At 67.9% G+C, this 56,798-nt stretch carries 52 protein-coding genes (1 of these 52 running past the window's edge); 32 read left to right on the top strand and 20 right to left on the bottom strand.

Going from position 1 to position 56,798, the window contains the following annotated elements:
- Positions 1-237: 237 nt before the first annotated feature.
- Positions 238-1,554, bottom strand: coding sequence for an MFS transporter (locus tag AC1D1W_RS04935; protein WP_243178104.1), 1,317 nt, complete (start codon positions 1,552-1,554; stop codon positions 238-240).
- A gap of 225 nt (positions 1,555-1,779) precedes the next feature.
- On the opposite strand from AC1D1W_RS04935, the gene AC1D1W_RS04940 reads away from it, so the two are divergent.
- The 12 genes from AC1D1W_RS04940 (at position 1,780) to AC1D1W_RS04995 (ending at position 13,453) form a co-directional block, all read left to right on the top strand.
- Positions 1,780-2,622 carry an IclR family transcriptional regulator gene (locus AC1D1W_RS04940; protein ID WP_476943101.1) on the top strand — a complete coding sequence of 281 codons (843 nt, stop codon included), beginning with the start codon at positions 1,780-1,782 and terminating at the stop codon, positions 2,620-2,622.
- Between the two features lie 172 nt (positions 2,623-2,794).
- A complete protein-coding gene (locus AC1D1W_RS04945) occupies positions 2,795-3,676 on the top strand; it encodes a shikimate dehydrogenase (protein WP_459385915.1) in 882 nt (293 codons plus the stop codon).
- Entirely contained in the window at positions 3,676-5,649 is a 1,974-nt protein-coding gene (locus AC1D1W_RS04950; protein WP_476943102.1) for a bifunctional sugar phosphate isomerase/epimerase/4-hydroxyphenylpyruvate dioxygenase family protein, read from the top strand. The genes AC1D1W_RS04945 and AC1D1W_RS04950 overlap by 1 nt, the downstream gene beginning before the upstream one ends.
- A 41-nt stretch (positions 5,650-5,690) precedes the next feature.
- Complete coding sequence (gene pcaH, locus AC1D1W_RS04955; protein ID WP_459385913.1) at positions 5,691-6,599, top strand: protocatechuate 3,4-dioxygenase subunit beta; 909 nt, start codon at positions 5,691-5,693, stop codon at positions 6,597-6,599.
- Positions 6,592-7,182, top strand: a complete 591-nt coding sequence (pcaG, locus tag AC1D1W_RS04960; protein WP_476943103.1) for a protocatechuate 3,4-dioxygenase subunit alpha — start codon at positions 6,592-6,594, stop codon at positions 7,180-7,182. The genes pcaH and pcaG overlap by 8 nt, the downstream gene beginning before the upstream one ends.
- The gene (locus AC1D1W_RS04965; protein ID WP_243178098.1) at positions 7,179-8,708 is read left to right on the top strand and encodes a lyase family protein; all 1,530 of its coding nucleotides are present in this window, start codon (positions 7,179-7,181) and stop codon (positions 8,706-8,708) included. Before pcaG ends, AC1D1W_RS04965 begins: the two co-directional genes overlap by 4 nt.
- Positions 8,701-9,519 (top strand): alpha/beta fold hydrolase, encoded by an 819-nt coding sequence (locus AC1D1W_RS04970; protein ID WP_476943104.1) that lies wholly within the window; start codon positions 8,701-8,703, stop codon positions 9,517-9,519. The genes AC1D1W_RS04965 and AC1D1W_RS04970 overlap by 8 nt, the downstream gene beginning before the upstream one ends.
- On the top strand, positions 9,516-10,001 hold the full coding sequence (gene pcaC, locus AC1D1W_RS04975; RefSeq protein ID WP_243178096.1) for a 4-carboxymuconolactone decarboxylase: 486 nt from the start codon (positions 9,516-9,518) through the stop codon (positions 9,999-10,001). Before AC1D1W_RS04970 ends, pcaC begins: the two co-directional genes overlap by 4 nt.
- Positions 9,998-11,197 (top strand): thiolase family protein, encoded by a 1,200-nt coding sequence (locus AC1D1W_RS04980; protein WP_243178095.1) that lies wholly within the window; start codon positions 9,998-10,000, stop codon positions 11,195-11,197. Before pcaC ends, AC1D1W_RS04980 begins: the two co-directional genes overlap by 4 nt.
- 18 nt (positions 11,198-11,215) lie before the next feature.
- The gene (locus AC1D1W_RS04985) at positions 11,216-11,875 is read left to right on the top strand and encodes a 3-oxoacid CoA-transferase subunit A (RefSeq protein ID WP_229993600.1); all 660 of its coding nucleotides are present in this window, start codon (positions 11,216-11,218) and stop codon (positions 11,873-11,875) included.
- A gap of 1 nt (position 11,876) precedes the next feature.
- Entirely contained in the window at positions 11,877-12,584 is a 708-nt protein-coding gene (locus AC1D1W_RS04990; protein WP_230007404.1) for a 3-oxoacid CoA-transferase subunit B, read from the top strand.
- 62 nt (positions 12,585-12,646) lie between these two features.
- Positions 12,647-13,453 (top strand): IclR family transcriptional regulator domain-containing protein, encoded by an 807-nt coding sequence (locus tag AC1D1W_RS04995; RefSeq protein WP_476943105.1) that lies wholly within the window; start codon positions 12,647-12,649, stop codon positions 13,451-13,453.
- 53 nt (positions 13,454-13,506) lie between these two features.
- Here AC1D1W_RS04995 and AC1D1W_RS05000 read toward each other — a convergent pair whose 3' ends face one another.
- Positions 13,507-13,743: a hypothetical protein gene (locus AC1D1W_RS05000; protein WP_028277604.1), complete on the bottom strand. Its 237-nt coding sequence runs from the start codon at positions 13,741-13,743 to the stop codon at positions 13,507-13,509.
- A 172-nt stretch (positions 13,744-13,915) separates the two neighbouring features.
- On the opposite strand from AC1D1W_RS05000, the gene AC1D1W_RS05005 reads away from it, so the two are divergent.
- On the top strand, positions 13,916-14,875 hold the full coding sequence (locus tag AC1D1W_RS05005) for a diacylglycerol/lipid kinase family protein (RefSeq protein ID WP_243178091.1): 960 nt from the start codon (positions 13,916-13,918) through the stop codon (positions 14,873-14,875).
- Positions 14,876-14,938: 63 nt separating this feature from the next.
- Here the strand turns inward: AC1D1W_RS05005 and AC1D1W_RS05010 are convergent, their stop codons facing one another.
- From AC1D1W_RS05010 to mscL, 3 genes are all read right to left on the bottom strand, one after another.
- Positions 14,939-15,808 carry an ACT domain-containing protein gene (locus AC1D1W_RS05010; RefSeq protein WP_476943106.1) on the bottom strand — a complete coding sequence of 290 codons (870 nt, stop codon included), beginning with the start codon at positions 15,806-15,808 and terminating at the stop codon, positions 14,939-14,941.
- A gap of 90 nt (positions 15,809-15,898) precedes the next feature.
- A complete protein-coding gene (locus AC1D1W_RS05015; protein ID WP_243178089.1) occupies positions 15,899-16,492 on the bottom strand; it encodes a DinB family protein in 594 nt (197 codons plus the stop codon).
- Between the two features lie 94 nt (positions 16,493-16,586).
- A complete protein-coding gene (gene mscL / locus AC1D1W_RS05020; RefSeq protein ID WP_243178088.1) occupies positions 16,587-17,102 on the bottom strand; it encodes a large conductance mechanosensitive channel protein MscL in 516 nt (171 codons plus the stop codon).
- A gap of 231 nt (positions 17,103-17,333) precedes the next feature.
- Here mscL and AC1D1W_RS05025 point away from each other — a divergent pair, with 231 nt between their 5' ends.
- Positions 17,334-18,416, top strand: a complete 1,083-nt coding sequence (locus AC1D1W_RS05025) for an FUSC family protein (protein WP_476943107.1) — start codon at positions 17,334-17,336, stop codon at positions 18,414-18,416.
- 13 nt (positions 18,417-18,429) lie between these two features.
- Here the strand turns inward: AC1D1W_RS05025 and AC1D1W_RS05030 are convergent, their stop codons facing one another.
- The gene (locus AC1D1W_RS05030) at positions 18,430-19,680 is read right to left on the bottom strand and encodes an MFS transporter (protein ID WP_476943108.1); all 1,251 of its coding nucleotides are present in this window, start codon (positions 19,678-19,680) and stop codon (positions 18,430-18,432) included.
- Between the two features lie 133 nt (positions 19,681-19,813).
- Between AC1D1W_RS05030 and AC1D1W_RS05035 the strand changes: the two genes are divergently transcribed.
- The 4 genes from AC1D1W_RS05035 (at position 19,814) to AC1D1W_RS05050 (ending at position 23,484) form a co-directional block, all read left to right on the top strand.
- On the top strand, positions 19,814-20,593 hold the full coding sequence (locus AC1D1W_RS05035) for an IclR family transcriptional regulator (RefSeq protein WP_476943109.1): 780 nt from the start codon (positions 19,814-19,816) through the stop codon (positions 20,591-20,593).
- Between the two features lie 93 nt (positions 20,594-20,686).
- Complete coding sequence (locus AC1D1W_RS05040) at positions 20,687-21,877, top strand: 4-hydroxybenzoate 3-monooxygenase (protein ID WP_243178084.1); 1,191 nt, start codon at positions 20,687-20,689, stop codon at positions 21,875-21,877.
- 117 nt (positions 21,878-21,994) lie between these two features.
- Positions 21,995-22,387: a nuclear transport factor 2 family protein gene (locus AC1D1W_RS05045; protein WP_043436380.1), complete on the top strand. Its 393-nt coding sequence runs from the start codon at positions 21,995-21,997 to the stop codon at positions 22,385-22,387.
- Between the two features lie 44 nt (positions 22,388-22,431).
- Positions 22,432-23,484: an FAD-dependent monooxygenase gene (locus AC1D1W_RS05050; protein WP_243178398.1), complete on the top strand. Its 1,053-nt coding sequence runs from the start codon at positions 22,432-22,434 to the stop codon at positions 23,482-23,484.
- On the opposite strand, the gene AC1D1W_RS05055 is transcribed toward AC1D1W_RS05050, so the two are convergent.
- The 5 genes from AC1D1W_RS05055 to purB form a co-directional block, all read right to left on the bottom strand.
- Complete coding sequence (locus tag AC1D1W_RS05055) at positions 23,423-23,857, bottom strand: acyl-CoA thioesterase (protein WP_079555099.1); 435 nt, start codon at positions 23,855-23,857, stop codon at positions 23,423-23,425. The two genes, AC1D1W_RS05050 and AC1D1W_RS05055, sit on opposite strands and share 62 nt — an antisense overlap.
- 70 nt (positions 23,858-23,927) lie before the next feature.
- Positions 23,928-24,431 carry a GNAT family N-acetyltransferase gene (locus AC1D1W_RS05060; protein ID WP_043436378.1) on the bottom strand — a complete coding sequence of 168 codons (504 nt, stop codon included), beginning with the start codon at positions 24,429-24,431 and terminating at the stop codon, positions 23,928-23,930.
- 160 nt (positions 24,432-24,591) lie between these two features.
- Positions 24,592-29,448: an NAD-glutamate dehydrogenase gene (locus AC1D1W_RS05065; protein WP_476943110.1), complete on the bottom strand. Its 4,857-nt coding sequence runs from the start codon at positions 29,446-29,448 to the stop codon at positions 24,592-24,594.
- Positions 29,449-29,604: 156 nt separating this feature from the next.
- The gene (locus tag AC1D1W_RS05070) at positions 29,605-30,276 is read right to left on the bottom strand and encodes a histidine phosphatase family protein (protein WP_243178082.1); all 672 of its coding nucleotides are present in this window, start codon (positions 30,274-30,276) and stop codon (positions 29,605-29,607) included.
- On the bottom strand, positions 30,273-31,715 hold the full coding sequence (gene purB, locus AC1D1W_RS05075) for an adenylosuccinate lyase (RefSeq protein ID WP_476943111.1): 1,443 nt from the start codon (positions 31,713-31,715) through the stop codon (positions 30,273-30,275). Before purB ends, AC1D1W_RS05070 begins: the two co-directional genes overlap by 4 nt.
- Before the next feature lie 260 nt (positions 31,716-31,975).
- Between purB and AC1D1W_RS05080 the strand changes: the two genes are divergently transcribed.
- Together AC1D1W_RS05080 and AC1D1W_RS05085 are read left to right on the top strand one after the other, a co-directional pair.
- Positions 31,976-32,320, top strand: a complete 345-nt coding sequence (locus tag AC1D1W_RS05080; protein ID WP_243178080.1) for a hypothetical protein — start codon at positions 31,976-31,978, stop codon at positions 32,318-32,320.
- Entirely contained in the window at positions 32,320-33,774 is a 1,455-nt protein-coding gene (locus AC1D1W_RS05085) for a hypothetical protein (RefSeq protein ID WP_476943112.1), read from the top strand. The genes AC1D1W_RS05080 and AC1D1W_RS05085 overlap by 1 nt, the downstream gene beginning before the upstream one ends.
- Here AC1D1W_RS05085 and AC1D1W_RS05090 read toward each other — a convergent pair.
- Entirely contained in the window at positions 33,725-34,111 is a 387-nt protein-coding gene (locus tag AC1D1W_RS05090) for a phage holin family protein (RefSeq protein WP_028277592.1), read from the bottom strand. The genes AC1D1W_RS05085 and AC1D1W_RS05090 overlap by 50 nt on opposite strands.
- Positions 34,112-34,239: 128 nt before the next feature.
- Between AC1D1W_RS05090 and AC1D1W_RS05095 the strand changes: the two genes are divergently transcribed.
- The 4 genes from AC1D1W_RS05095 (at position 34,240) to AC1D1W_RS05110 (ending at position 39,335) form a co-directional block, all read left to right on the top strand.
- Complete coding sequence (locus AC1D1W_RS05095; protein WP_476943113.1) at positions 34,240-35,358, top strand: histidinol-phosphate transaminase; 1,119 nt, start codon at positions 34,240-34,242, stop codon at positions 35,356-35,358.
- A 147-nt stretch (positions 35,359-35,505) separates the two neighbouring features.
- Positions 35,506-36,786, top strand: a complete 1,281-nt coding sequence (gene pdhA / locus AC1D1W_RS05100; protein WP_476943114.1) for a pyruvate dehydrogenase (acetyl-transferring) E1 component subunit alpha — start codon at positions 35,506-35,508, stop codon at positions 36,784-36,786.
- A complete protein-coding gene (locus AC1D1W_RS05105) occupies positions 36,786-37,766 on the top strand; it encodes an alpha-ketoacid dehydrogenase subunit beta (protein ID WP_476943115.1) in 981 nt (326 codons plus the stop codon). The genes pdhA and AC1D1W_RS05105 overlap by 1 nt, the downstream gene beginning before the upstream one ends.
- A gap of 9 nt (positions 37,767-37,775) precedes the next feature.
- Entirely contained in the window at positions 37,776-39,335 is a 1,560-nt protein-coding gene (locus AC1D1W_RS05110; protein ID WP_476943116.1) for a dihydrolipoamide acetyltransferase family protein, read from the top strand.
- Positions 39,336-39,443: 108 nt separating this feature from the next.
- On the opposite strand, the gene AC1D1W_RS05115 is transcribed toward AC1D1W_RS05110, so the two are convergent.
- A complete protein-coding gene (locus AC1D1W_RS05115; protein WP_476943117.1) occupies positions 39,444-39,782 on the bottom strand; it encodes a hypothetical protein in 339 nt (112 codons plus the stop codon).
- A 256-nt stretch (positions 39,783-40,038) separates the two neighbouring features.
- Here AC1D1W_RS05115 and AC1D1W_RS05120 point away from each other — a divergent pair, with 256 nt between their 5' ends.
- Positions 40,039-41,682, top strand: coding sequence for an AMP-binding protein (locus tag AC1D1W_RS05120; RefSeq protein ID WP_476943118.1), 1,644 nt, complete (start codon positions 40,039-40,041; stop codon positions 41,680-41,682).
- Between the two features lie 4 nt (positions 41,683-41,686).
- On the opposite strand, the gene AC1D1W_RS05125 is transcribed toward AC1D1W_RS05120, so the two are convergent.
- The 3 genes from AC1D1W_RS05125 to AC1D1W_RS05135 form a co-directional block, all read right to left on the bottom strand.
- A complete protein-coding gene (locus tag AC1D1W_RS05125; RefSeq protein ID WP_223914942.1) occupies positions 41,687-42,115 on the bottom strand; it encodes a universal stress protein in 429 nt (142 codons plus the stop codon).
- A gap of 106 nt (positions 42,116-42,221) precedes the next feature.
- Positions 42,222-43,514 (bottom strand): aminotransferase-like domain-containing protein, encoded by a 1,293-nt coding sequence (locus tag AC1D1W_RS05130; protein ID WP_028277584.1) that lies wholly within the window; start codon positions 43,512-43,514, stop codon positions 42,222-42,224.
- A gap of 128 nt (positions 43,515-43,642) precedes the next feature.
- A complete protein-coding gene (locus AC1D1W_RS05135; protein ID WP_018775397.1) occupies positions 43,643-44,206 on the bottom strand; it encodes an NAD(P)H-dependent oxidoreductase in 564 nt (187 codons plus the stop codon).
- Positions 44,207-44,332: 126 nt separating this feature from the next.
- Between AC1D1W_RS05135 and AC1D1W_RS05140 the strand changes: the two genes are divergently transcribed.
- From AC1D1W_RS05140 to AC1D1W_RS05165, 6 genes are all read left to right on the top strand, one after another.
- Positions 44,333-44,965, top strand: coding sequence for a TetR/AcrR family transcriptional regulator (locus AC1D1W_RS05140; protein WP_476943119.1), 633 nt, complete (start codon positions 44,333-44,335; stop codon positions 44,963-44,965).
- A 357-nt stretch (positions 44,966-45,322) separates the two neighbouring features.
- Complete coding sequence (locus tag AC1D1W_RS05145) at positions 45,323-46,309, top strand: ABC transporter permease (RefSeq protein WP_243178073.1); 987 nt, start codon at positions 45,323-45,325, stop codon at positions 46,307-46,309.
- A gap of 2 nt (positions 46,310-46,311) precedes the next feature.
- Positions 46,312-47,310 (top strand): ABC transporter permease, encoded by a 999-nt coding sequence (locus AC1D1W_RS05150; protein WP_476943120.1) that lies wholly within the window; start codon positions 46,312-46,314, stop codon positions 47,308-47,310.
- On the top strand, positions 47,307-49,475 hold the full coding sequence (locus AC1D1W_RS05155; protein ID WP_476943121.1) for a dipeptide ABC transporter ATP-binding protein: 2,169 nt from the start codon (positions 47,307-47,309) through the stop codon (positions 49,473-49,475). Before AC1D1W_RS05150 ends, AC1D1W_RS05155 begins: the two co-directional genes overlap by 4 nt.
- Before the next feature lie 70 nt (positions 49,476-49,545).
- Positions 49,546-51,243 carry an ABC transporter family substrate-binding protein gene (locus tag AC1D1W_RS05160; RefSeq protein ID WP_476943122.1) on the top strand — a complete coding sequence of 566 codons (1,698 nt, stop codon included), beginning with the start codon at positions 49,546-49,548 and terminating at the stop codon, positions 51,241-51,243.
- A 138-nt stretch (positions 51,244-51,381) separates the two neighbouring features.
- The gene (locus tag AC1D1W_RS05165; protein ID WP_476943123.1) at positions 51,382-52,437 is read left to right on the top strand and encodes a Gfo/Idh/MocA family protein; all 1,056 of its coding nucleotides are present in this window, start codon (positions 51,382-51,384) and stop codon (positions 52,435-52,437) included.
- A 132-nt stretch (positions 52,438-52,569) separates the two neighbouring features.
- On the opposite strand, the gene ald is transcribed toward AC1D1W_RS05165, so the two are convergent.
- Entirely contained in the window at positions 52,570-53,688 is a 1,119-nt protein-coding gene (ald, locus tag AC1D1W_RS05170) for an alanine dehydrogenase (protein WP_243178068.1), read from the bottom strand.
- 245 nt (positions 53,689-53,933) lie between these two features.
- Here ald and AC1D1W_RS05175 point away from each other — a divergent pair, with 245 nt between their 5' ends.
- Positions 53,934-55,154: a PucR family transcriptional regulator gene (locus tag AC1D1W_RS05175; RefSeq protein WP_459385886.1), complete on the top strand. Its 1,221-nt coding sequence runs from the start codon at positions 53,934-53,936 to the stop codon at positions 55,152-55,154.
- Positions 55,155-55,162: 8 nt separating this feature from the next.
- Here AC1D1W_RS05175 and AC1D1W_RS05180 read toward each other — a convergent pair whose 3' ends face one another.
- The 3 genes from AC1D1W_RS05180 to ptsP form a co-directional block, all read right to left on the bottom strand.
- The gene (locus AC1D1W_RS05180) at positions 55,163-55,432 is read right to left on the bottom strand and encodes a hypothetical protein (RefSeq protein ID WP_084476217.1); all 270 of its coding nucleotides are present in this window, start codon (positions 55,430-55,432) and stop codon (positions 55,163-55,165) included.
- Positions 55,433-55,506: 74 nt separating this feature from the next.
- Entirely contained in the window at positions 55,507-55,929 is a 423-nt protein-coding gene (locus tag AC1D1W_RS05185) for a helix-turn-helix domain-containing protein (RefSeq protein ID WP_243178066.1), read from the bottom strand.
- 22 nt (positions 55,930-55,951) lie between these two features.
- Positions 55,952-56,798, bottom strand: partial view of a phosphoenolpyruvate--protein phosphotransferase gene (gene ptsP, locus AC1D1W_RS05190; protein ID WP_476943124.1) — the 3' portion only. The gene runs 839 nt beyond the window's last position; the window shows 847 of its 1,686 coding nt (coding positions 840-1,686); its start codon lies beyond the right edge, outside the window; its stop codon occupies positions 55,952-55,954.

The following is a 56,798-nucleotide window of genomic DNA, read 5'->3' on the forward strand; positions in this document are numbered from 1 at the left end:
GCCGCGGCCGCGCTCACACTCCCCAGCCGGTCCACCACCGACAAGAACTGGTCCTTCTGCTCCGGCGTGTACTTCCGCCGCCGGGCTGTTTCCTCCGTTAAAAACGACACGGTCGTTGCAACTCCCAAAGTGTTGGGTGTTGCAACGACCGTTAGAACCCGCCGAAGGGACGGGCCGCCGTCGTTAATGCGGAAAAGCGGTGCGGAAGTGCGGTTGAAATCCGCTGTCGGTGCGGGGCTACTGCTGGCCGAGCTGTTTGGTGGGGACCCGGAACGTTTCCTTGGCCGTCAGCGCCGCGACCGTGGCGATCAGGCAGATGATTGCGGTGAAGATGGAGATCTGGACCCAGCCGCCGGGCTGGATGCCGCCCATGGCCGCCACGATCGCCGGGGCGAAGCCGGCCATCAGGAAGCCCAGCTGGGTGCCGATTGCGAGGCCGGAGAAGCGGACGTTGGTGCTGAACATCTCGGCGTAGAAGGAGGGCCAGACCGCGTTGGCCGCAGCGTAGCCGAAGGAGAAGAACGCGATTGCCGTAAGGAACATCAGCGCGACGTTGCCGGATTCGAGGCTCAGCAGGAAGACCGGGGTCAGGGCTGCGCTGGACAGTGCGCCGTAGATGAAGACGGGCTTCCGGCCGATCTTGTCGGCGAGCATGCCGAAGAGCGGCTGGGTGCCCAGTGCCATGAAGTTGGCGCCGACGACGAGCCAGAGGGTGGTGGTGCCGTCCACGCCGGCGACGTTCTTGGCGTAGCTGATGGCCAGGGTGCCGAAGACGGTGGACACGGCGGCGATGAAGGCGCAGGCGATGACACGCAGGACATCGCGCCAGTGGCTCTTGAGGAGGTCCGCGACGGGGAGCTTGGAGATCTGCTTGGTCTTCTGGGCCTCCTCGAACGCCGGCGGCTCGTGCAGGGTGCGGCGGATGAAGAACGCGACCAGCACAACCACGGCGCTGAGCCAGAACGGGATGCGCCAGCCGATCGTGTACTTGATGTCGTCAGGCAGGGCGAGGACCGGGATGAAGACGAGGGCGGCGAGGATCTGGCCGCCCTGGGTGCCGGTCAGGGTCCAGGAGGTGAAGAAGGAGCGGCGGTTGTCCGGGGCGTGCTCGAGCGTCATGGACGAGGCGCCGGCCTGCTCGCCGGCAGCGGAAAAGCCCTGGCAGAGACGCGCCAGCACCAGCAGGACAGGGGCCCACCAGCCGACCGTCTTGAAGTCCGGCAGGCAGCCGATGGCAAAGGTGGAGGCGCCCATCAGCAACAGCGTGAACATGAGGACCTTCCGGCGCCCTATCCTGTCACCGAAGTGGCCGAGGATAACGGCGCCGACCGGGCGGGCAATGTAGGCAAAGCCGAAGGTGGCGAACGACATGATCGCCGCGTTGGTGTCCGCGTCGGGGAAGAAGACATGCGGGAAGATCAGCGCGGCTGCGGAACCGAAGATGAAGAAGTCGTAATACTCGACGGCGCTGCCCAGGAAGCTGGCAAGGGCCGCCTTCTTCGGCGTCCCTCCTGTGGTTATACCCGGCGTCGTGGACGGGACAGTGTGGCTCATGGTGTTCCTTTGGTGTGACGACGTTGTCGCGGATGGATCAGGAAGGTCTCGGCTGCCGCTTGCTTAAGGGTGGTGCAGCCGGAGGTCCGTGGAAAGACCCGGACTAGTAGCCACATGGTGGAAGCTACTTGTGCGATGTAGCAATCATGACTGTGAGCGCAGTCACTTGTCAACAAAAATAATCACCATCTAGAAATAGCTCTCACTATGTGGGAACATCGATGCATGAGTGTGAATCAAAACACAGAAGTTCCCGCCGCTTCCGGGCATCCGGCGGAAGTCCCTTCGAAGCCTGCAAAGGCCGCCAGGGAGGACTCGCGGACGGACATGGTGGGCAAGGCCTTGGGTCTGCTGGTCCTCCTGGGCGACGAGCCGCGGGGTGCCAGCGCCGCGGAGATCTCCCGCCGCGCGGATCTGCCATTCAGCACCACGTACCGCCTGCTCGGCTCCCTGACGCGGGACGGCTTCGTTGACTACGAGCCGGACGGCCGCCGCTACCACCTGGGGCTGAGGGTCTTCCAGCTTGGCCAGCGCGTCTCCAACCACCACGGCTTCGCGGGTACGGCGCTGCCCATCCTGCGGCGCGTGACCGAGGAAACGGGTGAGGCGACGATCCTCTCCGTGCGGGACGGCATCCACCACCTGACGGTGAACAAGGTGGACGGCCCGCAGACGTTCCGGGTCACGAGCGACCCCGGGCATCTCGGGGCACTTCATACCACCTCAGTGGGCAAGGCACTGGTGGCGTTCGCCGACGACGCCACCCGCGCCCAGCTCGTCGAGGAACTGCCCCTGGAGCCGCTGACGGCGCTCTCCATCACGGACCGCGAGGCTTTCCGGGCCGAAATCGAGCAGGTCCGGCGCCAGGGCTTCGCCACCATGGACGAGGAAAACGAACTCGGCATGCGCGCCGTCGCCGTCCCGGTTTTCAACGCCCAGGGGCACGCCTTCGCCTCGCTGGCAACGGCGGTCCCGGTCTTCCGCCTGAGCATGGAGGCCCTCGCGGCCCTCGTGCCGCTGCTGCAGGCGGCGGCCGCCGAGCTGTCGGCCCGGCTGCCCCAGCGGTGACGGCCGACCAGCCTGCGGCCTAAACAAACCGGCGGCGTCATAATATGTTCATCATTCGAACAACAGTGCAACATGTGAACAAAATCTGTAATGTAATCCCTATCACCCGGCCCGCCGCGGACGCCGCAAGCGTCGCCGCCCGCCGAGTGCCGTTGTCAAAGGAGCAAACTGGATGAGCAATCGAGCAGAGTCCTTCCTCGTGGGCCTCGTGGGAGACGGCGTCATGCCCTCCCTCACGCCCTACATGCATGAACGCGAGGGCGACGTGCAGGGCCTCCGGTACCTCTACCGCCCCATCGACCTCACCGAACTCGGCCTGCCCGGCCGGGCCGTGGGGGAGTTGCTCTCCGGCGCCCGGAGCCTCGGGTTCAACGGATTGAACATCACGCACCCCTGCAAGCAGCTCGTGCTCGAGTACCTGGATGAGGTCTCCGCCGACGCCCGGCGCCTGGGCGCCGTCAATACCGTGGTGATCCGCGACGGCCGCTTCATCGGCCACAACACCGACTTCTCCGGCTTCGCCGCGGCGCTGGCCTCCGGGCTCCCCGGCGCCGCCCTGGATCGCGTGGTGCAGCTGGGAGCCGGCGGCGCCGGCTCCGCCGTCGCCTACGCCCTGCTCACCGCGGGGGTCCGCGAGCTGGACCTCGTGGACACCGACGCGGCCCGGTCCGCCGCCCGGGCGGCCGAGCTCGCCGGGTTCTTCCCGGACCGGACCGTCACCGCCCGGACGACGGCGGAGCTCCCGCAGCTCATGCCGCAGGCCGACGGCCTGGTGCACTGCACCCCCGTGGGCATGGCCGCCCATCCGGGGGTTCCGCTGGACATGTCCCTCGTGGAGTCCCGGCACTGGGTGGCCGACATCGTGTACCGGCCGATCGAAACAGAGCTCGTCCGCGAGGCGCGCGCCAAGGGCTGCGAGGTGCTCGACGGCGGCCGGATGGCCGTGGGCCAGGCGGCGGACGCCTTCCGGATCTTCACCGGGCGCCAGGCCGACGCCGACCGCATGCGCTCCCACTTCCTGGAACTTGTGGCCGCGGAAGAGGTGCCCGCCTGATGCGCACCGGGATCGCCACCGTCTGCCTCGCCGGCACCTTGCGGGAAAAAATGCAGGCCTGCGCGGTGGCCGGCTTCGACGGGATCGAGATCTTCGAACAGGACCTCGTGACGTCCCCGCTGAGCCCGGAGGACGTCCGGAAACTGGCCGCCGACCTCGGCCTGAACCTGGATCTCTACCAGCCCTTCCGGGACTTCGACAGCGTTCCCGAGGACCTGCTCGCCGCCAACCTGCGCCGCGCGGACGCCAAGTTCCGGCTCATGTCCCGCCTGGGCATGGACACCATGCTGCTCTGCTCCAACGTCGGCACCGCCACGATCGACGATGACGAGCTCCGCGCCGCACAGCTTTCCCGGCTCGCGGACCTCGCGGGTGACCACGGCGTCAAGGTCGCCTATGAGGCCCTGGCCTGGGGCAAGTACGTGAACGACTACGAGCACGCCCACCGGCTGGTTGGGATGGTGGACCACCCCAACCTGGGCACCTGCCTGGACTCCTTCCACATCCTCTCCCGGGACTGGGGTACCGCGCCGATCGAGGCCTTCGACCCGGAGAAAATCTTCTTCGTCCAGGTCGCCGATGCCCCCAAGCTGTCCATGGACGTGCTGTCCTGGAGCCGGCACTACCGGGTGTTTCCAGGGGAGGGCCAGTTCGAGCTCGCCAAGTTCATGGGCCACGTGGTCCGCGCGGGCTACACGGGACCGGTGTCGCTGGAAGTGTTCAACGACGTCTTCCGCCAGGCCGACGTCGAACGCACCGCCGTCGACGCCATGCGGTCGCTGATCTGGCTCGAAGAGCAGAGCGCCGCCTGGCTCGAGGCAAACCCGGCGAATGCAGCAGGCGGGATGACCAGCGGGGCGGCCGGCCCGGTGTCCGGTGCCCGGCGCCGCTACCCCATGGAGCTGGCCACGCTTCCCCGCGTGGCCGAGCCCGCCGGCTTCAACTTCGCCGAGGTCCGGGCCGGTGACACCGCCGGACTGGAAACCCTGCTGGGCCAGCTGGGGTTTGCGTTCAACGGGCGGCATCGCACGAAGGATGTGCAATTGTGGACCATGGGCCACGCGCGCGTGATCATCAATGAAGAACCGGCAGCCATCGGCACGGCGACCGCTGCCGCCGGTACCGGCCAGCCGGCTCCCGCCGCCCCTGCCATCTCCGCCCTGGGCTTCGACGTCGACTCTCCCGTTATCGCCGCCGCCCGCGCCCAGCAGCTCAAGGCCCCCGCCGTGCCGCGCAAGAGCCAGGCCAACGAGGAAGTCTTCCAGGGCTTCGCCGCGCCGGACTCCACCGAAATCTTCCTCTGCCAGGGCAGCCCGGACGGCACCGCCGCGTGGACCCGGGAATTCGGCGACGGCCTGGACGTCGCCGCGGCGGACCCGGCAGAGCACCCGGCCGCGGTGATCGACCACGTGAACCTCGCGCAGCCGTGGCAGCACTTCGACGAGGCCGTGCTCTTCTACACCAGCGCCCTCGCACTGGAACCGCAGCCGTTCGCCGAGGTGGCCAGCCCCACCGGGCTGGTCCGGTCCCAGGTGATGCTGACGCAGGACCGCGGCGTCCGCCTGGTGCTGAACCTGGCCCCGCTGATCCAGCAGGAAGGGACTGCCGGCACCGGCCACCGCCCCGGCTACCAGGAGCACATCGCCTTCGCCGTGGAAGACCTCGTGGCCACGGCCCGGTCCGCACGGGACCGCGGACTGGACTTCCTGCAGATCCCCGCGAACTACTACGAGGATCTCGACGCCCGGTTCGCTCTGGACCCGGAATTCCTGGCCACGCTCCGTGAGCTCAACCTGCTCTATGACCGCGATGCCGACGGCGAGTTCCTGCACTTCTACACCGCCACCGTGGGCAGCGTGTTCTTCGAAATGGTGGAGCGCCGCGGTGCCTACGACGGCTATGGCGCCCCGAACGCCCCGGTGCGGCACGCCGTCCAGTACGACCACCTGCACCAGCTGCCCCGTACTTCCTGACCCCATCCGAACAACAAACACACCCACGAAAGGAGGCTGCTGTGCCTGAAGAAATCAACCTCGACGTCTTCAACGCCGACCCGATCACCGAGGACGTGTCCGACGAAGCCACGGAGGCCGCACCAAAGACGCATGCGCCCGCTGTCCATGCCTTGGATACTGCCGCGGAGTCGCAGGCGGACCTCAGCGCCGAGATGAAGGCGATCGGCGAAGCGTACGCGCAGGCCCTCAAAGGCGGAGCCCCGGCCGAAACCCAGCCGCGGCTCGACTACGCGCCGTACCGCAGCAGCGTCCTGCGCCACCCCACCAAGGATCTGCACCACGCGGATCCGGAAACCATCGAACTGTACTCGCCGGCGTTCGGGCACATGGACGTGCACGCGCTGGAAGCGGACCTGACCATCGCGCACAACGGCGAGCCGCTCGGCGAACGCATCGTGGTCTCCGGCCGGGTGCTCGACGGCGACGGACGCCCCGTCACCGGCCAGCTCGTCGAAATCTGGCAGGCGAACTCCGCCGGCCGCTACATCCACAAGCGTGACCAGCACCCGGCGCCGCTGGACCCCAACTTCACCGGCGTCGGCCGCTGCATCACGGGCGCGGACGGCTCCTACAGCTTCACCACCATCAAGCCCGGCGCCTACCCGTGGAAGAACCATCTCAATGCCTGGCGCCCGGCCCACATCCACTTCTCCCTGTTCGGGCAGGAGTTCACCCAGCGGATCGTCACCCAGATGTACTTCCCCGGTGACCAGCTGTTCCCGCTGGACCCGATCTACCAGTCGATCGTGGACCAGGATGCCCGTGACCGGCTCGTGGCCACCTACAACCACGAGCAGACCAAGCCTGAATGGGCTCTGGCGTACAACTGGGACATCGTCCTGACCGGGTCCAAGCGGACCTGGACCGAAAACGAGGCATTGGGCGCAGGAGGCGATGAGAATGAATAGCAACGCCGTGGGTAAACTCACCCCGACACCGGGCCAGACCGTGGGGCCGTTCTATGGCTACGCCCTGCCCTTTGCCAAGGACCGCGAGCTCCTGGCTCCCGGATCCCCGGGTTCCATCCGGCTCCAGGGCACCGTCTATGACGGCGCCGGGCACCCGATCCCGGACGCGATCCTGGAAATCTGGCAGGCCGACGCGGACGGCAAGGTCCCGCACCGCACGGGCTCCCTGGTCCGGGACGGCTACACCTTCACCGGCTTCGGCCGCAGCGCTGTCGGCAACACCGGCGTCTTCACCTTCACCACGGTGAACCCCGGCCCCACCGAGGAGGGCGCGGCGCCGTTCATCGCCGTCGCCGTCTTTGCCCGGGGCCTGATGAACCGCCTGTTCACCCGCGTCTACCTGCCGGAGGACGAGGAGGCCCTGGCCAAGGATCCGCTGCTCAGCTCGCTTGACCCGGACCGGCGCCGGACCCTGATCGCACGCCGGGATCCCGACGGCGGACTGAGCTGGGACATCCGCCTCCAGGGCGACGGCGAGACCGTGTTCCTGGATTTCAGCAGCGCCGAGGGTGCCTCCAAGTGACCTTCTTCGAAACGGACGGCGATGCCGGCCTGCTCAGTCCCGTGTCGGCGTCGCCGTTCGTGGCGGCGCTGACCGGGGACCGTGCGGTGCTCGCCGCCATCCTCAAGGTCGAGGCCGCCTGGGCGGCGGTCCTGGACGAGGCCGGCCTGGCCCCGGCCGGGTCCGCCGCGGTGGTGGCCGCCGCCGCGGACGTGCAGCGGTACGACGTCGCGGGCCTCGCCGTCCGGGCGCAAGGCGGCGGCAACCCCGTCATCCCGCTGCTCGCCGACCTCCGGGAGCAGGTCAGGAACCTGGACACCGCCGGACTCGGCGCCGTCCGCGCCGTTCACACCTCCCTGACCAGCCAGGACGTGCTCGACTCGGCCCTGATGGTGCTGGCCGCCGGGGCCATCCGCGAACTGCTCGCGGAGCTCCGGTCGGCAACGGCCGCCCTCGCCGGCCTCGCCGAAACCCACGGGCACACGCTTTGTGTCGCCCGCAGCCTGACCCAGCACTCGCTTCCCTACACCTTCGGGCTGCGGGCCGCGCAATGGTTCAGCGGGCTGGCCGCCGCGGCCGGCCGGCTCGAGGCCCTCGAACTGCCGGTACAGACCGGCGGCGCCGCCGGGACTCTGGCCTCCGGCACTGTACTTATTGACGGCGCTGTACTCACTGCCGGCGCTGGGCCGGCCGCGGGGACACTGTCCCCGTTTGACCTCGCCGACCGGCTGGCCGCCCGCCTGGGTCTCGCTCCCGTTCCTGCCCCCTGGCACACCAACCGGCTGGCCGTAACCTCGCTCGGCGACGCGCTGGCGGCGGTGACTGACGCGGCCGGAAAGGTGGCCGCGGACGTCCTGTTCCTCAGCCGGCCCGAAGTTGCCGAGGTTGCGGAACCGCGCGTCGCGGGGCGCGGCGTGTCCTCGGCCATGCCGCAGAAGCAGAACCCCGTGCTCTCCGTGCTGATCCGCAGCGCCGCCCTGCAGGCCCCGGCACTGGCCGCACAGCTGCATCTCGCGGCCGCCACTTTCAACGACGAACGCCCCGACGGCGCCTGGCACAGCGAATGGGCGGCCCTGCGCCAGCTGCTGCGCCTGGCCCTCGGCGCCGCGGTGCAGCTGCGCGAACTGGCCGAAGGGATGGCGGTCTTCCCCGGCGCGATGCGCCGCAACCTCGAGCTCGGCGGCCCGCTGCTGCTCTCCGAAGCCGTCAGCGCCGCCGTCGCACCGCTTTTGGACGGGACCGTTGTGGACGGGAACGGCGCCGGCCCGGGAGCAGCCCGGACCGGGAAACAGCGGCTCCAGGCCGTCGTGGACGAAACGCTCCTGGCCCCGGCTGCGGAGCAGGCAGACACCTACCGGGCACTGCTCCGCGCCGCTGTCCCGGAGGAGCTGCTCAGCGACGCCCGGCTTGAGGAACTTTTGAACCCGGCCAACTACCTCGGCCAGGCCGTTGAGATCTCCCGCCGCATCCTCGCGGCGTATCCGGAATACACCGGCCACGCCGGCGCCCTCGCCCACCACATCCAGAACGGAGCTTCCCGTGGCTAGACCCACCGTCAAAGCAGTCCTGCTGTCGCCCCAGCGCGAACTCGGCGACAAGCCCCTCCTCATCGTCGGGCCCTCGCTCGGAACATCCTCCCTGCTGTGGAGCCAGGCCGGCACATTGCTGGGCGCCGACGTCGACGTCATCGCCTGGGACCTGCCGGGGCACGGCGTCTCGCCCGCGGCGGAGGAGACCTTCACGGTCGCCGACCTCGCGGATGCCGTGATCGGCCTGGTCGATTCGATCGCCCCGGGCGCGCGCTTCCACTACGCCGGGGTATCCCTCGGCGGCGCCACCGGACTGCAGCTTGGCATCAAGCACGGCGACCGGCTCAAGAGCCTCTCCGTGCAGTGCTCCGGCGCGAAGCTCGGCACTGCCGAGGGCTGGCTGGAACGCGCCGAAACCGTGCGCACGCAGGGCACCCCGGTGATGATCCAGGGGTCCGCGCAGCGCTGGTTCGCGCCGGGCTTTATGGAGAGCCAGCCGGAGCTCAGCAGCCGGCTCCTGCACAGCCTCCGGGACGCCGACCGCTTCAGCTACGCCTTCTGCTGCGAGGCCCTGGCCGGCTTCGACGTGCGGGACCAGCTCGGCACCATCCGCGTCCCCACCCAGGTTATGGCGGGCGCCCTGGACGACGTCGCCCCGCCGTCGATGGCCGGGGAAGTCGCCGCGGGTATCACCTCCGGCGGCGGCACTGCTACGGCCGTCAGCCTGGAGGGCGTGGCACACCTGGCGCCGTTCGAGGCGCCGGGCCACGTCGCCGAGCTGCTCAAGGGCCTCATCACCTGGACCGAGACCCAGGGAGCGGGGGCATGACTCTCTCCGAAACCGGCAGTGCCGAATTCAACGGGCTCGAACGCAACGGTGTGGTCCAGCCCGGCGCGACCAGCCAGGAGATCTATGACGGCGGCATGAAAGTCCGCCGCGAGGTCCTCGGCGCCGCGCACGTGGACCGCGCCAACGCCAACAAGGATTCCTTCACCGAGGACTTCCAGGACATGATCACCAGGATTGCCTGGGGCGGCATCTGGACCCGGCCCGGGATCAGCCGCCAGATGCGCTCAGCCGTCACCCTGACCGCCATGGTGGCCCACGGGCACTGGGAAGAACTGGCCATGCACATCCGCGCCGCCATCACCAACGGCCTGAGCCGGGACGAGATCAAGGAAATCCTGCTCCAGACCGCCATCTACTGCGGGGTCCCCTCCGCCAACACCGCGTTCAAGACCGCCCAGCAGGTCTTCCATTCCATGGACGACGCAGCCATGGACGAAGCAGAAACGGACAAGAACCCATGAATCAGGCATTTATTTATGACGCTGTGAGGACGCCGTTCGGGAAGTTCGGTTCCGGCCTCGCCGGGATCCGCCCGGATGACCTTGCCGCGCACGTGATCCGCGAATCCGTGAAGCGCGCCCCGGCCCTCGACGTGGAGCGGATTGACGAGGTGGTGTTCGGCAACGCGAACGGCGCCGGGGAGGAGAACCGCAACGTCGCCCGGATGGGCACCCTGCTGGCCGGGCTGCCGGTCTCGATTCCGGGCACCACGGTCAACCGGCTCTGCGGGTCCTCGCTGGACGCGGCGATCATCGCCTCCCGCCAGATCAACACCGGCGACGCCGAGCTGATGCTGATCGGCGGCGCCGAATCGATGTCCCGGGCCCCGTGGGTGCTGCCCAAGACCGAGAAGCCCTACCCGGCCGGGGACCTGACCCTGGCCTCCACCACGCTGGGCTGGCGGCTGGTGAACCGGGCCATGCCGGCGGACTGGACCATCTCCCTGGGCGAGGCCACCGAACGGCTGGCGGAGAAGTACGGCGTGACCCGGCAGGCGCAGGACGAGTTCTCCGCCGGATCCCACAATCTCGCCGCCGCGGCCTGGGACGAGGGGTTCTACGACAACCTCGTCGTCCCGGTCCCGGGCACGGACCTGGTCCGCGACGAGGGCATCCGTCCCGGGTCCTCGGCGGAGAAGCTCGCCGGGCTCAAGACCGTGTTCCGGACCGGGAACGGCACCGTCACGGCCGGGAACGCGTCCCCGCTCTCTGACGGCGCGTCCGCGGCGTGGCTGGGCAGTGAAAAGGCCGCCGGGCTCCTGGGTATGGAGCCTGTGGCCCGGATCGCGGGGCGCGGCGCGCACGCCAACGATCCCCAGTACTTCGGCTACGCCCCGGTCGAGGCCGCGAACAAGGCCCTCGCCAAGGCCGGCATCGGCTGGGACCAGGTCGGCGCCGTCGAACTGAACGAGGCGTTCGCCGCGCAGTCCCTGGCCTGCATCAACGCCTGGGGCATCGACGCGTCAATCGTGAACCGGCACGGCGGCGCGATCGCCATGGGCCACCCGCTCGGCGCCTCCGGCGGGCGGATCTTGGGCACCCTGGCCCGGTCCCTGCAGGCCTCCGGGCAGCGCTGGGGCGTCGCCGCGATCTGCATCGGCGTCGGCCAGGGCCTCGCCGTCGTGCTCGAAAACGTAACTTCCCGCGATGCGGCATAGAGGACAGGGCTAAGACAGATGCTGAATTTCATCGACACCGTCGGCGAGGCAGTCGCCGGCATCAAGGATGGTTCCACCGTGATGATCGGCGGCTTCGGCAACGCCGGGCAGCCGTTCGAGCTCATCGACGCGCTGCTGGAGTGCGGCGCCACCGGCCTGACCGTAGTGAACAACAACGCCGGCCAGGGCGATCAGGGCCTGGCCCTGCTGATCAAGGAAGGCCGGGTGAAGAAGATGATCTGCTCCTTCCCGCGGCAGTCCGACTCCTGGCATTTCGACGCCAAGTACCGCGCCGGCGAGGTTGAGCTCGAACTGGTCCCGCAGGGAAACCTCGCCGAGCGGATCCGTGCCGCCGGCGCCGGGATCGGCGGTTTCTTCACGCCCACCGGCTACGGCACCATGCTCGCCGAAGGCAAGGAAACCCGCTTCCTGGACGGCAAGTGGCAGGTGTTCGAGACCCCCATCCACGCCGACGTCGCCCTGATCAAGGCCCTCACGGCGGACGGCAGGGGCAATCTGGTCTACCGTAAAACCGCGCGGAACTTCGGCCCCATCATGGCCGCCGCCGCGAAACACACCATCGCCCAGGTGTCCGGGATCGTCCCGACCGGCGGCCTGGACCCGGAAAACATCGTGACCCCCGGCATCTACGTCAACAGCATTGTGAAGGTGGCCTGAGATGAGCATCCCAACCAATGACCAGAGTCTGCGGACCGGCAACCAGGCTGATCTCCAGACGTCCGGCAAGCCGCTGGGCCGGGACGATCTCGCCCGCCTCGTGGCCCGCGACATCGTCCCCGGATCGTTCGTGAACCTCGGCATCGGCCAGCCCACCCTGGTCTCGAACTACCTCGAGCCGGAGCAGAACATTACGCTCCACACCGAGAACGGCATGCTCGGCATGGGCCCGGAGGCCACCGGGGACCAGATCGACGGCGACCTCATCAACGCAGGGAAGATCCCCGTGACCGAACTGCCGGGGGCGTCCTACTTCCACCACGCTGACTCCTTCGCGATCATGCGCGGCGGACACCTGGACATCTGCGTCCTGGGCGCCTTCCAGGTTTCCGCCACCGGCGACCTCGCCAACTGGCACACCGGGGCCCCGGACGCGATCCCCGCCGTCGGCGGCGCCATGGACCTCGCCACCGGCGCCAAGGACGTCTTCGTCATGATGACGCTCCTGACCCGCGACGGCGTGTCCAAACTCGTGGAGACCTGCACGTACCCGCTCACCGGGATCGGCTGCGTGACCCGCGTCTACACCGACAAGGCCGTCTTCCTGACCGGACCCGACGGCGTCCAGGTGCGGGAGACCTTCGGCTGCACGCTCGAGGAACTCCAGGCCATGGTCCCGATGCCTCTCCGGGCGGCGGACCCAAGCTGACAGGCCTGCGGCCGGACAAGCTGTGGGCACCGCTAAAGTGATGCGGGACCGAGAGGCGGAAAATGACTGAGCCAGCCAAGAGCGGCGGCGCGCCCGCGGCCAGCGACCAGTACGTGCAGTCGCTGGCGCGCGGGCTCGCAGTGATCCGTGCCTTCGACACGGAACACCCCAAGATGACGCTGACCGAGGTGGCGGCCCGGACCGAGCTGACCCGGGCCACCGCCCGGCGGTTCCTGCACACGCTCGCGGAGCTGGGCTATGTCCGCACGGACGGCAAGATCTTCGCCCTGACTGCCAAAGTGCTGCAGCTCGGCTACGCCTACCTGTCCGGGCTCTCCCTGCCGCAGCTCGCCCAGCCGCATCTGGAAGAGCTCTCCCTCGAACTGGGGGAGTCGACGTCGGCCGCGGTGCTCGAAGGCACCGACATCGCCTACATCGCCCGGGTGTCCACCCGGCGGATCATGACGGTCGGCATCACGGTGGGCACCCGCTTCCCCGCCTACGCCACGTCCATGGGCAGGGTGCTGCTCGCGGCCCTCCCGCCGGCGAAGCTGGAAGAGTACCTCGCGGCAGCCGAGATCCGGCCCCTGACTCCCGGAGCCATCGGAACGCGGGCCGCCCTCCTGGCGGAGCTGGATACTGTTCGCGCCCAGGGCTGGTGCCTGCTGAACCAGGAGCTGGAGCTGGGCCTGATGTCCATTGCGGCGCCCGTCCACGACGGGCCGAAAGTGGTGGCGGCCATCAACGTCTCGCTGCAGGCCCAGACGACATCCGCGCAGCCCGATCCGGACTCCTATCTCAAGGCCGTGCGTGAGGCGGCGCTGGCCACGGCGGAAATTATCTCCGCGGACCTGACCTCGGGCCGGTGAAACGCGTTTCAGACGGTACGTCTGGGAAGGCGTACGTCCTGGGAAGAGAACCGTCAGGTAGCGGGATCCGGGATCGGCTCAGTTGAAACCGTGATCGTCACGCCACCGGGTTCGTCACCGATTTTCAAATGCAGGTCCCTGCCCACCAACAGGGCATGGATGTCTTCGCTGCCTCCGGGCGCGATCTGCTCGGCCAGCCGCGTGAGCGCCAGTGCCATCGCCCGGCCCCAGTCGTGCGGATCGACGCTGGATGATTCTGCCGTCGCTGAGTAATTCTCTGTTTCAGTCATCTGCCCCCGCTTTCGGCGTCCGGAGCGCAGCCTCCGGCACATCACGAAGTCCAGTCTAGTGAGCCTGCGGAGCGCACGTCCACGATTCGCGCCGGCCCTGCGCAGGTTACGCGGGCACTGCGGCTAGGATTTTAGTTCGGGAACCCTCCGCCGAATTGCCCCTAAGGACGCCATGACAGAGAACAGCACCGCGACGTCGGAGACCCTGGAAACCGGGGACAATACAGCGTCCCGGCGCGCCGCCGTGGTTATCAACCCCATGAAGTCTCCCGGCGACAGCTTCCGCGCCTCCTTCTTCCGCCTGTGCGAGACCCAGGGCTGGGCGGATCCGCTGTGGCTGGAAACCACGAAGGAGGACACCGGGCTGGGCCAGGCCCGCGAGGCGCTGGAGGCCGGAGTCGACGTCGTAATCGCCGCAGGCGGCGACGGAACGGTCCGCTGCGTGGCGGAAGTCCTCGCAGGCACCGGAACGCCGATGGGCCTGGTGCCCCTGGGGACCGGGAACCTGCTGGCCCGCAATCTCGGCATCGACATCACCGACCCCGTGGCGGCCAGCTACGACGTCCTGAGCGGCACGGACACCAAGGTGGACGTAGTGAAGGCCACGCTGGACCACGCCGAGACGGAATCCACCTTCCTGGTGATGGCCGGACTTGGCTACGACGCTGCGATCATGGCCAACACCGTCGACGAACTCAAGGACCGCGTGGGCTGGCTCGCGTACGTTGAGGCGGGCATCCGGCACCTGCCGGGCAAGCCCATCAGGGCGAAAATCAGCATGGACGGCGAGCACCCGGTACGGCGCCGCATCCGCAGCGTGATGGTGGGTAACTGCGGCAAGATCATGGGGGGTGTGGAGATCTTTCCCGACGCCAAGATCGACGACGGCATCCTGGACGTCGTGATTTTGGCCCCCATCGGCCGGTTCGGCTGGCTGGATGTGCTGGCCGGCGTCTTCGGCCGGAGGAACGCCAAGAACGCGTCGGTGGAATACTTCGCTGGAAAGTCAGCCGAGATCGAACTCGCCCACGAGCAGGAATTCCAGCTCGACGGCGACCCCCTCGGCAAGGCCAAGCACCTCAAGGTCACGGTCGAGCAGGATGCCCTCACCATCCGGATGACAGGCATCTGACCCTGCGCCAACCATCGGCCGGCTATTTCACCGGCCAGCCGGGCCACCGGCCGGCCGTGCCGGCTAACGCGCCGCCGGCCGGTGCGCCAGGATCTCCGCGAGTTCGGCCAAACGGTGTGCGCGGGCGGATTCGGCAGGCGTAAACGGCTCGCCGGGCCGGGAAAACGTGATGGGCCCGTGCCATGCCGTAGGGATCTTCAGGACCGTCCCGTCACCGCCCGTCTGGGGTGGGACCTCGGTGTTGCCGGCGATGATCCGTGCCCGCAGCAGTTCCGCGACCGCCAGCGGCAGCTCCTCCGGGCTGGCGGCGATCCGGGCGGCCAGGCTCAGTGCGCCGGTTTGCCCGTCGGCCATGGCCAGGGCGGTGGTCGGCCAGACGTGCGGGTCCGCTCCGCCGCCGGCCCGCAGCGCCCGGAGCAGCTCGGCTTCGCGGACTTCGCCCGGGGCCGAGAGCACAAACTCGTCCAGCACACCGCCGGCCACGGGGTGAACATGAATGCTGAGGATGTTCGTGTTCAGCGCGGCCAGGGCCTGCGTCAGTTTCTGCAGCGACCCGGGCTTGTCTTTCAGGACGGTCCGCGCCCGCCACAGGGCGGGTGCGGCGCCGAGCCGTTTACGGTGCCGCAAGGCCGGGGCATGCAGCCAGCCCCTGAGCATCCGGGCCGCCGAGGGTTCGGCCACCCAGATCACCAGGATGGTCGCGGTCAGGGTCAGCACCAGGACCTTGGCAACGTAGGGCAGGTGGGTTTCCACCACCGCCGCGTGCACCAGCAGTTCGATCGGGAGCATCACGGCGACATTGGCCAGGGTCAGCCGTGCCTTGGTCGGTTCGGGCATCTGGCCGCACACTTCGCAGCTCAACTCGGAAGTGGCCGGGGACTGGGCTTTGCCGGTGGTTTTGGCAGGGTTTTTGCCTGCGGAAGTGCGCGTCATGCTCCCATGATCCCGGCCGGCTGTTTCGGCCGGGTTGCCGCCGGGTGACGGTTTCGCGCCGGGACCGGGCCAGGCCAGGTGATCGTGCTGTTACAAGCCCGGTCCACCCTCCGGGCCGCGCAGGAGCTGGTGGCGGTGGGCGTAAAGGTCGCGGAGCAGGGCGACCTCGGCCAAGTGGTGGATCATCTCACGGTTGATGTGCAGGACCAGTGCTGCCATGGGGGCATCGGCGTACGGGCCTTCGGCCGGCCCGCAGGGTGCCGCCAAACCTGATTCGTGGAGGCCCTTCACGCCGTGGATCCACCGGCCGTAGTACTCGTCCAGCTGGGCCAGCGCCCCGGCCGCGGTGCCGGGGTAGGCGAAGCTCTGGTAGTCCACCGGTGGGCCGCCAAAGTGCGATGCCGTGCGTGCGCCGAGGACGCCGACCAGAATGTGGCACAGGCGCCACGCAATGGTTGTCACCGGAGCAGGAACGGGCTCCGGGTAGCTGAAATCTATGGTGAATTCGCCCGAACCCGGCGCGGCCGGGGGTGTTGAGGCGTCTTTGCGGCGGACATTCCAGCCCGGTACCGGCTCCCAAAAGTACTCGTGGTCAGTCAACCCGTCCAGCCGCGGCCGGGCCTGGTTGGCAAAATGCCAGTCCAGTTGGTCCACCAGCTCGTGGTTCCACTTAAGGTCCGGCATGGTGTTCCTCCTTGGCAGCCAGGCTCGCGCGGCGGGGCCCCTACATCAAAGCACTCCGGTCCGGCCGCCCGCCAGAGGGCCAGGCAAGGAGGGGTCAGACGTGAGTTCGGATTGCGGTTCCGGCCGGCTCGGACGAGTGTGCCTTGCCATCCGGGTACTCCCCGTCCGGGTGATCCCCGACGCGGGCACGGGTGGCGGCGGAGTCCGGGCCGGCCAGATTGGCCAGCAGGTCGCGGATCTCGGCCAGCAGCGCGGTGTCGGCCGGGATGGGTTTCTCCTCGGGCTCGGCTGCCTTGAGCCGGTTCTTGACCATTCGGTTGATCCGGTTCATGGGGGCCACGAAAATGAAGTACACCACCGCGGCGGTGATGAGGAAGGTCAGGAAGGCCGTCACCACGGCGCCGATGTTGATGAAGGTCTTGTCGTTTCCAGGCCAGACGTAGAAGCCCAGGCCGTGGGTCTCGACCCCGCCGGCGGCAGCCAGGATCGGGTTGACGACGTTTGCGGTGAACGCGCTGACCAGGGCCGTGAAGGCGGTGCCGACCACGACGGCAATGGACAGTTCGATCACGTTGCCGCGCAGGATGAAATCCTTGAATCCTCTGAGCATGGGGAACCTCCGGTGTGCGTTGCGGGCTTGATTCAACCGATAGACGCTACCACTTCGCGGTGCAGCCGGCCGATCCCGATCAACGGATTCCGATGCCGCCGCCGCGCCGTTCCGGCGTAAACTCCCCCTTGGATGCCAGCGCCGCCGTCGTAACACTCCGGCTGCAACGAAAGGCATCCCGACCCGTGAGAACCCGCCCATGAAGAGCTTTTTCGCTGTAAGGCCGGCGCCATGAAAGTGTTCGCCGAGATGTTCACCATCGCGCCGGGCAACAAGGACCACCAGGTTGCCTTCCGCTGCGCCGTGGGAGTCTTTGTTCCGCTGATCACGCTGGTGCTGCTGGACCGCCTGGACCTGGCAATCTTCGCTTCCTTCGGCGCCTTCACCGGCATCTACGGCCGCAACGAGCCGCACGCCAGGCGCCTGACCCTGCAGGTCCGGGGCGGCGGGCTGATGCTGCTGGTGATGTTCCTGGCCGCCCTCACCGCGCGGGTGGACGCCCTGGCCGGGCTGTCGGCGGCAGACACCACCTGGGTCCTGGTGGTGGCCACGACCGTGATCGCGTGGGGATGCTCCCTGGTTGTCGCGTGGTGGCGCCTGCGCCCCGCCGGTTCGCTGTTCCACATCTTCGCGTTCGCGGCCATCGCGTCAATCCCCAACCAGCCGCCGCTGTGGCAGGCCATGCCAGTGGCGGTCCTCACGGTGGCTTTCTCCCTGCTGCTCGGCCTGTCCTCGCGGGTGGCCCGGAGCCACCGGACCCCGTGGGTAAATCCGAGACCGGCGGCCCTCACTCCGCGGGAGAAACGCACCGCGTGGCACGAAAGCTGGGGTTACCTCGTGGCGGCAGGCCTGGCGGGAACGCTGGGGACCCTGGCCGGGGAATGGCTGGGCATTGGCCACAACTACTGGGCGATGGTGGCCGCCGTCGTTCCGCTGGTGGGCCACACCACCCGGCACCGCGTCAGCCGCGGCCTGCAGCGAATCGCGGGCACAGCCCTGGGGCTGGTGCTGCTCGCCGGCATCCTGCTCCTGCAGCCGACGCCCTGGCAGACGGTGCTGGTCATTGCCGCGTGCCAGTTCGGCGCCGAGATGTTCATCGCGCGCCAGTACATGCTGGCCCAGGTTTTCGTCACGCCGCTGGCGCTGATCTCCACGCTTCTCGTGGCACCCGTGCCGCCCGGCATCCTGCTCCGCGACAGAATCGTGGAGACCATCATCGGTGCCGCCGTCGGCATCGCCGTCGTGCTGGCGCCCGGCGCGTGGCGCAAACTCAGGGTCCGCCGCGAGGCGCGGACCCCGGAGCGCTTCTCCTAGGAGCGCCTGACGGCTACGGGTGCCCGACGCTGGCGCCGGCGCGGGACACTGCCGGGACGGTTTGCGGAACAAAGGCGAGGGCGAGGACCGCCAGGACCGCGGCGGCCGCGAAAACATAGAAGCCCCACGGGTAGGCGATGCCGGCGGCCACCAGCGCGCCGGTGACGGCCGGGCCCATAATTGCCCCCAGCCGGCCCACGCCGGCGGCAAAGCCCAAAGCGGTGCCGCGCAGGCGGACGGGGAAGAGCTGGGTGACCCAGGCGTAGACCAGAACCTGGGAGCTGAAGACGAACACGCCGGTGACGAAGACGGCGGCATAGAGCACCACTTCGTTCTGGATCTGGATGCTGAGCGCGGCCAGGAACACGGCGGAGAGGCCAAACCAGAGCAGGACGATCTTCTTGGTCCCGTGCCGGTCGGCCAGGACCCCGGCGATCAGCAGGCCCACCACGGCGCCCACGTTCAGGACCAGGAGCAAGGCGAGGCCGGCGTTCAGGCTGTAGCCGGCGGAGGCCATGAGCTGCGGCAGCCAGGTGTTCAGGCCGTAGACCAGCAGCAACCCCATGAAGGACGCCACGGCCACACCGGCCGCAATCAGCGGGTAGGGCTTGCGGCCCAGATCCCGGAAGCTGGCGCGTTCTTCCGCGGCCGCAGGGATGTGGTGGACCGGCGGGAGGGTCTCCGGAAGCTTGAACCACAGGAAGGGGACCAGGGCGAAGCCGGCCAGGCCGCCGGCCACGAACATGGTCCGCCAGCTTGGAATGACCATGAGGGCCAGGAACGCGGTGGCCACGGCGCCGACGTGGTACCCGGTCATGGTCCGGGTGGTGGACTTTCCGGCCGTTCCGGCGGGTGCGTAGTCGTTCATGTACGCCAGGGCGGCGGGCAGGCAGGCGCCCAGGCCGAGCCCCGCCAGCAGCCGGAACGCGCTGAACCACGCCACGTTGGGTGCGAAGACGACGGCGATCGTAAAGAGGGAGAACCACGCCACGCAGGCCACCAGCAGGTTCCGCCGGCCAAAGCGGTCCGAGAGCGGGGCGATGAAGAGCGCGCCGAGCCCCACACCCACCAGGGAGACGGTTGCCGCGAACGTCGCCCCAACGGCGTCGAAGCCAAGTTCCTGCGACTTGATGAGGGTCGGGATGACCGTGCCGAGCACCACCAGGTCAAAGCCGTCCAGCACCATGGCCAGCCAGCAGAGCCACACGGGCCACCGTGATTTCTCTCCCGATGGCGACGACTTGTCCAATGACGACGTTGACATTGTTACCTCAGCGCTAGTGTTTAGGTGATTCCGTGCCCCGGCCGGTGTTCGCGGGGCCTCTTTCCATTGTGAGAGTTGTATCACCGCGCCGTGTTGCATGGGACACTTAAAACCATTCAACGGAAGGGATTTGGTGGCCAATTCGAACTCCGGCGACTCGGTGGTGGACCGGGTCCTGCGGTTGATTGCCGCGTTCCCTGAAGGCGTCACGGCGCTGCCGCTCTCGGAGCTTGCCGCGAGGGCGGAGCTCCCCCTGACCACCGCGCACAGGCTCGTCCGGCAGTTGGCCGGGCACGGCCTGCTCGACGTCGGCCCCGGCGGCTCCGTCAGCCTGGGCCTGCGGCTCTGGGAGCTCGCCAACCGCAATTCCCCCACGCTCGAACTCCGCCAGGCGGCCCTGCCGTTCATGGAGGACATCCAGCAGGTGCTGCATCAAAACGTGAACCTCGCCGTGCTGGACGGGCGGGAAGCGCTCTTTGTGGAGCGGCTGTCCCGCCGCGGCTCCGTCGCCAACCGGGCGCAGGTGGCCGGCCGGATGCCCGTGCACGTGTCCTCCGCCGGGCTGGTGCTCATGGCCAACCAGCCCCGCCCCGTCCAGGCCGAGTACCTCGAGGGATTCAGTGATCCGACCGGCCGGCTGCCCCTGGAGGATCTCCGCGCCCTCCTTGGCGAGGCCGCCCATCGGGGCTATGCCCAGCTGGCCGGCGTCGTGGACCCTGACACGTGGGGGATCGCGGTTCCGGTGCTGGACCGCAGGAAGCACGCCGTGGCGGCCCTCGGCGTCGTTGTTCCCCTTCGCGAGGCGCGCCTGCAGGCGCTTGTTCCCGCCCTCCAGACGGCGGCGCGGGGGATCGGGCGGCGGCTGGGAGAGCCCCGCGAGAATCCCGTATTCCATTCAGCGGAATCCATGTAACGCGCATCACCCCCGGGGGAGCACACTGTTAGCCGGAAGACGAAAACGGCCCCGGCTCCGACCGCCCGGACCCCGCAACGAAGCGAGACGCACATGGCACAGCGAAAAGTCATCACCACCCAGGTAGCCATCATCGGTGCCGGCCCGGCCGGACTCATGCTGTCCCACCTGCTGGCCAAGGCCGGCATCGAATCCACCGTCCTGGAGATCCGCAGCCACCAGGAGATCTCCGAGACGGTCCGTGCCGGCATCCTTGAGCACGGCTCGGTCAACATGCTCGTCGACAGCGGTGTCTCCGACCGCGTACTGCGTGACGGCGACCGGCATGACGGAATCGAACTGCGGTTCAACGGCGAAAGCCACCGGATCGACTTCCAGGACCTCGTCGGGGAATCGGTGTGGCTGTACCCGCAGACGGACGTGTTCCTGGACCTCGCCGCACGCAGGAAGGCCGACGGCGGCGATGTCCGCTACGGCGTCACGGACACCACCATCCACGACATCGAAGCCAAGCCCAAGGTCTGGTTTACCGATGCGGACGGCGTCGACTACGAGGTCCAGGCCGACTTCATCGCCGGCGCGGACGGCTCGCGCAGCCACTGCCGGTTCCAGATTCCCGAGGCGCACCGCAAATGGTACTTCCACGAGTACCCCTTCGCCTGGTTCGGCATCCTGGCCGAGGCGCCGCGCAGCTCCGACGAGCTGATCTACGCCAACTCGGAGAACGGCTTCGCCCTGATCAGCCAGCGCACGGAGACGGTCCAGCGGATGTACTTCCAGTGCGACCCCAACGAGGACGTCAACAACTGGGATGAGGACCGCATCTGGGACGCCTTCCGCAGCCGCGTCAACGGCAACGGCTTCGAGGTCAAGGAAGGGCCCGTGATCGACAAGACAGTCCTGAAATTCCGCAGCTTCGTCCACGCCCCCATGCGGCACGGCAACCTGTTCCTCGCCGGGGACGCCGCGCACACGGTGCCGCCCACCGGGGCCAAGGGCCTGAACCTGGCGCTGCATGACGTCAAGGTCCTCTTCGAGGGATTCGACAGCTTCTATGCCAGCGGCTCCACCGCGCTCCTGGACGCCTACAGCGACCGCGCCCTGAACAGGGTGTGGAAGGCCCAGCAGTTCTCCTACTGGATGACTTCCATGCTGCACACCCCTGCCGGCGCCGATGATTTCTCCCGCGCCCGCCAGCTTGGCGAGCTCCAGTCCGTGGTGTCCTCCCGCCACGGTAGCGCCTACCTTGCGGAGGCCTACACCGGCTGGCCGGGCGCCCGCTAGAGCACCGGCCGGAATCCCGGCAGGGGGTTGATATTTCCATCGACAGGCCTAGGGGCCAGGACTAGCCTATAACCGTCCCAGCATGACCCGACAAGGACGATGGAGAGGTGTCCGATCATGGGAACCGCAGAGAATGTTGAACTGGTCCGGCGGGGTTACACGGCCTTCAACGCAGGGGATATGGCGACCCTCAGCGACCTGTTCGCGGAGGACGCAGTCTGGCACGTTGCCGGAAGCGGCGTGCTATCCGGAACCAAACAGGGCCGCGACGCGATCCTGGCGTACTTCGGTGAACTGGGAGCGCGCACCCAAGGTCACTTCCAAGCCAACGTCGAGGACATCGTCGGCGGGGAAAACCATACGGTCGCGATCCAGCAAACCCACGGGGAAGCCAACGGCAAAACCCTGGACATGCCGACCGTCATCACGTTCGTGGTCCGCGACGGACAGATCGCGGAAGGACGGGAGTTCTTCGAGGACACGGCCAAGGCAGACGACTTCTGGACCTGACCGAACAACCGCATGATCGGCCCCGCCCGCAGGCTGTTTCCATCATCGGCGGCGGCATCGCCGGGCTGGCTCTTGCAGCCCGGCTGGATCCCGCGCGTTTCGAGGTCACTGTCACCGAACAGCGGTACGGGCTCCCGACCGTGGGGACATCCTTGGCCATGTGGCCCGCGGCCCAGCGCGCCCTGGGCGATTTGGGCATCCTGGACGCCGTCAGGGAGGCCAGCCCGGTGATCGACGGCATGACCGTCCGGGCGGCCTCCGGCAGGGCCTGGACATCAGCGCAGGCGACGGGGCTGATCGGCGTCTCCCGGGTTGATCTCATCCGGCTCCTCGACGGTGCAGTCCCGGGCAGCGTGCGCCGGGTGTCCGGCCGCCTCGACGTCGTCCGGCCTGGTCCTGCCGGCCTCGTGGTGGGCGCCGACGGTGTCCACAGCGCGGTGCGCCGCAGCTGCTGGGGTGCCCGCTCCGGTGCCCGGCCCACCCGCTACGTCGCGGTCCGCGGCGTGGTTCCCGGATCGCTGTGGCGTGGGCTCACGGGCGAATACTGGGGCCGCGGGCAGCTCTTCGGGATTGGTCCCGCGGCGGCCGGGACCAACTGGTACGCGGCGTTCCGCACCGGGGCGGGACAGGGAAGCCTCGACGTCGCCGCGGTCCTGGCGGAGACCCGCGCCCGCTACGGAGGCTACGCCCCGGGCATCCGCGACGTCCTGGCCGATGCGGTACCGGAAACGACCCTGGTGCAGCGGATCTGGACGACGCCGCCGCTTGGTCGCTATGTCCGCTCCCGGGTGGCACTGCTAGGGGATGCCGCCCACGCGATGACACCCAACCTCGGCCGGGGTGCCTGCGAGGCGCTGGTCGACGCCGTGACCCTCGCGGCGCTGCTCAATAACCGGCCCGTGGACGAGGCGCTGAGCGCCTACAACCGGGCGCGCCACCTCCGCACGCAGGCGTTGCGGTGGGCGTCGTCGGCCGTGATGCGGCTGGCCCTGGCGGAGCGGGGCCAGCCTGTGCGGGACGCGCTGCTGGGCCTGGCTAGTCCTGGTCCAGGGTCTCGGTCAGATGGTGCGTCGGAATCCGGTCCCGGTCGTAGGTGATCTCGGTATAACCGTGCGGCTCCGGCTTCCCGGACGGGCTCAGGTTCACGAAGACGATCTCATCAATGGTGAGGATGCTGCGGCGCGTGATCATGTTCCGGACTTCGGCCCGCATCGTCAGCGACGTCCGGCCGAAACGGGTCGCGGTCAGACCCATCTCGATCAGGTCGCCCTGGACCGCGGAGCTGACGAAGTTGATTTCGGAGATGTACTTGGTGACGGCCCGGCCGTTGCCCAGCTGCAGGATGGCGTAGATGGCCGCCTCCTCGTCGATCCACTTCAGCAGGCTCCCGCCGAACAGGGTGCCGTTGGCGTTGAGGTCCTCGGGCCGCACCCATTTGCGGGTGCGGAAGGTGATGTCGGCCGATTCCATAGTGCGAGGTTAGCCGACTCCGTGACCGGCGGCGTTGTGTGACGCAGCCGGCCCGGGGCGGCGCGCGGCCTCACGCCATGGCGGTGTGCGCGGCGCTGTGCGAATCGATCGGCTTCGCGTAGCAGTACGAGTGCACCAGGCCCACATAAGGCCCGAAGTTCGGCACGGACACGAAGCCGGAGTTCTCGTAGAACTGCCGCCCGTCGGTCTGCACCGAGCCGGCCTCCGCCGTCAGGGTGGTGATTCCCAGCGCGTGGGCGTGGGCTTCGAGGGCCGCGAGGATGGAGCTCGCCACTCCTGAGCCACGGGTGTAGGGCAGTACGTAGAGGCGTTTGATTTCGGCGGTGGTGGCGTCCAGCATGCGAAGGCCGCCGCAGCCCACCGGCTGGCCCGAGGCCTTGTCGTGCGCCACCAGGAACACCGCCGTGTCAGCTTCCGACGGCGGCGGCCCGGGTTCGTGGTCGGGCCGGCCGAAGCGGGCCTCGAGTTCCGCCTGTTGGGCTGCCCTCAGGTCCGCTCCGACGGGGTTTGCCCAAGTGACCTGACGGATGTTGAGCCGCGGGTTGGTCTGCATCACTGCCTCGATTCGCCGAAGTGTTATGCAGTCCAAGGCTAGGCACCAGCGGTTTCGGCTGTGTTTCCTGCCGGTAAGCGTCGCGAGAACTGTGGATGGATGGCAGTGCAGTTGCGGCTTCCGGCTCGACTTTCCGGGTCGACGTGGCGACGGCCACAGCCTAGCGGCGCACCAGTGTCCGCAGGAGTTTCAGCGCCACGGAGATCGAGGCGATATCCACTTGGCCCGGTTTGGTCACTTCCGCGAAGGTGTCCTTGATCCGTGCCAGCTGCTCCTGGTGCCCGCGTTCCCAGGCCACGATGCGCTCCACGGCATCGGACGTGCCGGCGTCGGTGGCATTCAGGCCCTGGGTTGTCGCCATTACCGACACGGTCATGTCGGCTACGGCGGAATACACATCGTCGCGCAGGGCTGCCCGCGCGAGAGACTCCCAGCGGCTCTGCCGGGGCAGGTCGGTGATGCTGAGCAGCAGGTTCGCGGCGCCGATGCGCTGGAACACCGCGTAGTACAGGTCAGCAATAGTGGGGATGGGTTCGCGCACCTGTTCGGAGATTAGGGAGATGTCCAGCAACCCGAAACTCTCCAACAGGTCCGAGGCGCGCAGGCCCAGCTCCCGGGGCATCCCCACGGCGGCCCAGTGCGCGAGTCTGTCTTCCGCGCGGTCCAGGTCGGAGCCGCGGAGGTAGTCCAATGTTTGGGTCCGCAGCAGTTCCAGGGTGGGCATGATCCTGTCCAAGGCCGCGGCAACGGGCTGGTCGCGATGGTCGTGCGTCACGTACCATCGCGTGGCCCGGTCGAGGATCCGGCGCATGTGCAGCGTCGCCTCGGCGACGTGTTCGGTGGGATATCCGGCGGGGAGTGCGGCCAGCCGGGTGACGATCCACGGCAGGTCGTAGGCCTCGCGCGCCACCACAAAGGCCCTGGCAACAGCGGCGGCGGTGGCAGTGGTTTCCTCGGTGGCACGGAAGGCGAAGGTGATTCCGCCGAGATTGATCATGTCGTTGGCCACCACTGTGCACACGATCTGGCGGCGCAGCGGGTGGTCCGCCAGCTCTGCTTCAAAGCGTTCGGACAGCTGGCGTGGAAAGTAGCCGCGGAGCACGCGCCGGAACCACGGGTCATCGGCAAGGTCACTGGCGTTGAGCTCCGCTGCCAGTTCGATCTTTGCGTAGGCGGCCAGCACCGACAGTTCCGGCGCGGTCAGCCCCTCACCTGACCGCAGCCGTTCCCTGAGTTGTTCGTTGCTTGGCAGGCCCTCCAGCTTGCGGTCAAGGTCCGTGGCGTTCTCGAGCCAGTCCATGGTCCGTTCGAAGCCCGGGCTCCATTCCCGCACCAGGTGCCGGTCGTTGAAGAGCAGGACATTCTGGTCCGCGTTATTGGCCAGCACAAGGCGGGCCACCTCGTCGGTGAGGGAATGCAGGAAGCCGGCGCGTTCCGGCGACGACATCTTTCCCGCCGCGATCATCCGGTCCACGAAGATCTTGATGTTTACTTCATGATCCGAGCAGTCCACGCCGGCTGAATTATCGATGGCGTCGGTATTGAGCAGGACGCCGGACAGGGCGGCCTCGATCCGCCCGAGCTGCGTGATTCCGAGGTTCCCGCCCTCGGCGATGATCTTCGCCCGCACTTCATTGCCGTTGACCCTGACGGGGTCGTTCGCCTTGTCGCCAACCCCGGTGTTGGCCTCTGATGACGCCTTGATGTAAGTTCCGATGCCGCCGTTGTACAGCAGGTCCACGGGCGCCCGGAGGATGGCCTGAAGCAGAGCGTGCGGCGGCAGGGACACGGGTCCCGGTTCCAGGCCCAGAGAGCTCCTGACCTGGTCCGTGATGCTGATGGACTTGGCCCGGCGGGAGTGGACACCACCGCCCTCGCTGATCAGTGCTGGATCGTAGTCCGCCCAAGATGAGCGGGGGAGGGCAAAGAGCCGCCGCCGTTCCTCGAACGAGGCCCCCGCATCCGGCGCCGGGTCAAGAAAGATGTGGCGGTGATCGAAAGCCGCCACCAGCCGGATGTGGCGGGAGAGGAGCATTCCGTTCCCAAAGACGTCGCCGCCCATATCGCCGATGCCGGCAACTGTGAAGTCCTCCACCTGGCAGTCCATCCCGAGTTCGCGGAAATGCTGTTTCACCGATTCCCAGGCCCCGCGGGCCGTGATGCCCATCTGCTTATGGTCATAGCCCACGGTCCCGCCGGACGCGAAGGCATCGCCCAGCCAGAAGCCGTACTCCGCGGCCACCGCGTTCGCAGCGTCGGAAAATGACGCTGTTCCCTTGTCCGCCGCCACCACGAGGTAATAGTCGTCGACGTCGTGCCGCACCAGTCGCGCCGGAGGCACCACTGTTTCGCCGTGGGCGGTGGTGACCAGGTTGTCGGTGATGTCCAGCAGCCCGCGGACGAAGGTCCGGTAGCATTCCAGGCCCTCCGTCAGCCACGCGTCGCGGTCCATGGCCGGGTCCGGCAACTGTTTGGGATAGAAGCCGCCCTTGGCGCCGGTTGGCACTATCACCGAGTTCTTCACGTTCTGCGCCTTGACCAGGCCAAGGACCTCAGTGCGGAAATCCTCGCTCCGGTCGGACCAGCGCAGCCCGCCCCGGGCCAGTGCCCCGAAGCGCAGGTGGACGCCTTCCACGCGGGGCGAGTACACCCAGATTTCGTATTTGGGACGGGGAAGCGGGGCGCCCGCGATCGCGGAAGGGTTCAGTTTGAAGCTCAGGTGGGGCTTCGTCTGGAAGTAGTTAGTGCGGAGCGTGGATTCCACCAGGTTCATGAAGGTGCGCAGCAGCCGGTCGGCGTCGAGGACGGGAATGTCGTCGATCGCGGCCAGCAGATCCCTCCGGGCCGCGTCGGTGTCCCCCAACCGCCGTGCCGCTTCCAGCTCGGGATCGAACTTGGCCCTGAACAGTGCCAGGAGCGCGTGGGTTGCCCGGACATTGACCAGCAGGGTATCGGCCATGAAGCCGTAGGAGGTCGTTGTGCCCAATTGCTGCAGGTACTTGGCATAGCTGCGCAGGATTGCCGCCTGGCGCCACTCGATGCCCTCCCGGAGGACGAGGCCGTCAAAGCGGTCCGATTCCGAGTCCCCGCGCATGGCAGCTCCGAAGGCATCCCCCAGCAGCCCGCTGGTGCGGGACGGATCCACGCCGGCCGGGTAGCGGACGCCAAGGTCATAGAGGAACAAGGCCCGGTCCCTCCCGCGCACCACATCGAATGGCCGTTGGTTCAGCACCTCCAGTCCGAGGTTGTGGAAGAACGGCAGGATCCGCGTCAGGCTGTGGGCGGTGGTCAGGTAAAGCCGGATCCGGGCGTCTTCGGCCAGCGTCGGGGAGGCATCGGTGCGGACATAAACGGCCAGCTGAGGATCGTTCAGCGGCCGCCCGCCCGTGCCGTCGAGATCGAACCGCTCAAACGTAGTGATGTCCTCGACCGCGTCCTCGACCTCGAAATCAGCCCGGTAGCTGGCCGGGAAGGCGGCGGACCACAGCGCCGACAACCGGCTGGCCTCCGCCGACGGCAACCTGTCACGGAGCGCTTCGTCCAGGCCCTGGGCCCACGTCCGCGTTGCGCTGACAACGCTCCGCTCCACTTCAGCGGGATCGACGTCGGGCATCCCGCCGGCGGGCAACAGTATCCGGAAGAACACGCGGGCCATCGGGGATTCACTAAGCCTGACTTCGAACTCGAGCGAGGAGGACCCGAAAGCCTGTTTAAGCTCGTGTTCAATCCGGAGGCGGACGGCCGTGCTGTACCTGGCCCGGGGGAGGAACACCAGCGCGGTCATGAAGCGCCCGTAGCTGTCAGCGCGCAGGAACACCCGTGTCTGGTGGTGGGCCTGCAGGCGCAGGATCTCCCGGGCAAGCCCGGAAAGTTCATCCAGGTCCCGGTGGAACAGCTCGTCCAGGGGGAAGGACTCGAGGACGGTGAGGAGCTGCTTGCCAGGGTGGGAGGCCTCGGTGAAGCCGAAGCGCTCCTGGATGGCGCGTACCTTGTCCCGGATGAGCGGGATGCGCCGCACGGACCGGCCCGTGGCGCCCGGGGCGAAAAGGCCCACAAACCTGACTTCTCCCGTGGCCTTCCCGGCGCTACCGAAGGTCCGGACGAGGATTTCATCCAAGTAAGCCGGACGGGGGACGGATGATCTCAGATCCGAAATGGAGATGGTGAGGACCTGCGAATGGGGCAGCCCCGTAACAGGCTGGCGGGCCTCCGGCCGCCCGTCCCTGAGCAGGCCCAGCCCGGCGCCGGGCAGCAACGACACAACATCCGGGCCCTCCGCCGTCGAGTATTCATATTCGCTGTATCCCAGAAACATGAAGTTGCCGCGGTCCAGCCAGCCCAGGAGCTCACCGAGCTGCTCCGGAGTCGGAACCGTGCCGGCGGGCAGCAGGTCCAGGGAGTTGATGGTGCGGGCGAGACGGGCGTGGATGGCTGGGGTGTCATCAGCGACCAACTGGACGTCCGCCAGGACACGCCGCACGTTGGCGATGAGCTCCGCGATGGCCCGTGACCCCGGCAGGCGGCCTATCTCTGCCGCCACCCACGTTTCGGATCTCCACCCCGGCGGGTCCTGGACCGGGCCGGTCGCCGCGGCGCCCGGGACGCCAGCAATTGGGCCCGTCGGTCCGGACTGCGAGGACCCATGCCGTACCTCCACCAACCGATCAGTCCGCGGATCCCGCCGCACCAGAAAATTGGGATGCACCAGTAACCGGATGGACTCGTTTTGGCGGGCCAGCTCCGCAGTAAGCGAATGGATCAGGTGCGGGATGGCGTCGGCAACCACCAGCAGGACGCTGGCGTCGCTTTCGTTCAGGATGTCGACGGCCGCCGTGCCCGCCGGACGGCCGTCCGCTAGTTCCGCATGGTGCCTGGAGCGCTGCTCCAGGTTTTCGGGACTGTAGCCTTGGAGGTCCTCCGGCGCAGCGTGCTCGTAGTACGCCGCGAGGAACTGTTCATCGAAGCCGGGGAAAACGCGGCCGGGCGCATGCCCCCGGTGTACCGATTTGCGTGACATGCCCCTGCGCCTCCACTGCGCGGGCTCAACCGCATGCCGCGGCCGACCATCCTGTCCCCACGCCTGTTTTCATCATCGCCGCGTTCCCGTGAGGAGTCCAGACCCGGTACGCCCCGCCGGGACGGCCTGTACGCCCGCCGGGGACGGACGGGCCCGCTACGCCGGACGGCCGGTGGGATCCTCCGCCGTCGGATCCGCCAGTGCCAGTCCGCCCACGGGACTGTCGTCCCAGTGGATGAGTTCCCAGCCGTTGGCGGGATCGCCTTCCAGCGCCACGATTCCGGTGTTGTCCAGCACGTGCCTGATGGCAAAGTCCGGTTCGATGTTGTCCGCCCGCAGGCCGGCCCACACCCGGATGGCTGCGCCGTGGCTGACCACGGCCACGGATCCTGAGCCCCCCGCCCCGTTTGTCCGTGCCGCTATTTTGGCGATCGCGGCGTCGTAGCGCTCAAAGAAGTCCCGGCCGCTGGGACCGGCAGGCATCCGGCGGTCCAGCTCGCCGTCCGCCCACGAAAAAATGGTGCCGATGTACCGCTTGTGCGATTCGTGGTCCGTGCGCTTTTCCAGCGACCCGGCCTCGATCTCGTGAAGGCCCTCCAGCACCTCGGTTTCAAGCCCGTGCACCCGGGCGAGCGGTGCCGCTGTGATCTGCGTCCGAACCAGGGTGGAGGCGTACAGGGCCAGGATCCGCTCGTTCGCCAAGGCGCGGGACAACGTCTCGGCCTGACGCTCGCCGAGTTCGGTCAGCCCGGGCCCCGGGTGCGCCGTGTCCAGCTGGCCCAGCACATTGCCGGGCGTCTGGCCGTGCCGGATGAGCAGAAGCCTCATTTGAGGTGGTCCACCAGCTGGTCCGCGATGCCCGTGTACTTGCCCGGGGTCAGCGCCAGCAGGCGGGCTTCAGCGTCGGCGGACAAGCCGAGGCTCTGGACGAATTCCTGCATCCGGGCGGCATCCACGCGCTGTCCGCGGGTCAGGTCCTTGAGCCGTTCGTACGGGTTTTCCATGCCGTCGACGCCGGCGATGGCCTCGGCGCGCATAACCATCTGGATGGCCTCGCCGAGGACTTCCCAGTTGGTGTCAAGGTCCGCGGCCAGCACGTCCTCGGCAACCTTGAGCCGGTCCAGGCCCTTGGCAACGTTCGAGATGGCGAGCAGCGAGTGGCCGAACGCCACACCGATGTTGCGCTGCGAGGAGGAGTCGGTGAGATCGCGCTGCCAGCGGGAGGTGACCAGGGTGGAGCCGAGGACGTCCAGCAGGCCGGAGGAGATCTCAAGGTTGGCCTCGGCGTTTTCGAAACGGATCGGGTTCACCTTGTGCGGCATGGTTGAGGAGCCCGTGGCGCCTGCCACCGGGATCTGCACGAAGTACCCGATCGAGATGTAGCTCCAGATGTCGGTGCAGACGTTGTGCAGGATGCGGTTGAAACGCGCGACGTCGGCATAGAGTTCGGCCTGCCAGTCGTGGCTTTCGATCTGGGTGGTCAGCGGGTTCCAGGTCAGGCCGAGGCCTTCGACGAAGCCCTTGGCGACCTGCTCCCAGTCGGCGCCCGGGACGGAGGCGACGTGGGCGGCGTAGGTGCCGGTGGCGCCGTTGATCTTGCCGAGGTATTCGGTGCGGGCGATCCGGTCCAGCTGCCGGTTGAGCCGGTGCGCGATGACGGCCAGTTCCTTGCCCAGCGTGGTGGGCGTGGCGGGCTGGCCGTGGGTGCGGGAGAGCATCGGCACGGCGCGGTTGTCCCCGGCCATGGCGCTGATCTGGCCGACGAGGGCGCGGGCCGCAGGCAGCCACACATCCTCCACGGCCCCCTTGATGCCCAGGGCGTAGGAGAGGTTGTTGATGTCTTCCGAGGTGCAGCCAAAGTGCACCATGGCGGTCAGCCGGTCGATTCCGATGCCGGGCAGGCGGCGGCCGATGTAGTACTCCACGGCCTTGACGTCGTGGACCGTAACGGCCTCGATCTCGGCCAGTTCGGTGACGGAGGCGGCGTCGAACTCCGTGACGATCGCACGCAGTTGCTCCTGTTGTTCCGCCGTGAGCGGCCCGGCGCCGGGCAGGACGCTGTTGCCGGTCAGGTGGATCAGCCACTCGACCTCAACAGCCACGCGGTCGCGGTTCAGGGCGGCCTCGGAAAGGTAGTCGACCAGCGGTGCGACGGCGGACTGGTAGCGGCCATCCAGCGGGCCGAGCGCGATCTGGTGGTCGGACGCGGCGAGGGCCAGGCGTCCGGACGGCGTGCGGGTATCAGCTGTGGCGGCAGTTTCAGGCATATGGCGATTCTTTCACGAAGTGCCGTCGGGCCTTAAGCGCCCCCGTCCTTGTGACATTGCCGGATGACATTGCCGGCTTGCAGTGCCTGGCGGTCCGGGACGTTGTCCACATAGCCGGGCGGCTCTCTTCAGCGGGCACGGGCCAGCCCGCTAGCGTCGGTTCATGGACAGCTGGATGAGGCAGGTCACTGGGATGAGGCCGGGGTGAGGCCGGGATGAGGCCGGTCAGCAGCGGCATGCCACCGGGACCCGGGGGCAGTGTGGCAGTGCAGGACATGGCGGTGCAGGACATGGCGGTGCAGGACATGGCGGTTCTTGGCGTGACGGCCGCCGACGCCCTGGAGTGCGCGTCGCGCAGTTATGAAGTCCAGCAGTTCGCTGCGCGCGTTGCGCGGTGCGCCGATGAGGCTGATGCGGTGCTCGCCGCCCTCGCCCGTCTCGAGCTGCAGTCGTGGCAGTCACCGGCCGGCCGCGCCTACCGTGTGGCCTTGTCCCTGCACGCGGCCGCGCTGCACCGGAGCCGGGACGCGCTGCTCGATGCTGTTGCCGTGGTGCTCCGGCACGCCCGGAACGTGGCGCAGCCCGCGGACCGGATGGGACCCTGATGGCCGAGTCGAGTCCGGCGGGCTCCGGCGGCAGCCCCGGGGTTTCCGCGCCGCCGCGCGACGGCAGCCTGCTCATCCGGGGCGGAATCGGCGGGGTGAGCTTCCAGTTCGAGGAGCTGCTGGCGGGTGCCGCGGCACTGGACGGGCTGGTCCGGCAGCTGCAAATGGTTGAGGTGGAGGCCGACACCGTCCGGCGCGCACTCTTTCCCTATCAGTCCGACTCCTACACCAGCGGCAGCAACGCCATCATTGCTGTGGGGGAGGCCGGCCGGGACGTCGGACGCGTCCGGTCCCAGCTTCAGCGGATCGGCGACGACGTCCGCGCCAGTCACCGCGAATACGAATATGCCGAAGCCCGGAATGCCCTGCTGCTGCGGATGGGACTGCACGGCTCCGAGTACGGCGCAGCACCGGAGCCCTTCGCCCTGCCCGGGGTGCGCGGCACTGTTGAAGGCTGGGTCGCCATGGCGCCCCGGAATCTCGCCGTGCTGCTTGGCCTGCCCTGGCCCCTGGCCGCCGTAGCCAGCGCCCTGGCCGGGCCCGCTGACATCCGCCGCCTGGTGCGGGACGCCTCGGAAGCGCCGGGGCTCGTGTTCCTCAAGCCCCGCCCCGTCAGCATCGTGGGCCGGGAGAGGTTTACGGCCGACGTCGACCTCTCACCGGCCGGGCTGCTGCGGCGGGCCGGGGCAGTGGGAGAGCAGGGCGGCCGGATCGAGGTTATCGAGGTCGACGGCGGATCCCGGCCCGCGTGGGTGGTGATCATCCCCGGAACCCAGCAGGGCGCCCTGCCGGAAGGCACCAACCCCTTCGACCCTGCCGGAATCGCCGAGGCCCTGGGCTATGACTCGGCGTCGACGGCGCAGGCCATCAGGGAGGCGCTGCGGCAGGCCGGGGCCGAGGCCGGCGATCAGCTCGTGGCCGTCGGCTACAGCCAGGGCGGGATCCACGCGATGAATCTCAGCAAGGACCGCGCTGTCCTGGCCGAGTATGACCTCAAGTTCGTGCTGACCGCGGGCTCCCCGGTGGGCGGGATCAGACCCGCGCCGGGGATCCGCAGCCTGCACCTGGAACATGAGCAGGACTGGGTGCCGGGGGCGGACGGACTGGCGAACCCGGACACCAGGGACCGGGTGACCGTGACCCTCACCAACCCGCTGGCGGTGCCGCCACCACAGGACTTCGGCCTGGGCCCCGGGCACCGGCTGGAGAATTACGCCGACGGGGCCGCGCTCGTCTCCGCGAGCCGGGACAACACCCTGCAGGACTCCACGGCCGCCCTGGCCGCAGTGGTGGGGACTGGCGGGGCGGCGACGGTGACCCGGTTCTCGCTCCGGCGCGAGGCCCGGCCGGCACCGCGGGCAACCCCCGCAACCCCTCCGGGACCGCAGCGCAGCCCGGGCGCCCCTAGCGATCGAGGGCGGGAAGGAAGCTCGCCACGAGGGACACCAGGCTGATGATGATGGCGGCAAACACGGCGGTCCAGAAGAACGAGTCGATGGTGAAGTGCACAGTGGTGTAGCTGCTGATCCAGGACGTCAGGTAGAGCATCGCCGCGTTGATGACCACGGTGAACAGGCCCAGGGTGAGGATAGTGATCGGCAGCGACAGGAGGCTGACAATAGGCTTGACGAAGGCATTCACCAGACCGAAGATCAGGCCGATGAACAGGTACCCCAAGATGATGCTGATGGTGCCGTCACTCTGGGTGGAAATATCCAGCCCGGTGAGGATCCAGCAGGCGATTGCAAGGGCCAGCCCGTTGATGATGACTCGTACGATGATTGAGCGCATGGCCCCATGCTGTCATACGCCCGGCGGCGACGGCAGGGACCATATTCCCCATGTCAGCAACGGCTATCCCCTACGGACAGCAATCAGCTCCCGCAACTGCGGCAGCGACCCGAAGTAGGCTAGTTGGCATGACTTCATCAGAGAATCCGGCCGGGGGCATCAGGCCCCGTCCGGTGGTAGACCTCCTCCCCCGCTACGCGGCCGGAAAACCCCCCGTCCCCGTGGAAGGCCTGACCAGCTACAAGCTGTCCTCCAACGAGAACCCGTTGCCCCCGATCCCTGCAGTGCAGCAGGCCATCGCGGCGCAGACCGATTTCAACCGCTACCCCGATCCGCTCAGCAGCAGGCTGCGTGAAGCGCTCGCCCGCTTCCTGGATGTGCCCGCCGAGGACATCGTCACGGGCGCCGGCAGCCTGGGCGCCCTGAACCAGCTGCTGACCACCTTCGCCGGCCAGAACGACGACGGCAAGGCCGACGAGGTCATCTACGCCTGGCGCTCGTTCGAGGCCTACCCAATCTGCGTCGGACTGGCCGGCGCCGAGAGCGTCCGGATCCCGCTGACATCCGACGGGCGGCATGACCTGGACGCCATGGCCGCCGCGGTGACTGCGCGGACCCGGATGATCCTGCTGTGCACGCCCAACAACCCCACCGGACCCATCCTGACGGCCGAGGAAACGGAGCGCTTCATCCACGCCGTTCCGGCCGACGTCGTGGTGGTCATTGACGAGGCCTACCAGGAATTCGTGCGCGCCGGCGACGCCGTGGACGGCATCGCCATGTACCGCAAGTACCCCAACGTCGTCGTCCTGCGGACCTTCTCAAAAGCGCACGGCCTCGCCGGACTCCGCGTGGGCTACAGCGTCTCCCGGCCCGAACTGACGCAGCACCTGCGCGTCAGTGCTACCCCCTTCGCCGTGTCCCAGATCGCGGAAACGGCGGCCGTCACGTCGCTCGAGCACTTCGCCGATGTTGTAGAAAGGGTACAAAGCCTGGTGGACGAACGGGACCGGGTCGCGGCGGGACTGCGTGAGCTCGGGTGGTTCGTCCCGGAGGCCCAGGGCAACTTTGTCTGGCTCAATCTGGGCGAAAACAGCGCGGAATTTGCCGCCCTGGCGGCGGAACGGGCGCTGTCCGTACGGGCCTTCGGCAACGAGGGCGTCCGCGTCAGCATCGGCGAAACGGAAGCCAACACCCGTTTCCTGGAGCTCTGTGCGATCTATACAAAACCGCCGCGGCGTTCCTAGCGCTTAACACTGCGCGCTCAGGCCGCCCCGTGCGGATAAAGTAAGGACCAGTAAGCCAAAATATATGCCGGACCTGGAATGTATTCCTGGTCCGGCATATATCCCAGCGATTGCGGCGCATTCGGATGCGGCAAGCAAGGAGACGGTATGGGCGCCACACATCTGCCCTCTACCGAGTTCGACGGAACCGGGATGGATGACCAGCTCGAAGCGGAGGCCGAGGCCCAACTGGGTGCCCCGGCCGAGCCGATGGTGCAGTTGCTGGACCCGGACGGCACCCTGGGCTCGGACCCGGTTTTCTCAAAATACGCCGAGAAGCTGGACCCGGACACCCTGCGCGGCTTCTACGCGGATATGGCCAAGATCCGCCGCTTCGACGTGGAAGCCACCGCCCTGCAGCGGCAGGGCCAGCTGGCCCTGTGGGTCCCGCTCACAGGGCAGGAAGCCGCCCAGATCGGCTCCGGACGGGCGAGCCAGCCGCAGGACTACATCTTCCCCACCTACCGCGAGYACGGCGTGGCCCTGACGCGGAACGTGGACCTGGCCGAGCTGCTGCGCCAGTTCCGGGGCGTCTCCAACGGCGGCTGGAACCCGAAGGACACGAACTTCCACCTCTACACGCTGGTCCTGGCCGCCCAGACCCCGCACGCCGTCGGGTACGCCATGGGCATCCAGCGGGACCAGAAACTGGCGGCCGCCAACGCCGTCGCCAGCGTGGAAGCGGGACAGGCCGTGGAGCCGAACGCCGCCGTCATGGTGTACTTCGGCGACGGCGCCAGCTCCGAAGGGGACGTCCATGAATCCATGGTGTTCGCCGCTTCCTACCAGGCGCCCGTGGTCTTCTTCTGCCAGAACAACCACTGGGCCATCTCCGTGCCAAGCTCCGTGCAGACCCGCATCCCGCTCGCCAACCGCGCCAAAGGCTACGGCTTCCCCGGCATCAGGGTGGACGGCAATGATGTGATCGCCGTCCACGCCGTCACGGAATGGGCGCTGGAGCGGGCCCGCGAGGGCCATGGTCCTGTACTCATCGAGGCGTTCACCTACCGGGTCGGGGCGCACACCACGGCCGATGACCCCACCAAATACCGCGAATCCGCCGAAGAAAGCCTGTGGCGTGCCAAGGACCCGCTGGCGCGGCTGGAGAAGTATCTCCGGGCCCAGGGCCTCGCGGATGACAGCTTCTTCGAGCAGGTCAAGGCCGACGGCGACGAGCTCGCCGCCTATGTCCGCAAGACCACCCACGACCTTGAAACCCCGGACATCCGGACCGCCTTCGCCAACACCTATGTGGAGGCCCACCCGCTGGTGGCCGAGGAACTGGCTTGGTTCGAGGAATACAGCGCGGGGTTCGCCGATGAGGCGTCCGCCGAAGAGGCGTCCGCCGATGAGGCAGATAGAGTCCAGACAGACAGGGCGGCCCGCTGATGACCACCATGACCATTGCGAAAGCCATCAATGAGGGCCTGCGGGCCACGTTGAACAACAACCCCCGCTCGCTGCTGATGGGCGAGGACATCGGGGCCCTTGGCGGCGTCTACCGGGTCACCGACGGGCTGATCGCCGAATTCGGCGCCGACCGCGTGGTGGATACCCCGCTGGCCGAATCCGGCATTATCGGGACCGCGATCGGCCTCTCCCTGCGCGGCTACCAGCCGGTCTGCGAGATCCAGTTCGACGGTTTCGTGTTCCCGGGGTTCAACCAGATCACCACCCAGCTGGCCAAGATGCACTCCCGCAGCAACGGCAACCTGACCGTTCCCGTCGTCATCCGGATCCCGTATGGCGGCGGCATCGGCTCCATTGAACACCATTCCGAATCGCCGGAGGCACTGTTCGCCCACACCGCCGGGTTGCGCATCATCACCCCCTCCAATCCGCACGATGCCTACTGGATGATCCAGCAGGCCATCGACTGCCAGGATCCCGTGATCGTCTTCGAGCCCAAGCGCCGCTACTGGCTCAAGGGTGAGGTCGACACCGAGACCCCGGGCGCGTCCGCGGACCCCTTCAAGGCGCATGTGCTCCGCGAGGGCACCGACGCGACCGTCGTCGTCTACGGCCCGCTGGTGCCCGTGGCCCTCGCCGCCGCCGAGGCCGCCGCCGAGGACGGCCACAGCGTCGAGGTGATCGATCTCCGTTCGATCTCGCCGATCGACTTCGACACCGTCACGGCCTCGGTCCGGAAAACCGGCCGGCTGGTCGTGGCCCATGAGGCCCCGACGTTCGGCGGCATCGGCGGCGAAATCGCCGCGCGGATCAGCGAGCGGGCGTTCCATTCACTGGAGGCCCCCGTCATTCGCGTCGGGGGATTCCACATGCCCTATCCCGTGGCCAAGGTCGAAGAAGACTACCTGCCGGACATCGACCGCATCCTTGAGGCGCTCGACCGCGCCCTGGCGTACTGACGAGGACCCATGACGCTCAACAAGTTCAACCTTCCCGACGTCGGCGAAGGGCTGACGGAGGCCGAAATCGTCGCCTGGAAGGTCAAGGCCGGCGATACCGTGGCCGTCAACGACGTCCTGTGCGAGATCGAGACGGCCAAATCCCTGGTGGAACTGCCCTCACCGTTCGCCGGGACAGTCACGGAACTGCTGGTGCCCGAGGGAGTCACGGTGGATGTCGGCACGCCGATCATCAGCGTGAGCGACGCTGTCGACGCCCCGGCGCCTGCCGCCGCGGCACCCGCCCCGGCGCCGGTGGCCCAGAAGCAGGCTGCCGGCCAGGAACAGGCTTCCGCCGCGCCCATGTACGGCACGCTTCCGGCTGATGACTCCGACGCCGGCGAACCAGCCGGGCGTCCGGCCGGCGGTCCGCTGGTGGGCTCCGGTCCCAAGGCAGACGCCGTCAAGCGCCGGCGGCGGATTTCCGCTCCTGCGGCCGCCGGCCACGAAGCCCCGTCCGCGGCGCCAGCCACCGGCGCTGCCGCCCCGATGGTGGAGCGGGCGGGGGTGGAGGCCCACGACATATGGATCAACCCGGACGCGGCCAGCAGTCCTGCCGACGCGGCCACAGGCCCCGCCGGCTCCGTCGAGGCGCGCCCCACCTTCGGCGGTGCCATCAGCGGCCTGGTCGGCAAGGTGCTGGCCAAGCCGCCGGTCCGCAAGATCGCCCGGGACCTCGGGATCAACCTGGCCGACGTCGTGCCTACCGGCGCCCGCGGTGAAGTGACCCGCGAGGACCTGGTGAGCTACCAGGCCCAGCGGGACGCCGAGGTGGACAAGGCGGACTCGTTCTGGGGCAAGTCCGGCCGCCCGCAGGACCAGCGGATCGAGCGGATCCCGGTCAAGGGAGTCCGCAAAGCCACCGCGAAGGCCATGGTCGAATCCGCGTTTGCCGCGCCGCACGTCAGCATCTTTGTCGACGTCGATGCCAGCCGCACCATGGAATTCGTCAAGCGCCTCAAGGCCTCCCGCGACTTCGAAGGCATCAAGGTCTCCCCGCTGCTGATCCTGGCCAAGGCGGTCATTTGGGCGGCGGCGCGAAACCCGAGTGTCAACGCAACGTGGGTGGACAACCCGGACGGCAGCGATTCCGCGGAGATCCACGTCAAGCACTTCATGAACCTGGGCATCGCGGCCGCCACGCCCCGCGGGCTGATGGTGCCGAACATCAAGAACGCCCAGGACCTCTCGCTCAAGCAGTTGGCCCTTGCCCTGAACGAGCTCGCCACGACGGCGCGGGCCGGCAAGACCCAGCCTGCCCAGATGCGCGGCGGCACGCTCACCGTGACCAACATCGGCGCCCTCGGGATCGACACCGGAACGCCGATCATCAACCCGGGCGAGGTCGCGATCGTGGCGTTCGGCACCATCAAGCAAAAGCCCTGGGTCCTGGACGGCGAAGTTATTCCGCGCTGGATCACCACCCTCGGCGGCTCCTTCGACCACCGCGTGGTGGACGGCGACCTTTCGGCCCGCTTCATGGCCGATGTCGCCGCCATCCTGGAAGAGCCGGCCTTGCTGCTGGACTAGCCGGCGAAACCGGCCATGAAACCGCAAAACCCCGCCGCTGAACCTTTTCAGCGGCGGGGTTTGTCAGTGTTGGGGTTTCTCAGTGGCGGGCAGCGTGGCCCGGGCCGCTCAGTTTCCGGAGTATGCGGTCAGGATCTGGACCAGCGCGGGATCGCCGCTCATGCCGGCGACGGCGACCGAGGCGGCAAACATCAGACCCGCGAGCCCCGCGCAGCACGCGCTGATTCCCGTCAGGAACTTCCAGTCCTCCCGCAACACGCTGCGCACGGTGTCGGGCATGCGCAGTCCCGGGGCAATCAGGTTGGGTGCGCTGTCCGTCGATCCGTCGTCCAGGAATGCGACAACGCGACCGGCGCCGCGGTCCACGCGCATGGCGCTGATGTGGTTGCCGTGCCGGGCCAGAAGGATGTCGTGGCCAACCAGCTGGCGGCGCTGAAGAGTGATCATGGGGCTCCCTTGGTAGGTGGGTTCTCGGACGTCCGCACCATCGCAGGGCACCTCCCATTTTACTGAGCCGGTCCGCGCCGGGCGGCCCGCTGGGCGGTGAGGCTGCCCACGACAGAGGGTGATCCTCATCAAGTCCGAACACGACCACGACCGGACACAGCCAAGTCCGCGTCCTCCTGTCCCGCGGCTACGCCCGGCACTAGAGTGGCACCAGCCGCCGACAGCCCGGGCGGAAGCGGATCAAAGGAGATGTTGCGTGTTTTCAAGCCCGTACCCCGACGTCGATGTTCCCAACCTCGGCATTTACGACTACCTCTTCGGCGCTCTGGCAGAGGAGGACCTGGACCGGGTCGCCGTCGTCGATGGCGCCAGCGGTGCGGAGACCACCTACCGGGCGCTGCGCGGGCAGATCGACGCCCTCGCCGGTGCCGTCGCCGCCCAGGGCCTGGGCGTGCACGGCGTGGCCGCCATCCTGTGTCCCAACGTCCCCGCCTTTGCCACCGTCTTCCACGGCCTGCTCCGGGCAGGCGCAACGGTCACCACCATCAACGCCCAGTACACGGCGGACGAGATCGCCACCCAGCTCACCGACGCCGGCGCGGACTGGCTCTTCACCGTATCGGCGCTGCTTCCGGCCGCCCGTGAGGCCGCCGAAAGGACCGGGATCCCTGCCTCACGGCTCGTGGTGCTCGACGGCGCCGACGGCCACCCCTCGCTGGCCGACTTGCTCGCCATGGGCGCACCGGCACCCCGCGTCTCGTTCGATCCCGCCACGCATGTGGCCGTGCTGCCCTACTCTTCCGGCACCACCGGCCGGCCGAAGGGGGTCATGCTCAGCCACCGAAACCTCGTCGCCAACGTGGAACAGGCCAGGGGTCTGCTCGACGTCGGCCCCGAAGACCGGGTCCTGGCGCTGCTCCCGTTTTTTCACATCTACGGGCTGACCGTGCTGCTGAACCTCGCGCTGCGCCAGCGGGCCAGGCTTGTGACCATGCCCCGGTTCGACCTGCCCGAGTTCCTGCGGATCATCCAAGACCACCGGTGCAGCTACCTGTTCATCGCGCCTCCCGTGGCCGTGGCGCTGTCCAAGCACCCGCTCGTTGCCGAGTACGACCTCGGCTCGGTGCACACCACCCTTTCCGGCGCGGCGCCGCTGGACGGCGAACTTGGCAAGCGCCTGGCCGAACGCCTCGGCTGCCAGGTCCTGCAGGGCTACGGCATGACCGAGATGAGCCCGGTATCGCACCTCATTCCGCGCCAAAGTCGCGATGGGCTCAGGGTCCCCGTCAGTTCCGTGGGGTACACGGTGCCGAACATGCAGTGCCGCCTCGTGGACCCGGCCACGGGGGAGGAGATCCCGGTTCCCGCAGAAGGGACCAGCGCGCCGGGGCACCTGTTGTGCCGCGGGCCGAACGTGATGCTCGGCTACCTCAACCGGCCGCAGGAAACCGCGGACACCCTGGACGCGGACGGCTTCCTGCGCACCGGGGACATCGCCACGGTGCGGGCGGACGGGGTGGTGACGGTCGTGGACCGGCTCAAGGAACTGATCAAGTACAACGGCTACCAGATCGCCCCGGCGGAACTGGAGGCGCTGCTCCTCACCCACCCCGGCATCGCCGATTCCGCGGTGGTCGGCTCCCTCGACGCCGACGGCCAGGAAGTGCCCAAGGCGTTCGTGGTCCGCCAGCCGGGCGCGGACGGCGATGCCTTGGACGTGGCGGGCGTCATGGACTTCGTGGCGGGCCGGGTGGCGCCGTTCAAGAAAGTCCGACAGGTCGAGTTCATCGAGGCCGTGCCGAAATCCGCCTCAGGAAAAATCCTGCGGCGGATGCTTGGGTCTGCAGGCTCAGACACCGGCCAAGCCGGCGTGCCGGCAGCGGCACCGAAGAAGCAGTAGCGCCTCAGTCGGCGTCGGTTTTGGCGATGTAGACGTCACAGGGGGCGTTGTGGGCCACGCTGTTCGCAACGCTCCCCAAGACCCGGCCGATTCCGCTCATGCGCCGGTTTCCGACCACGATCATCAAGGCACTGGTCCGTTCGGCTTCCCGAATCAGGGCCTCGGCCGGCTTGCCCCGCGCGGCGGCGTACGTGACGGTGATGTCCGGGCGGCGCAGGCCTTCCGCGACCGAGCGCGCAACCGTTTCCGCGTTGCCGGCGTCGGAAACGATCCACTGGTCACTGCCGCTGCCGAAGACCTGTGTCTTGTCGCTGTCAAAGGCGCTGACCACATGAAGTGTCGCCCCCACGGAAACTGCGAGGTCGCGCGCGGTGTGCGCCGCCCTCAGTGCAGTTTCACTGCCGTCGACGCCGACAACGATTATTCCGGTCATGGACCGCTCCTCTTTCAACGAGTAATGCTGTTTAGTGTGCCTGGCCGATCAGCTGGCCCCAGCGCGCCCCAGTCGAGGCCCCGCGTGGATCCTGCCGGTGTTCACGCTACAGGGCGGCCAGGGCTTCCCGCAGGACCGGCGCGAGCCGACGCACACCCTCGCGGATCGATTCGGGCGGCACCGCGCTGAACGCCAGCCGGATCTTGTTCGACGGGTCGTCCGAGTTTGTAAAGGCCGCTCCCGGAATGAAGACGACGCCGGCGTCGATGGCCTTCCTCAGCAGCGGGTAAGTATCCACGCCGTCGGGCAGCGTAACCCACACGAAGAAGCCGCCTTCGGGGCGCGTCCAGGTCAGTCCCTCCGGCATGTATTCGGCCAAGGCGGCCAGCATTGCCTCGCAACGTTCCTGGTACAGCCCCCGATACGTCTCGATCTGGCCGCGCCAGTCGTAGTCGCGCAGATAGGCCGACACCAGCATCTGGTTCAGCGTCGGCGGGCACAGGGTGACGGCCTCCGACGCCAGGTAGTACCTGCGCTGCAGGTGGGCCGGGACCAGGGCCCAGCCGATCCGCAGGCCCGGGGCGAAGATCTTGGAAAAGGACCCCATGTAGATGACGTCATCCGGGTTGGCCGCCCGGAGGGGGATGAGCGGCTTGCCGTCGAAGCGGAGCAGGCCGTAAGGGTTGTCCTCCAGCACCAGAATATTCGCGCGACGGCATATATCCACCACGGATTGCCGGCGTTCCGCGGACAGGGTGATGCCGGACGGGTTGTTGAAGCTGGGAATGGTATAGAGGAACTTGACGTTCTTGCCCGCGGTCTGGAGGGCCGCGATCTTTGCCTCCAGCAGATCAGGGATGATGCCGTCACCGTCCATCGGCACCGTTTCGACCTCCACCTGGTAGGCCTCGAAGGTGTTGAGGGCCCCGACATAGGTGGGGTCCTCGACGAGGACCACGTCGCCCGGATTGCAGAAAACCTTGGTGGCCACATCCTGCGCGGACTGCGAGCCGGCCGTGATGACGATGTTCGCGGGGTCGGCGTCCAGGATCCCCTCTGCCGCCATGACCTCGCAGATCTGGATGCGGAGCTCTTCAGTGCCTTGGCCGCCGCCGTACTGCAGGGCGGTCATCCCCTGCTCGGCTATGATCTTCGCGGCGGTCTGGCCCAGGCGTTCCAGCGGCAGGGACTGCAGGTAGGGGCTGCCCCCGGCGAGGGAGACGAGGCCGGGGCGCATCGAGATGTCGAAGACATCCCGGACCGCCGACTGCTTGATATTTGCTGCGCGCTCCGAGAACAGGATCTCGTGGCGGTGGGCGGACGTAGCCGCACGTTCGATTGCGTCGATGGCCTCGGCCGGAAGTACTGCTGCGGCGGCATCAAGTGTTTCGTGGGTCACAAACCCAAGGATACTACCCGTGTTGTCTTGGGGGAAACGATTGTTTCCAGAGAATGCCAGGGCTGAAAGCGACGGGATGCTCCGGGCGGCCCGGGGCGTATCTGGCGCGGAGTGCGGGGTGCGGTAGCTTACGCCGCTTCCGCAGCGGGAGCCTCGGCCAGTGCGTCGAACACGCCCTTGATCTGCTCGACAACTTCGGCGTCGTCCTTGGGATGGACCTCGGCGAAGCGGACCATCGAGCCCGGGACTGCCAGCTTGACGTTTTCGAGGACCTGGGCGCCGGCGATGCCGACGGCCTTGCGGGCCTCGTCCTGGGCCCATACGCCGCCGAACTGGCCAAAGGCGGTTCCGACAACCGCGGTGGGCTTGCCGGAGAGGGCGCCTGCGCCGAAGGGGCGGGACAGCCAGTCGATGGCGTTCTTCAGCGATGCCGGGACGGTGCCGTTATGCTCCGGCGTGACCAGCAGGATGGTGTCGGCCTCGTTGGCGGCGGCCCGCAGGGCGGCGGCGGCCGCGGGCACCTGGCCTTCGACGTCGATGTCCTCGTTGTAGAAGGGGATGTTGCCCAGGCTCTCGTGAATGACCACGTCCACCTGTTCCGGGGCGTTGAGCGCGATGGCCTCGGCCAGCTGCAGGTTGGTGGAGCCGGCGCGAAGGCTGCCGACGAGAGTGAGGATGGTCTTCTTGGACATGTGTACTCCTGTGCATCACGCCGCGGGGTGATTCCGGCGGCTGGTGGATCGTGAGGCTTTGGGGGCCTTCACCCATGCTAAACGGACTGCGGTCCGGTTATATTCCGGGGCGCTAGAATCAGCGGTGTGAGCCTCATCCCGATCCGTCCCGGTGCCCAGTCCGGGGCAGGGCGCCCCGCCGCGCCCGCCGCAGAATCAGCGCGCAGCGACGCGATGCGCAACAGGGAGCTCCTGCTCTGCGCCGCCCGGGAAATCGTTGAGGAATCCAGCGTCGACGCCCTCACCATGGACCGGCTGGCGCAGCGCGCCGGAGTTGGAAAAGGGACGGTCTTCCGGCGGTTCGGCAGCCGTGCCGGGCTGATGATGGCGCTCCTTAGCGACGCCGAGGCCGAATTTCAGGGCCGGTTCATGTTTGGTCCGCCCCCGGTAGGTCCCGGCGCGCCGCCCCTGGAGCGGCTGATCGCCGTGGGCGCCGCCCGCATTGACTGGATCCTGGAATTCGGGGAGCTGGCGCGGGCCGCCGACGCCTCGGTCTACAACAGGTTCGATGTCCCGCCGGCCGTGCTCTGGCGCCGTCATCTCGAGATGCTGCTGCGCGAAGCCGGCGTGACGGCGGACCCGTGGGTCATGGCGTCGGCCCTCGGGGCGTCGCTGGAGCCGGAACTGCTGCTCCATTCCGTCGGCGTGCACGGGATTGCGCCGGAGCGCCTTGCGGACTCCTGGCGGGAGCTTGTCACGCGCGTAGTGTGCGGCCACTAGCGGCGCAGCCGGTTCCGTGGGCCAAATCCATTCCACGGAGTTATTCATAACGATCTGTAGCGAAGCCGCCGTGTCGCGGCCCGTGAGAGCCCGGCGGAGCCCGGCTAATGTGATAGCTTCCTCTGGAATGTGACCCGCAACATAGCCCACAAGGGCTCAGCCGCAAGGCATGCGGGCGGCCGGAAACCAGCTGGCCCATACTCCCGAACCGGCCGCGGAACCCGCTGCCGGATGGGGACGACGGAAGGATCGACGTTGTGAATAATCTTGTCCCTGGCACAGTCGGGCCCGCCCGTGCGGCCGCAGCCGTGACGCGCGGATCTGCTCAGGCAACGGCGATCCAGAACTAGCCGCTCCATGCTTCGATATCTCGCCAAACGTGCGCTCACGTATGTCTTCATGATCTTCCTGACCACCAGCGCCGGCTATCTCCTGGCTGTGAGCACGCTGCAGCCGGCGCTGCTGGAGCAGGAGCGGATTCCGCGGCCCACGCCCGAGCAGGTGGTCAATTCCTTCCGGCTCAAGGGGCTCGATCCCACCCTCAACCCGTGGGAGCGCTACGTCGACTGGCTCACCGGCATTCTCACCCGCTGGGACTGGGGACGGAGCCCCAACGGCGCCTTCATCAACGCCGAGTTCGGCGACCGGGTCTGGATCTCAACCCGGCTCTTCCTGGCCTCGATCATCCTGACCCTCGTGATCGGCGTCGCCCTCGGCGTCTTCACCGCAGCCCGCCAGTACAAGGCCTCGGACCGGGCCATCACCTCGTACAGCTACCTCATGTACATCGTCCCCGCACCGATCGCCTACTTCCTGGTGCAGCTGGGCGCCATCAACATCAACGAGTCGGTCGGGGAGCGGGTCTTCTTTGTCACCGGCATCTCCACCCCGGGTCTGGACGGCGACGGCTGGGCCCAGTTCGTCGACATGCTCGCCCACTACGCCGTGCCCACGTTCGCCATCACAATTGTGGGCTGGGGCGCGTACCAGATCGCCCAGCGCCAGTATCTGCTGGACAACGTCAACGCCGACTTCGTCAGGACGGCGCGGGCCAAGGGCCTGACCCGCAACCAGGCCATCAGCCGGCACGCCCTGCGGGTGTCCTTCATCCCCGTGGCGCAGAGCATTGCGTTCACCATCCCGGCCATCTTCGCCGGCGGCTTCTTCGCCGAGAAAATCTTCGCCTGGCACGGCGTCGGGTCCTGGTCCATTGACTCGATCGCCCTGCAGGACGTCAACGCGGCCACCGCGACCCTCGCCTACGGCTCCGTCATCTTCGCGGTCGGAGCGATCCTCGCCGACTTCGCCACCACGCTCGTAGACCCGAGAGTGCGGGTGCAGTAATCATGACCAACCTCAACACGATTGACCCGGCCGCCGTCCTGGACGAAGGAAAGTTCGGCGACGACGAGGTCGTGATCGGCAAGTCGCGCATCATCCTGCGGCGCTTCCTGCGCAACCGGACAGCCGTCGCCGGCCTCGCCATCTTCCTGGCCCTGACCCTCTTCTCCTTCATCGGCGGCTTCTTCGGCAACTGGGACAAGGAGACCATCGACCCCTTCAACATCGGCATGCCGCCCTCCGCGGAGCACCCGCTGGGCACCTCCCAGGCCGGGATCGACCTCTACGCCCTGACCGTCGAAGGCACCAGGGTCTCCATCCTGATCGGCGTCGTCGTCGGCCTCGTCTCGGTGCTGATCGCCGCCGTCTACGGCTGCACCATGGCGTTCTTCGGCCGCAAGGTGGACAAGGTCATGCTGTTCATCCTCGAAGCCCTGATCATGATGCCCGCCCTGCTGGTAGTCGCGGTGGCCACGAGCGGCGGCGCCAACGGCCTGAAGAACACCGTCCCAAGCTGGCTGCTGCTCATCATCGTGCTGCTGGTCTTCAGCTGGATGGGGACCGCACGCCTCATCAGGTCCCTGTCGCTTTCCCTCATGCAGCGTGACTTCGTCAAAGCCTCCCAGTACATGGGCATCCCGCCGCACCGGATCGTCTGGCGCCACCTCGTGCCGAACATCGGCTCCCTGCTGGTCCTGGAAGTCACCCGCGGCGTCACCGGCGCCATCCTCGCCGAGGTCGCGTTCTCCTTCATCGGCATCGGCATCAAGGTCCCCGACGTGAGCCTGGGCGTCCTGATCGGCCAGTCGACCTCCCAGGTTTCCACCTTTCCGTGGATGTTCTGGGCGCCCCTGATCGTAATGTTCCTGCTGACCGGCTCGCTCGCCATGATGAACGACGGCCTCCGCGACGCGTTCGACCCCAGCTCCAGCTCCGTTGGCCGCGCCAAGAGGAGCAACGCCACCGGCAGCGCCACCGGCAAGAAACAGAAGAAGATCAAATGACCAGCAACACCACCGCACGGGACACCGCCCAAGGCACCGACGAGCGCCTCCACGCCGCTGGGCTGCACGCCCCCGCCAGCGCGGTCCTCTCCGTCCGGGACCTCAACGTCCGCTTCAACACGGAAAACGGCGTGGTGCACGCGGTCCGCGGCGTCGACTTCGACGTGATGCCCGGCAAGACGCTGGGCATCGTGGGCGAGTCCGGCTCCGGCAAATCGGTCACGTCCATGGCGATCATGGGCCTGCTGCCCCCGACGGCGGAAATCACCGGTTCCGTCCGGCTGCAGGGCAAGGAGCTCCTGGGGCTCAGCGACAAGGCCATGTGCCGCCACCGCGGCAGCGACCTCGCCATGGTGTTCCAGGACCCGCTGTCCTCCCTGACCCCGGTCTACACGGTCGGCACCCAGATCATCGAGGCCCTGACCGTCCACAACCCGACCATGAGCAAGCAGGCCAAGGAGGCACGCGCCGTCGAACTCCTGAGGTTGGTCGGCATCCCCAGCCCGAAGGACCGGCTCAAGGCCTTTCCGCACGAGTTCTCCGGCGGCATGCGCCAGCGCGTCATGATCGCCATCGCGATCGCCAACAACCCGCGGGTCCTGATCGCCGATGAGCCGACGACGGCGCTGGACGTCACCATCCAGGCGCAGGTCCTCGAGGTGCTCCACGCCGCCCAGGAGGAGACCGGCGCCGCCGTCGTCATGATCACGCACGACCTCGGCGTGGTCGCCGGCATGGCGGACGACATCATGGTGATGTACGCGGGCAGGCCGGTGGAGACCGGCAGCGTCGATGACATCTACTACAGCCCGCGGATGCCCTACACGATGGGCCTGCTCGGTGCGGTCCCGCGTGTGGACGTCGCGGAAAAATCGTCGCTGGTGCCGATCGACGGCATCCCCCCGAACCTCACCCAGCCGCCCACCGGCTGTTCGTTCGCGCCGCGGTGCCCGCTGGCCAGCGAGGCCTGCCTCGACGGCGAGCCGGACCTTCGGGCGGTGGCGCCCGGCACCGGGCACAGGGCCGCTTGCATCAAGAGCGAGGCCCTCGCCGATGTCGATGTCCACACGGTCTTCGCCGTCCCGGACGTGCCGGTATCCCGCTTTGACAGCCTTCCCCGGCACGAACGCAAGACTGTCCTGGAACTCCGCGACGTCAGGAAGCACTTTCCGCTGATGAAGGGCGCCCTGATCAAGCGCAGGATCGGCACGGTGAAGGCCGTGGACGGGCTGAGCTTCGATATCCGCGAGGGCGAGTGCTTCTCGATCGTGGGGGAGTCGGGCTGCGGAAAGACCACCACCCTGCTGGAAATCATGGAATTCCACAAGGACCAGGACGGCGAGGTGGTGATCGGCGGGCTGAGCAACAAGCAGGCCGCGGACGCCAAGGCCAAGAGCTCCATGCGCAAGGAACTGCAGATGGTGTTCCAGGATCCCACCGGGGCACTGGATCCGCGCTTCACCGTCTACGAGGTCCTGGCCGAGCCGATGGAACACCTGGGCATGCCCAAGGCTGCCATCCGGAAGCGGATCATGGAGCTCATGGAGCTGGTGGGCCTGCAGGCGGACCACGTCAACCGGTTCCCCAACCAGTTCTCCGGCGGCCAGCGCCAGCGCATCGGCATTGCCCGCGCCCTCGCGGTCAACCCCCGGCTGGTGGTCCTGGATGAGCCCGTCTCCGCCCTCGACGTATCGGTGCAGGCCGGCGTCATCAACCTCCTGGACAAGCTCCGTGCCGAACTCGGCCTCAGCTACCTCATGGTGGCCCATGACCTCTCCGTGGTCCGGCACATCTCCAACCGCGTTGCCGTCATGTACCTGGGCAAAATCGTGGAGATCGGCGACGTCGACGCCGTCTTCGACAACCCCCGCCACCCCTATACCCGTGCCCTGCTCTCCGCGATCCCGGTACCGGATCCGGAGCTGGAGCGCACCCGCGAGCGGATCATCCTCCAGGGCGACCTGCCCTCGCCGCTGGAAGCGCCGGCCGGCTGCAACTTCGCCACCCGCTGTCCCGTGTTCGCGGCCCTCCCGCCGGCCAGGCAGGAGAAGTGCCTGACCCTGGAGCCGGCCCTCGAAGCGTCCGCCACCGACCAGCAGTTCGCCTGCTTCTACCCGGACGGCGAACTGGACGCGGACATGCTCGTTGTCCACGAAAACCACTGAATCACCGGACCAGCACACACCACCCGAGAACCCACGCATCACACTCGCATGAAAAAATGAAGGGGATCACATGAAAAATCGGACCAGGATCGGCGGCCTCACCGCCGTCGTGGCGGCCCTCGCGCTGACCGCTTGCGGCAGCGGTGGCGCCTCAACCACCGCCCAGAGCGCCAAGGCACAGGATGCCTCCGGCGACCTGAGCAAGCTGGTCAGCGTCAACGCCAAGAAGGCCGCCGACCTGCAGCAGGGCGGTACCGTAACGCTGCCCCTGGGCAACATCGGACCGGACTTCAACGGCTTCTCCAACGCGGGCAACTCAGCGGACAACACTGAACTGCACTACCCGATCGACGAGGCCGGCTACGTGGGCTGCTGGAAGCTGGACTTCGACGGCACCGCCAGCCTCAACAAGAACTTCTGCGAAGACTTCAAGAGCGAGGTCAAAGACGGCAAGCAGACCGTCACCATCAAGATCAACCCGAAGGCCGCCTACAACGACGGCACCCCGATCAACGCCGCCACGTTCGAGAACACGTGGAAGATGCTCAATGGCCAGAACAAGGACATCGACATCGTCAGCTCCGGCGCCTACGAGTTCATCGACTCCGTCAAGGCGGGAAGCAGCGACAAGGAAGTCGTTGTCACCACCACACAGCCGGTGTACCCGCTCAGCGACATGTTCGGCGGCTTCATCCCGCAGACCGTGAACACTCCCGAAATCTTCAACACCGGCTTCACGGGCGAACTGCACCCCGAGTGGATGGCAGGCCCGTTCAAGGTCGACAAGTTTGACTCCGCCGCGAAGACTGTCTCCCTCGTGCCGAATGACAAGTGGTGGGGCGAGAAGCCGGTCCTGGACAAGGTGATCTTCCGCCAGCTGGAGGCCAGCGCCGAGATCGCCGCCTTCAAGAACGGCGAGATCGACATGGCCGACGGCCGCACGCTGACGAAGTACAAGCAGCTTGAAGGCACGAAGAACTCCGAGGTCCGCCGCGGTCAGCGCCTCTTCGCCGGCGGCCTGAACCTCAACGCCCTCAAGGCCCCGCTCACCGACGTCGCAGTCCGCAAGGCAATCTTCACCGCCGTGGACCGTCCCGCCATCCGCGCCGTCCGCTTTGGCGGACTGAACTGGGAAGAGAACAGCTCGGGCTCGATGATGCTGATGCCGTTCTCGAAGTACTACCAGGACAACTACCCGGTCAAGGAAACCGGCGCCGACGCGGCCAAGAAGGTCCTGACCGAGGCCGGCTACAAGGCCAACGCCAAGGGCATCATGGAAAAGGACGGCGTCCCGGCGTCGTTCAAGATCACCAACTTCGGTGACGACCCCACCGGCCTCGCCACCGTGCAGACGCTGCAGAAGCAGCTTCAGGCGGCCGGCATGGACGTTGGCATCGACCAGCGCGGTGACGCCGACTTCGGCAAGGTGGTTGGCAGCCGCGACTTCCAGCTCACCATCAGCGGCTACACGGTAGGCGCCGACGCCACCTCCGGCGTGAAGCAGTTCTACGATTCCAAGACCAACGAGAACGAACTTGGCGACGCCGAACTGGACAAGGCCATCAAGGACCTCGCGTCCATCCAGGATGACGCCCAGCGCAACAAGGCCGCCATGGACGTCGAGAAGAAGCACATGGAGAAGTACTTCTCGATGGGCGTCATCATGAACGGCCCGCAGATCTACTTCGCCCGCACCGGCCTGGCCAACTACGGTGCAGCCCTGTTCCAGACCCCGGACTGGAGCGTCGTCGGCTGGCAGAAGAGCTAGCTCTGACAAGCACCACGCACTAACAAGCAGCACGGCCGAGGCCGGTGCCCCCGGAACCATCCGGGCGGCACCGGCCTCGTTCGTTTAGGCCCTGCCGGACAGGAGCCCGGTGCATGCCCAGCCGGTAGCCTTGGCACCATGAGCAACGATTCAACCCGGCCCATCCGCACCGCCGTCGCCGGTTTCGGCCTTTCGGGCAGCGTCTTCCACGCCCCGTTCATCGCCGCAAACCCGGCCTATTCGCTCGATGCCATTGCCACCTCCGACGCCGGCAGGAGATCTGCCGCCGCACACAGCTATCCGGCGGCCAGGATCGTCGACACCCCGGCCGATCTCCTCGAGCTCGCCGGCGAACTGGACCTGCTGGTGCTCGGCACGCCGCCCGCCACCCACTACCCACTCGCGAAAGCGGCGCTGGAAGCCGGCCTCGACGTCGTCGTCGACAAGCCCTTCGCTGTCAGCAGCGCCGAGGGGCAGGAGCTCATCGACCTGGCCGGGCGGCTGGGCCGGGTGCTCACGGTGTTCCAGAACCGGCGCTGGGACGGCGACTTCCTCACCGCTAAAGCCCTCATGGACACCGGAGCCTTCGGCACCGTGAGCCGCTTTGAGTCCCGCTTCGAGCGGTGGTCGCCCGACGTCCCCAAAGCATGGAAGGCGGCCGCAACGGCGGACGACGGCGGCGGGGTGCTGTTTGACCTCGGCACCCACCTGCTGGACCAGGCCGTGCAGCTTTTTGGGCCGGCCACGGTCACGCACGCGGAACTGGCGGCCCGGCGGCCCGGAGCTAAGGCGGACGACGACGTCTTCGTGGTCCTGAGGCACAGTTCCGGGGTGACCAGCCACCTGTGGATGAACATGCTGTGCGCCCAGCAGGGCCCGCGCTACCGCATCCTGGGCAGCGAGGGCGGGTTCACCAAGCACGGCGTGGACCCGCAGGAGCCGTACATCCTGGCCGGCGGAAGCCCGCTGGATGCCGCCTACGGCGTGGAAGATCCGGACTGGGCCGGGCTGCTGGGGCGCGACGGGCACCTGGACCGGCTGCCCACCGAGCGCGGCGCCTATCCGGAGTTCTACCGGATCCTGGCCGCCAAGATCGCCGACGGCGGCGCCGGCTCGGCGCTGCCGGTCCCCGTCGACCCCGCGGGCCCACTCCAGGTGCTGCAGCTGATCGAGCAGGCCCGGTCCCTGGCCTAGGTTCTCGGCACGGTGCGGGCCTAAACAGCCATCGACTGCTCCGTAACTGCCGTTCTGGGGGTCCAAAAGGGCGGTTACGGAGCAGCCGATGAAGTGCCGCTACGCGGAGATGTGTTGGTTACACGGTGCCGGCTACGCGGAGACCAGCTCGTGCCAGTCGGCGACGAGGGGCAGGTTGTGCGCCTCGGAGACCGAGCGGTGGGCAACCTTGCCGCCGGCGATGTTCAGGCCGGCGGCCAGGGCGGCGTCGCGCTCAAACGCAGCCTTGACGCCCAGGTTCGCCAGCGAGACGGCGTAGCGCAGGGTGACGTTGGTCAGCGCGTACGTGGAGGTGTTCGGCACGGCGCCGGGCATGTTGGCGACGCAGTAGAAGATCGTGTTGTGGACCTTGTACGTCGGTTCCTGGTGCGTGGTGGGGTGCGTGTCCTCGAAGCAGCCGCCCTGGTCCACGGCGATGTCCACCAGCACGGAGCCGGGCTTCATCCGGGACACGAGCTCGTTGGTGACGAGCTTCGGGGCCTTGGCGCCGGGGATCAGGACCGAACCGATCACGAGGTCGGCGTCGACCACGGACTTCTCGATCTCGTAGGAGTTGGACGCGACTGTCTTCAGGCGGCCCTGGTACTGGGCGTCCAGTTCGCGCAGGCGGTTGATGTTGATGTCCAGGATGGTGACGTCGGCACCCAGGCCCAGGGCCATGGCGGCGGCGTTCGTGCCGGCAACACCGGCTCCGAGGACAACGACCTTGGCCGGACGGACGCCCGGGACGCCGCCGAGCAGCACACCCTTGCCGCCTGCCGGGGCCATCAGGGAGGTGGCGCCGACCTGTACGGACAGCCGGCCGGCAACCTCGGACATCGGTGCCAGCAGCGGCAGGGACCTGCCCTCCTGGACGGTCTCGTAGGCGATGGCGGTGACGCCGGAGTTGATCAGGGCCTGGGTCAGTTCCGGTTCGGCGGCCAGGTGCAGGTAGGTGAAGAGGATCAGGTCCTTGCGGAAGCGGTGGTATTCGGCCTTGACCGGTTCCTTGACCTTCAGCACCATGTCCGCGCGGCCCCAGACGTCGTCGGCTTCGGCGACGATCTCGGCGCCGGCGATCGCGTATTCCTCATCCGTGATGCCGGAGCCCAGGCCCGCGCCGCGCTCGACGAGGACCTCGTGGCCGTGGGTCCGGAATTCATGGACGCCGGCCGCCGTGATGGCGACGCGGAACTCGTTGTTCTTGATCTCTTTGGGTACGCCGATGATCATTTGTTAGCTCCAGTAGCTGGTGGCCTGGTGGGCCTGGATGAGCGGGGGATTCGTACTTCCAGAATAAATCCCGCTGTGAGGCACGCGACAGGTGCCGACACCGGGCGGTGGGCGCCCGCCGCGTCATTCCGGGGTTTTTCAAAACCGGGAATAGACATTTGTCGAGGGCGCGGACGTCAGGTGTCGGCTCGTGTCCGTCCCGGATGCATTCGCAGTGCGGCGGGCGGGGGCAGTAGTCTGGCAGGATGCAGCAGCAGGACGTGGAGCAGCTCGTGGAGCAGGTGGCGCAGCGACTGGGCCGCGGCCTCTCCCTCGAGGACCTTGACGGTCTGCTCCTCGCCTACAGCTCCAACCAATCCCACGCGGACCGCGTCCGGGTGAACTTCCTGCTCAGCAAGCGTGTCCCCGTGGATGTCATCGCGTGGCAGCTCTCCCACGGGATCGCGACGGCGGTCCGGCCGGTCGTCGTGCCGGCCAACGCGGACCTCGGCATGCTCGGGCGCGTGTGCGTGCCGCTGCTGGTGCGGGGCTTCCGGGTGGGGTACCTGTGGGTCCAGCTCGACGCCGAGGAGCCCAGTGCCGCGACCGTCCTGGGCCAGCTGCCGGACGTGGCGCCGGAGCTGGAGCAGCTGTCCTCCCTGCTGCTGGATTCCAACACGGCGGAGTCCGAGTTCCGGCGCCGGCGCGAGCAGGAGTTCCTTGCCGCGTGCGCCGGGGAGGCCAACGCGGCGGCGGCCGTCGCGGGCTGGAAAGAGGTCCAAGGCAAGGGGCCATGGCAGCTGGTGACCGTCCTGGACGCGGATGGCTGGGCCGGGGGCTCGGATCCCATCGCCGACACGCTTATTCACCGCTCCGCGGCGCTGCAGGCGACCATCGGGGTAGACGCCGCACTGTTCAGCGCCGGCACGGAGACCCATGCGGTGGTGCTCTTCAAGGAATCCACGGGACGCGCCGACCACGCCCAGGTGCTGGTCCACTACCAGCTCGAACTCGCCAAACGCTCCGGGCGCACGGTCCGGCGGATCATCCTTGGCACGTCCGAGGGATTCGCCAAGCCGCGGGAACTGGCCGAGGCCTACCGGCAGTCACGGCAGGCGGCCCAGGCCGCGGCGGTGGATCCCCAGCTGGGCGAGCTCGTCGACTGCCGGGCCACCGGCGTCTACCAGCTCCTGGCCTCGGCGGGCGGCGGCGCGGGAGCCTGGGCAGACGCGGGTTCCGTGTATTTCCGCCTCCTCGAGGACCATGACCGCAACCACGAGCTGCTGCCCGTGCTGGAGCTGTTCTACGACAACGACGGCTCGGTCCAGGAGGTCGCGGCCAAACTGCACCTGCACCGGAGCAGCATCTACAACCGGCTCGGCCGGATCCGCCAGCTGCTGGGCGTGGACCCGTTGAAGGGAATGGTGCGGCTGGAACTGCATGCCGGGCTCAAGGCGCGGCGCTGGGCTGGCCGGCCCAGAATCTAGCGGCGCGCTTAGCCCTCGCGCTTGGAGGGGTCGGCGTCGAGGGCCGGCTTCGCATCGTGGCCAGCGTCCTGGCCAAGGTCCTGGCCGGGGCCGGCGATGCCGGCGGCACTGCGGCGGCGGGAAATCCGGCTGTCCACCCAGAGCGACACCGCTACGAAAGCGACGCCGCTGGCCAAATACGTGGCGGTGTTGTTCAGGCCCATCGCGGTTCCGAAGATGCCAGCGAGCAGCATAGCGGCGATCCCTGCCACGATGTGCCACCCTCTGAATTTACCCACATTCCAAGCTTATCCCGCGGGATATCAGTGCTTCCGCGCCGGACAGGGATCGTTGCTTGATCCTTATCACTGCTTCATGAAGCACCGGCAGCCTCGTCATCCTGGCCGGCCGGCGTCCCGGCGCCCGCACCATTCTTCTTCTGCGTTTCGAGCCACGCCATGATGTCGGCCAGCCGGATCCGGCGGTGCGTTCCGCGGTACTCCACCGGGATCTCGCCGCGGTCGGTCATGTTCCGCAGATATGTGTGCGAGATTCCCGCAAGCTCCGCGGCCCGGGACGTCGTCAGCATTTCCTCGACGCTGCTGACCGTCACGGCCTCGCCGCGGCTGAAGCGGCCCAGCAGATCGACGACGGCGTCCCGCGCCGCGGGCGGCAGCCGGTGGACGGTGCCGTCCACGAACACCGTAATGTCGTGGCTGCCGTCGAGGGCGTACCTGAGGTTCTGCGCATCCTCGGCCGGGAGGCCGGCCGTCACCCGGGGGGCTATCAGTGCCATGAGTGCATCCTAGCGGCAGCCGCTACAGCCCAAGGTCCTCCAGGACCGGCAGTTTTGCCCGCACCCAGGCCCGGGCCTCCGTAGCGCTCGGCGCGGACAAGGCCAGCTTGGCCAGCTCCCGCGCTTCAGCCAGGGTGACGGTCTTCAGCACGGCGGCGACGGCCGCGATGGAACGCGCCGTCATGGACAGCGTGGTGACGCCCAGCCCCGTGAGGACGACGGCGAGGGCAGGGTCCGCCGCGGCCTCACCGCACACGCCCACCGGCTTGTTGTGGCCCTCGGCCGCGGAACCTTCCACGGTCAGGCCCACGAGCCGCAGTACGGCCGGCTGCCAGGGGGTGTTCAGGGCGGCCAGCGGGCCGAGCTGGCGGTCGGCTGCCATGGCGTACTGGGTGAGGTCATTGGTGCCCAGGCTGGCGAAGCCAACCTCGCGGAGGATGGCCTCGGCCGTCAGCGCCGCCGACGGGACCTCCACCATGACGCCGGGCGTCTTGATCCCTGCCGCAGTGCACAGCGAGGCAAAGCGGGCCGCTTCCTCAGCGGTGGAAATCATCGGGGCCATCACCCAGACATCGGCCTCGGATGCTTTCTCCGCCAGGGCAATGGCCTGCAGCTGGCGCTCCAGGACCCCCGGCGTGGTGAAATCGGTCCGGTAGCCGCGGACGCCCAGGGCGGGGTTGGGCTCGGTGGCGTCCGTCAGGAACGGCAGCGGCTTGTCCGCGCCGGCGTCGAGCGTGCGAAGCACCACTTTCTTGCCCGGGAAGGCGTCGAAGACGCCCTGGTAGGCGGCGGCCTGCTCCTCCACGGTCGGTTCGGTGTCCCGCTCCAGGAAGCAGAACTCGGTCCGGAACAGTCCCACGCCCTGGGCG

Source organism: Arthrobacter sp. P1_B4 (assembly GCF_056406555.1).

Bases quoted from the DNA above. Each gene is read 5' to 3' on its own strand.
- AC1D1W_RS05090 (WP_028277592.1), bottom strand. From the start codon at position 34,111: ATGCGCTCAATCATCGTACGAGTCATCATCAACGGGCTGGCCCTTGCA.
- AC1D1W_RS05000 (WP_028277604.1), bottom strand. From the start codon at position 13,743: ATGACTGAAACAGAGAATTACTCAGCGACGGCAGAATCATCCAGCGTC.
- mscL (WP_243178088.1), bottom strand. From the start codon at position 17,102: ATGCTCAGAGGATTCAAGGATTTCATCCTGCGCGGCAACGTGATCGAA.
- AC1D1W_RS05110 (WP_476943116.1), top strand. From the start codon at position 37,776: ATGACGCTCAACAAGTTCAACCTTCCCGACGTCGGCGAAGGGCTGACG.
- ald (WP_243178068.1), bottom strand. From the start codon at position 53,688: ATGATCATCGGCGTACCCAAAGAGATCAAGAACAACGAGTTCCGCGTC.
- AC1D1W_RS04945 (WP_459385915.1), top strand. From the start codon at position 2,795: ATGAGCAATCGAGCAGAGTCCTTCCTCGTGGGCCTCGTGGGAGACGGC.
- purB (WP_476943111.1), bottom strand. From the start codon at position 31,715: ATGCCTGAAACTGCCGCCACAGCTGATACCCGCACGCCGTCCGGACGC.
- AC1D1W_RS05115 (WP_476943117.1), bottom strand. From the start codon at position 39,782: ATGATCACTCTTCAGCGCCGCCAGCTGGTTGGCCACGACATCCTTCTG.
- AC1D1W_RS05070 (WP_243178082.1), bottom strand. From the start codon at position 30,276: ATGAGGCTTCTGCTCATCCGGCACGGCCAGACGCCCGGCAATGTGCTG.
- AC1D1W_RS05165 (WP_476943123.1), top strand. From the start codon at position 51,382: ATGAGCAACGATTCAACCCGGCCCATCCGCACCGCCGTCGCCGGTTTC.
- AC1D1W_RS05155 (WP_476943121.1), top strand. From the start codon at position 47,307: ATGACCAGCAACACCACCGCACGGGACACCGCCCAAGGCACCGACGAG.
- AC1D1W_RS05055 (WP_079555099.1), bottom strand. From the start codon at position 23,857: ATGGAATCGGCCGACATCACCTTCCGCACCCGCAAATGGGTGCGGCCC.
- AC1D1W_RS04935 (WP_243178104.1), bottom strand. From the start codon at position 1,554: ATGAGCCACACTGTCCCGTCCACGACGCCGGGTATAACCACAGGAGGG.
- AC1D1W_RS05150 (WP_476943120.1), top strand. From the start codon at position 46,312: ATGACCAACCTCAACACGATTGACCCGGCCGCCGTCCTGGACGAAGGA.
- AC1D1W_RS04940 (WP_476943101.1), top strand. From the start codon at position 1,780: ATGAGTGTGAATCAAAACACAGAAGTTCCCGCCGCTTCCGGGCATCCG.
- AC1D1W_RS05030 (WP_476943108.1), bottom strand. From the start codon at position 19,680: ATGTCAACGTCGTCATTGGACAAGTCGTCGCCATCGGGAGAGAAATCA.
- AC1D1W_RS05005 (WP_243178091.1), top strand. From the start codon at position 13,916: ATGACAGAGAACAGCACCGCGACGTCGGAGACCCTGGAAACCGGGGAC.
- AC1D1W_RS05085 (WP_476943112.1), top strand. From the start codon at position 32,320: ATGGCCGAGTCGAGTCCGGCGGGCTCCGGCGGCAGCCCCGGGGTTTCC.
- AC1D1W_RS05095 (WP_476943113.1), top strand. From the start codon at position 34,240: ATGACTTCATCAGAGAATCCGGCCGGGGGCATCAGGCCCCGTCCGGTG.
- AC1D1W_RS05060 (WP_043436378.1), bottom strand. From the start codon at position 24,431: ATGCAGACCAACCCGCGGCTCAACATCCGTCAGGTCACTTGGGCAAAC.
- AC1D1W_RS04950 (WP_476943102.1), top strand. From the start codon at position 3,676: ATGCGCACCGGGATCGCCACCGTCTGCCTCGCCGGCACCTTGCGGGAA.
- AC1D1W_RS05125 (WP_223914942.1), bottom strand. From the start codon at position 42,115: ATGACCGGAATAATCGTTGTCGGCGTCGACGGCAGTGAAACTGCACTG.
- AC1D1W_RS04990 (WP_230007404.1), top strand. From the start codon at position 11,877: ATGAGCATCCCAACCAATGACCAGAGTCTGCGGACCGGCAACCAGGCT.
- pcaC (WP_243178096.1), top strand. From the start codon at position 9,516: ATGACTCTCTCCGAAACCGGCAGTGCCGAATTCAACGGGCTCGAACGC.
- pcaG (WP_476943103.1), top strand. From the start codon at position 6,592: ATGAATAGCAACGCCGTGGGTAAACTCACCCCGACACCGGGCCAGACC.
- AC1D1W_RS05025 (WP_476943107.1), top strand. From the start codon at position 17,334: ATGAAAGTGTTCGCCGAGATGTTCACCATCGCGCCGGGCAACAAGGAC.
- AC1D1W_RS05015 (WP_243178089.1), bottom strand. From the start codon at position 16,492: ATGCCGGACCTTAAGTGGAACCACGAGCTGGTGGACCAACTGGACTGG.
- AC1D1W_RS05145 (WP_243178073.1), top strand. From the start codon at position 45,323: ATGCTTCGATATCTCGCCAAACGTGCGCTCACGTATGTCTTCATGATC.
- AC1D1W_RS05105 (WP_476943115.1), top strand. From the start codon at position 36,786: ATGACCACCATGACCATTGCGAAAGCCATCAATGAGGGCCTGCGGGCC.
- AC1D1W_RS05040 (WP_243178084.1), top strand. From the start codon at position 20,687: ATGGCACAGCGAAAAGTCATCACCACCCAGGTAGCCATCATCGGTGCC.
- AC1D1W_RS04980 (WP_243178095.1), top strand. From the start codon at position 9,998: ATGAATCAGGCATTTATTTATGACGCTGTGAGGACGCCGTTCGGGAAG.
- AC1D1W_RS04985 (WP_229993600.1), top strand. From the start codon at position 11,216: ATGCTGAATTTCATCGACACCGTCGGCGAGGCAGTCGCCGGCATCAAG.
- AC1D1W_RS05065 (WP_476943110.1), bottom strand. From the start codon at position 29,448: ATGTCACGCAAATCGGTACACCGGGGGCATGCGCCCGGCCGCGTTTTC.
- AC1D1W_RS05135 (WP_018775397.1), bottom strand. From the start codon at position 44,206: ATGTCCAAGAAGACCATCCTCACTCTCGTCGGCAGCCTTCGCGCCGGC.
- AC1D1W_RS04995 (WP_476943105.1), top strand. From the start codon at position 12,647: ATGACTGAGCCAGCCAAGAGCGGCGGCGCGCCCGCGGCCAGCGACCAG.
- AC1D1W_RS05010 (WP_476943106.1), bottom strand. From the start codon at position 15,808: ATGACGCGCACTTCCGCAGGCAAAAACCCTGCCAAAACCACCGGCAAA.
- AC1D1W_RS05175 (WP_459385886.1), top strand. From the start codon at position 53,934: ATGCAGCAGCAGGACGTGGAGCAGCTCGTGGAGCAGGTGGCGCAGCGA.
- AC1D1W_RS05160 (WP_476943122.1), top strand. From the start codon at position 49,546: ATGAAAAATCGGACCAGGATCGGCGGCCTCACCGCCGTCGTGGCGGCC.
- AC1D1W_RS05045 (WP_043436380.1), top strand. From the start codon at position 21,995: ATGGGAACCGCAGAGAATGTTGAACTGGTCCGGCGGGGTTACACGGCC.
- AC1D1W_RS05185 (WP_243178066.1), bottom strand. From the start codon at position 55,929: ATGGCACTGATAGCCCCCCGGGTGACGGCCGGCCTCCCGGCCGAGGAT.